This window comes from Gammaproteobacteria bacterium (assembly GCA_019748175.1).
Classification (GTDB): domain Bacteria; phylum Pseudomonadota; class Gammaproteobacteria; order JAIEPX01; family JAIEPX01; genus JAIEPX01.
In genome coordinates this window covers 1-57671 of record JAIEPX010000007.1, presented here as the reverse complement: position 1 = coordinate 57671, position 57671 = coordinate 1, and the positions used below count along the sequence as shown (strand labels likewise).

Annotated in this window: 60 protein-coding genes and 1 tRNA gene (1 of these 61 running past the window's edge); 31 read left to right on the top strand and 30 right to left on the bottom strand. The window is 39.2% G+C overall.

The window, feature by feature from the left end:
* From K2X50_03200 to K2X50_03190, 3 genes are all read left to right on the top strand, one after another.
* On the top strand, nt 1–1491 hold the 3' portion of the coding sequence (locus K2X50_03200; GenBank protein MBX9586245.1) for a pyridoxal phosphate-dependent aminotransferase. The gene continues 519 nt to the left of window position 1, outside the view; only the last 1491 of its 2010 coding nucleotides appear in the window; its start codon lies beyond the left edge, outside the window; its stop codon occupies nt 1489–1491.
* Between the two features lie 162 nt (nt 1492–1653).
* Nucleotides 1654–2700, top strand: coding sequence for a hypothetical protein (locus K2X50_03195; GenBank protein ID MBX9586244.1), 1047 nt, complete (start codon nt 1654–1656; stop codon nt 2698–2700).
* Between the two features lie 225 nt (nt 2701–2925).
* Nucleotides 2926–3108 (top strand): hypothetical protein, encoded by a 183-nt coding sequence (locus tag K2X50_03190; GenBank protein ID MBX9586243.1) that lies wholly within the window; start codon nt 2926–2928, stop codon nt 3106–3108.
* Between the two features lie 61 nt (nt 3109–3169).
* On the opposite strand, the gene K2X50_03185 is transcribed toward K2X50_03190, so the two are convergent.
* Complete coding sequence (locus K2X50_03185; GenBank protein ID MBX9586242.1) at nt 3170–3922, bottom strand: slipin family protein; 753 nt, start codon at nt 3920–3922, stop codon at nt 3170–3172.
* Complete coding sequence (locus K2X50_03180; protein ID MBX9586241.1) at nt 3922–5253, bottom strand: nodulation protein NfeD; 1332 nt, start codon at nt 5251–5253, stop codon at nt 3922–3924. Before K2X50_03180 ends, K2X50_03185 begins: the two co-directional genes overlap by 1 nt.
* Nucleotides 5254–5506: 253 nt before the next feature.
* Between K2X50_03180 and K2X50_03175 the strand changes: the two genes are divergently transcribed.
* Together K2X50_03175 and K2X50_03170 are read left to right on the top strand one after the other, a co-directional pair.
* A complete protein-coding gene (locus K2X50_03175; protein MBX9586240.1) occupies nt 5507–5926 on the top strand; it encodes a hypothetical protein in 420 nt (139 codons plus the stop codon).
* A gap of 39 nt (nt 5927–5965) precedes the next feature.
* On the top strand, nt 5966–6388 hold the full coding sequence (locus tag K2X50_03170; GenBank protein ID MBX9586239.1) for a hypothetical protein: 423 nt from the start codon (nt 5966–5968) through the stop codon (nt 6386–6388).
* Nucleotides 6389–6416: 28 nt separating this feature from the next.
* Here K2X50_03170 and K2X50_03165 read toward each other — a convergent pair whose 3' ends face one another.
* Nucleotides 6417–7118: a DNA alkylation repair protein gene (locus K2X50_03165; GenBank protein MBX9586238.1), complete on the bottom strand. Its 702-nt coding sequence runs from the start codon at nt 7116–7118 to the stop codon at nt 6417–6419.
* Nucleotides 7119–7289: 171 nt separating this feature from the next.
* Here K2X50_03165 and K2X50_03160 point away from each other — a divergent pair, with 171 nt between their 5' ends.
* Nucleotides 7290–7469, top strand: a complete 180-nt coding sequence (locus K2X50_03160) for a hypothetical protein (GenBank protein ID MBX9586237.1) — start codon at nt 7290–7292, stop codon at nt 7467–7469.
* A gap of 325 nt (nt 7470–7794) precedes the next feature.
* The gene (locus K2X50_03155; protein ID MBX9586236.1) at nt 7795–8445 is read left to right on the top strand and encodes a hypothetical protein; all 651 of its coding nucleotides are present in this window, start codon (nt 7795–7797) and stop codon (nt 8443–8445) included.
* A 19-nt stretch (nt 8446–8464) separates the two neighbouring features.
* Here the strand turns inward: K2X50_03155 and K2X50_03150 are convergent, their stop codons facing one another.
* The 4 genes from K2X50_03150 to K2X50_03135 all read right to left on the bottom strand — a co-directional run bounded on the left by K2X50_03150 (nt 8465) and on the right by K2X50_03135 (nt 12419).
* On the bottom strand, nt 8465–9805 hold the full coding sequence (locus tag K2X50_03150) for an AAA family ATPase (GenBank protein ID MBX9586235.1): 1341 nt from the start codon (nt 9803–9805) through the stop codon (nt 8465–8467).
* 187 nt (nt 9806–9992) lie between these two features.
* A complete protein-coding gene (gene ychF, locus K2X50_03145) occupies nt 9993–11084 on the bottom strand; it encodes a redox-regulated ATPase YchF (GenBank protein MBX9586234.1) in 1092 nt (363 codons plus the stop codon).
* Nucleotides 11085–11112: 28 nt separating this feature from the next.
* Nucleotides 11113–11703 carry an aminoacyl-tRNA hydrolase gene (pth, locus tag K2X50_03140; GenBank protein MBX9586233.1) on the bottom strand — a complete coding sequence of 197 codons (591 nt, stop codon included), beginning with the start codon at nt 11701–11703 and terminating at the stop codon, nt 11113–11115.
* Nucleotides 11703–12419, bottom strand: a complete 717-nt coding sequence (locus K2X50_03135) for a 50S ribosomal protein L25/general stress protein Ctc (GenBank protein ID MBX9586232.1) — start codon at nt 12417–12419, stop codon at nt 11703–11705. Before K2X50_03135 ends, pth begins: the two co-directional genes overlap by 1 nt.
* A gap of 344 nt (nt 12420–12763) precedes the next feature.
* Here K2X50_03135 and K2X50_03130 point away from each other — a divergent pair, with 344 nt between their 5' ends.
* Entirely contained in the window at nt 12764–14083 is a 1320-nt protein-coding gene (locus K2X50_03130) for an ATP-binding protein (protein ID MBX9586231.1), read from the top strand.
* 96 nt (nt 14084–14179) lie between these two features.
* Nucleotides 14180–15121, top strand: coding sequence for a hypothetical protein (locus K2X50_03125; protein ID MBX9586230.1), 942 nt, complete (start codon nt 14180–14182; stop codon nt 15119–15121).
* A gap of 58 nt (nt 15122–15179) precedes the next feature.
* Here the strand turns inward: K2X50_03125 and K2X50_03120 are convergent, their stop codons facing one another.
* From K2X50_03120 to K2X50_03110, 3 genes are all read right to left on the bottom strand, one after another.
* A complete protein-coding gene (locus tag K2X50_03120; protein ID MBX9586229.1) occupies nt 15180–15584 on the bottom strand; it encodes a hypothetical protein in 405 nt (134 codons plus the stop codon).
* Nucleotides 15585–15799: 215 nt separating this feature from the next.
* Nucleotides 15800–15937, bottom strand: a complete 138-nt coding sequence (locus tag K2X50_03115; protein MBX9586228.1) for a hypothetical protein — start codon at nt 15935–15937, stop codon at nt 15800–15802.
* Nucleotides 15924–16748, bottom strand: coding sequence for a transcriptional regulator (locus K2X50_03110; protein ID MBX9586227.1), 825 nt, complete (start codon nt 16746–16748; stop codon nt 15924–15926). Before K2X50_03110 ends, K2X50_03115 begins: the two co-directional genes overlap by 14 nt.
* 355 nt (nt 16749–17103) lie before the next feature.
* Between K2X50_03110 and K2X50_03105 the strand changes: the two genes are divergently transcribed.
* A complete protein-coding gene (locus K2X50_03105) occupies nt 17104–17979 on the top strand; it encodes a DnaJ domain-containing protein (protein MBX9586226.1) in 876 nt (291 codons plus the stop codon).
* 13 nt (nt 17980–17992) lie between these two features.
* Here the strand turns inward: K2X50_03105 and K2X50_03100 are convergent, their stop codons facing one another.
* Entirely contained in the window at nt 17993–18943 is a 951-nt protein-coding gene (locus tag K2X50_03100; GenBank protein ID MBX9586225.1) for a patatin-like phospholipase family protein, read from the bottom strand.
* Nucleotides 18944–19110: 167 nt separating this feature from the next.
* Between K2X50_03100 and K2X50_03095 the strand changes: the two genes are divergently transcribed.
* Nucleotides 19111–19707: a hypothetical protein gene (locus K2X50_03095; protein ID MBX9586224.1), complete on the top strand. Its 597-nt coding sequence runs from the start codon at nt 19111–19113 to the stop codon at nt 19705–19707.
* A 151-nt stretch (nt 19708–19858) separates the two neighbouring features.
* Entirely contained in the window at nt 19859–20302 is a 444-nt protein-coding gene (locus tag K2X50_03090; protein MBX9586223.1) for a hypothetical protein, read from the top strand.
* 47 nt (nt 20303–20349) lie between these two features.
* On the opposite strand, the gene K2X50_03085 is transcribed toward K2X50_03090, so the two are convergent.
* The 3 genes from K2X50_03085 to ispE form a co-directional block, all read right to left on the bottom strand.
* On the bottom strand, nt 20350–21309 hold the full coding sequence (locus tag K2X50_03085) for a ribose-phosphate pyrophosphokinase (protein ID MBX9586222.1): 960 nt from the start codon (nt 21307–21309) through the stop codon (nt 20350–20352).
* A gap of 42 nt (nt 21310–21351) precedes the next feature.
* A tRNA-Gln gene (locus K2X50_03080) sits at nt 21352–21426 on the bottom strand.
* A gap of 8 nt (nt 21427–21434) precedes the next feature.
* Nucleotides 21435–22271: a 4-(cytidine 5'-diphospho)-2-C-methyl-D-erythritol kinase gene (gene ispE, locus K2X50_03075; GenBank protein MBX9586221.1), complete on the bottom strand. Its 837-nt coding sequence runs from the start codon at nt 22269–22271 to the stop codon at nt 21435–21437.
* A 140-nt stretch (nt 22272–22411) separates the two neighbouring features.
* Here ispE and K2X50_03070 point away from each other — a divergent pair, with 140 nt between their 5' ends.
* Nucleotides 22412–23806 (top strand): hypothetical protein, encoded by a 1395-nt coding sequence (locus K2X50_03070; protein ID MBX9586220.1) that lies wholly within the window; start codon nt 22412–22414, stop codon nt 23804–23806.
* Between the two features lie 54 nt (nt 23807–23860).
* On the opposite strand, the gene lolB is transcribed toward K2X50_03070, so the two are convergent.
* A complete protein-coding gene (gene lolB, locus K2X50_03065; GenBank protein MBX9586219.1) occupies nt 23861–24508 on the bottom strand; it encodes a lipoprotein insertase outer membrane protein LolB in 648 nt (215 codons plus the stop codon).
* 159 nt (nt 24509–24667) lie between these two features.
* On the opposite strand from lolB, the gene hemA reads away from it, so the two are divergent.
* From hemA to rdgB, 4 genes are read left to right on the top strand one after another with little or no spacing between them, the layout of a single operon-like run.
* Nucleotides 24668–25903, top strand: coding sequence for a glutamyl-tRNA reductase (gene hemA, locus K2X50_03060; GenBank protein MBX9586218.1), 1236 nt, complete (start codon nt 24668–24670; stop codon nt 25901–25903).
* Nucleotides 25904–25919: 16 nt separating this feature from the next.
* Entirely contained in the window at nt 25920–27005 is a 1086-nt protein-coding gene (gene prfA, locus K2X50_03055; GenBank protein MBX9586217.1) for a peptide chain release factor 1, read from the top strand.
* Nucleotides 27006–27007: 2 nt separating this feature from the next.
* Nucleotides 27008–27892, top strand: a complete 885-nt coding sequence (prmC, locus tag K2X50_03050) for a peptide chain release factor N(5)-glutamine methyltransferase (GenBank protein MBX9586216.1) — start codon at nt 27008–27010, stop codon at nt 27890–27892.
* Nucleotides 27889–28494 carry an RdgB/HAM1 family non-canonical purine NTP pyrophosphatase gene (rdgB, locus tag K2X50_03045; GenBank protein ID MBX9586215.1) on the top strand — a complete coding sequence of 202 codons (606 nt, stop codon included), beginning with the start codon at nt 27889–27891 and terminating at the stop codon, nt 28492–28494. The genes prmC and rdgB overlap by 4 nt, the downstream gene beginning before the upstream one ends.
* Here the strand turns inward: rdgB and K2X50_03040 are convergent.
* The 6 genes from K2X50_03040 to K2X50_03015 form a co-directional block, all read right to left on the bottom strand.
* The gene (locus K2X50_03040) at nt 28458–29069 is read right to left on the bottom strand and encodes a hypothetical protein (protein ID MBX9586214.1); all 612 of its coding nucleotides are present in this window, start codon (nt 29067–29069) and stop codon (nt 28458–28460) included. The genes rdgB and K2X50_03040 overlap by 37 nt on opposite strands.
* 121 nt (nt 29070–29190) lie before the next feature.
* A complete protein-coding gene (locus K2X50_03035) occupies nt 29191–30498 on the bottom strand; it encodes a hypothetical protein (protein ID MBX9586213.1) in 1308 nt (435 codons plus the stop codon).
* Nucleotides 30499–30642: 144 nt separating this feature from the next.
* Entirely contained in the window at nt 30643–31410 is a 768-nt protein-coding gene (locus tag K2X50_03030; protein MBX9586212.1) for an SPOR domain-containing protein, read from the bottom strand.
* Nucleotides 31411–31421: 11 nt separating this feature from the next.
* Nucleotides 31422–32798: a YdgA family protein gene (locus tag K2X50_03025; GenBank protein MBX9586211.1), complete on the bottom strand. Its 1377-nt coding sequence runs from the start codon at nt 32796–32798 to the stop codon at nt 31422–31424.
* A gap of 185 nt (nt 32799–32983) precedes the next feature.
* Nucleotides 32984–33895 carry an oxygen-dependent coproporphyrinogen oxidase gene (gene hemF / locus K2X50_03020; protein MBX9586210.1) on the bottom strand — a complete coding sequence of 304 codons (912 nt, stop codon included), beginning with the start codon at nt 33893–33895 and terminating at the stop codon, nt 32984–32986.
* A 73-nt stretch (nt 33896–33968) separates the two neighbouring features.
* Entirely contained in the window at nt 33969–34523 is a 555-nt protein-coding gene (locus K2X50_03015; protein ID MBX9586209.1) for a threonylcarbamoyl-AMP synthase, read from the bottom strand.
* 81 nt (nt 34524–34604) lie between these two features.
* On the opposite strand from K2X50_03015, the gene K2X50_03010 reads away from it, so the two are divergent.
* The 3 genes from K2X50_03010 (at nt 34605) to K2X50_03000 (ending at nt 37239) form a co-directional block, all read left to right on the top strand.
* The gene (locus tag K2X50_03010) at nt 34605–35843 is read left to right on the top strand and encodes an MFS transporter (protein MBX9586208.1); all 1239 of its coding nucleotides are present in this window, start codon (nt 34605–34607) and stop codon (nt 35841–35843) included.
* Between the two features lie 252 nt (nt 35844–36095).
* A complete protein-coding gene (locus K2X50_03005; protein MBX9586207.1) occupies nt 36096–36722 on the top strand; it encodes a nucleoside recognition protein in 627 nt (208 codons plus the stop codon).
* Nucleotides 36700–37239 (top strand): spore maturation protein, encoded by a 540-nt coding sequence (locus K2X50_03000; GenBank protein ID MBX9586206.1) that lies wholly within the window; start codon nt 36700–36702, stop codon nt 37237–37239. Before K2X50_03005 ends, K2X50_03000 begins: the two co-directional genes overlap by 23 nt.
* A 128-nt stretch (nt 37240–37367) precedes the next feature.
* Here the strand turns inward: K2X50_03000 and K2X50_02995 are convergent, their stop codons facing one another.
* Complete coding sequence (locus K2X50_02995; GenBank protein MBX9586205.1) at nt 37368–39605, bottom strand: MFS transporter; 2238 nt, start codon at nt 39603–39605, stop codon at nt 37368–37370.
* Nucleotides 39606–39815: 210 nt separating this feature from the next.
* Here K2X50_02995 and K2X50_02990 point away from each other — a divergent pair, with 210 nt between their 5' ends.
* Entirely contained in the window at nt 39816–40199 is a 384-nt protein-coding gene (locus K2X50_02990) for a hypothetical protein (protein MBX9586204.1), read from the top strand.
* 138 nt (nt 40200–40337) lie between these two features.
* Here K2X50_02990 and topA read toward each other — a convergent pair whose 3' ends face one another.
* The 4 genes from topA to K2X50_02970 form a co-directional block, all read right to left on the bottom strand.
* A complete protein-coding gene (gene topA, locus K2X50_02985) occupies nt 40338–42641 on the bottom strand; it encodes a type I DNA topoisomerase (protein MBX9586203.1) in 2304 nt (767 codons plus the stop codon).
* A gap of 1 nt (nt 42642) precedes the next feature.
* Nucleotides 42643–43128 carry a DUF494 domain-containing protein gene (locus K2X50_02980; GenBank protein MBX9586202.1) on the bottom strand — a complete coding sequence of 162 codons (486 nt, stop codon included), beginning with the start codon at nt 43126–43128 and terminating at the stop codon, nt 42643–42645.
* Nucleotides 43125–44240: a DNA-processing protein DprA gene (dprA, locus tag K2X50_02975; GenBank protein ID MBX9586201.1), complete on the bottom strand. Its 1116-nt coding sequence runs from the start codon at nt 44238–44240 to the stop codon at nt 43125–43127. Before dprA ends, K2X50_02980 begins: the two co-directional genes overlap by 4 nt.
* 255 nt (nt 44241–44495) lie before the next feature.
* The gene (locus K2X50_02970; GenBank protein MBX9586200.1) at nt 44496–45761 is read right to left on the bottom strand and encodes an MFS transporter; all 1266 of its coding nucleotides are present in this window, start codon (nt 45759–45761) and stop codon (nt 44496–44498) included.
* A gap of 456 nt (nt 45762–46217) precedes the next feature.
* Between K2X50_02970 and def the strand changes: the two genes are divergently transcribed.
* The 4 genes from def (at nt 46218) to K2X50_02950 (ending at nt 49297) form a co-directional block, all read left to right on the top strand.
* Nucleotides 46218–46739, top strand: coding sequence for a peptide deformylase (def, locus tag K2X50_02965; protein MBX9586199.1), 522 nt, complete (start codon nt 46218–46220; stop codon nt 46737–46739).
* A 71-nt stretch (nt 46740–46810) separates the two neighbouring features.
* On the top strand, nt 46811–47752 hold the full coding sequence (fmt, locus tag K2X50_02960; GenBank protein MBX9586198.1) for a methionyl-tRNA formyltransferase: 942 nt from the start codon (nt 46811–46813) through the stop codon (nt 47750–47752).
* A gap of 32 nt (nt 47753–47784) precedes the next feature.
* Nucleotides 47785–48315 carry a D-glycero-beta-D-manno-heptose 1,7-bisphosphate 7-phosphatase gene (gene gmhB, locus K2X50_02955; protein MBX9586197.1) on the top strand — a complete coding sequence of 177 codons (531 nt, stop codon included), beginning with the start codon at nt 47785–47787 and terminating at the stop codon, nt 48313–48315.
* A 61-nt stretch (nt 48316–48376) separates the two neighbouring features.
* Nucleotides 48377–49297, top strand: a complete 921-nt coding sequence (locus tag K2X50_02950) for a pirin family protein (GenBank protein ID MBX9586196.1) — start codon at nt 48377–48379, stop codon at nt 49295–49297.
* 13 nt (nt 49298–49310) lie between these two features.
* On the opposite strand, the gene K2X50_02945 is transcribed toward K2X50_02950, so the two are convergent.
* The gene (locus K2X50_02945; protein MBX9586195.1) at nt 49311–50003 is read right to left on the bottom strand and encodes a glycosyltransferase; all 693 of its coding nucleotides are present in this window, start codon (nt 50001–50003) and stop codon (nt 49311–49313) included.
* A 96-nt stretch (nt 50004–50099) separates the two neighbouring features.
* Here K2X50_02945 and K2X50_02940 point away from each other — a divergent pair, with 96 nt between their 5' ends.
* Nucleotides 50100–50777, top strand: coding sequence for an epoxyqueuosine reductase QueH (locus K2X50_02940; protein MBX9586194.1), 678 nt, complete (start codon nt 50100–50102; stop codon nt 50775–50777).
* Nucleotides 50778–50783: 6 nt separating this feature from the next.
* Here the strand turns inward: K2X50_02940 and K2X50_02935 are convergent, their stop codons facing one another.
* The gene (locus K2X50_02935) at nt 50784–51062 is read right to left on the bottom strand and encodes an acylphosphatase (protein MBX9586193.1); all 279 of its coding nucleotides are present in this window, start codon (nt 51060–51062) and stop codon (nt 50784–50786) included.
* Nucleotides 51063–51321: 259 nt separating this feature from the next.
* On the opposite strand from K2X50_02935, the gene K2X50_02930 reads away from it, so the two are divergent.
* Together K2X50_02930 and K2X50_02925 are read left to right on the top strand one after the other, a co-directional pair.
* Nucleotides 51322–51918 (top strand): hypothetical protein, encoded by a 597-nt coding sequence (locus K2X50_02930; GenBank protein ID MBX9586192.1) that lies wholly within the window; start codon nt 51322–51324, stop codon nt 51916–51918.
* Between the two features lie 154 nt (nt 51919–52072).
* Nucleotides 52073–52666: a porin family protein gene (locus K2X50_02925; protein MBX9586191.1), complete on the top strand. Its 594-nt coding sequence runs from the start codon at nt 52073–52075 to the stop codon at nt 52664–52666.
* Between the two features lie 71 nt (nt 52667–52737).
* On the opposite strand, the gene K2X50_02920 is transcribed toward K2X50_02925, so the two are convergent.
* Both K2X50_02920 and K2X50_02915 read right to left on the bottom strand, forming a co-directional pair.
* Nucleotides 52738–53103 carry a type II toxin-antitoxin system HicB family antitoxin gene (locus K2X50_02920; protein MBX9586190.1) on the bottom strand — a complete coding sequence of 122 codons (366 nt, stop codon included), beginning with the start codon at nt 53101–53103 and terminating at the stop codon, nt 52738–52740.
* Nucleotides 53100–53354 carry a type II toxin-antitoxin system HicA family toxin gene (locus K2X50_02915; GenBank protein MBX9586189.1) on the bottom strand — a complete coding sequence of 85 codons (255 nt, stop codon included), beginning with the start codon at nt 53352–53354 and terminating at the stop codon, nt 53100–53102. Before K2X50_02915 ends, K2X50_02920 begins: the two co-directional genes overlap by 4 nt.
* A gap of 208 nt (nt 53355–53562) precedes the next feature.
* Here K2X50_02915 and K2X50_02910 point away from each other — a divergent pair, with 208 nt between their 5' ends.
* From K2X50_02910 to K2X50_02900, 3 genes are all read left to right on the top strand, one after another.
* Nucleotides 53563–54153: a methylated-DNA--[protein]-cysteine S-methyltransferase gene (locus tag K2X50_02910; GenBank protein ID MBX9586188.1), complete on the top strand. Its 591-nt coding sequence runs from the start codon at nt 53563–53565 to the stop codon at nt 54151–54153.
* Nucleotides 54154–54330: 177 nt separating this feature from the next.
* Nucleotides 54331–54525 carry a LuxR C-terminal-related transcriptional regulator gene (locus tag K2X50_02905; GenBank protein ID MBX9586187.1) on the top strand — a complete coding sequence of 65 codons (195 nt, stop codon included), beginning with the start codon at nt 54331–54333 and terminating at the stop codon, nt 54523–54525.
* 196 nt (nt 54526–54721) lie between these two features.
* Nucleotides 54722–57671 (top strand): hypothetical protein (locus tag K2X50_02900; protein MBX9586186.1); only part of this gene is annotated, 2950 nt, incomplete at its 3' end.

The following is a 57671-nucleotide window of genomic DNA, read 5'->3' as shown; positions in this document are numbered from 1 at the left end:
TCGCCTTATTATCCATTACATGCGGGCGGTGGCAGAAAAAATCGTCTTCATACATTCGATGTGTTGAAACTGCCAGGTTACAAACTTAATCCTCAAGTTTTGTTTGAAGCGATTAGCACTGCAAAAAGACAAGCTTTTCTAGATGGAGGAGAAATCAGCGCTTTTGTATTTTGCTACCCCAATAATCCGACTGGTGCAACACTATCGGCAGAAGAATGGCGAGCTATTGCAAATATTATTTTGGAAGATGATACATTAAAGTCAACGCCAATTCTCCTGGACGAGTCCTATGCAGAAATGCATTTGGACGGGCAAGATCACTATTCACTTGTGGAAGTCGCGCCAGAGCTAGAAGATCGAATCGTGCTGTTGAGGTCTGGAACCAAAGGTATGTCACTGGCAGGTGAGCGCGTCGCCATATTAGCCTGCAAAAATAAGAAACTTCTCGCTGAAATTGTGCAAGCGCATTCAAACTTCTGTGGGCATGCTCCTATTATCTGTTCTAAAGCTTATGCCTATGCCATGACAAAACTTGATGCAGAAGAGGAAGCTTTAATCAGTAGTTACTATGGTTCTATGGTGGAATTTGTTTATAACGCTCTTATCGATATAGGTGCTGCCATGCCTGATAAAAATTACACGGTCAGCGGTACATTTTACGTATTAGCTGATTTGAGTGATTGTTTAGGCATTGAACCACATTCAGATACAAAACAAGCACTGCCTGAAATGACGCATATTATTGATGATGAAACACTTGTTAAAGATCTTATTTTTCGTAAGCAGATCATGCTGTGTCCATTATCGTATTTTGGCGTAAACTCTAAAAAAGGTTATGTGCGAATTACTTGCAGCGACGTAGTAGATTGCGAATATATTATCAATCAATTAGGTGATTTTCTTGCAGAGGTACGTAAAGAAAAATTAGATAAATTGGACACCAAAATTAAAACGCGTCTTGAATTTCTCGCTATCTATGATAGTAATGAAGCAAGAATGCTCAATAATGAATACAGCACTACATTCAATCAAGCACTATTGCAATATAACGAACAAATGGATCTCACTGGGAAAGATGCGAAACAGTTAAAAAACCTTCAGCTAAAATTAAAAGCGTTTTCTGTTCAGGTCGGTGCAAAAATTCTTTGTAAAAAGCCTAATGGAGAGCTCGAAGCAGCTATCCGAATCACTGCCTTTGCTCAAATGATCATCACAAGAGCAAGAACGAAGAAATTTCAACAGAAAATGGATATATGTTGGTACGAATGGGTCGAATCAACATTACCCGAAAAATATCACGTTGCAAAAAAAAGAGTACTCGCTAGTGAGCGGTTGGCAGCTAATCCTCAGTGGCGCAATCAACGTCTTCAATGCTTTGAACAGGGAATGCATTTTTTTGCAAAACCAGCGAGTAATACAAATAGCACGAGTTCTAGCGATAAAGCTATTGGGCTCATTGCACAGAATGAAAAATTTGCCCCTAAAATTTAAGAGTAAGGAGCGCAGCAAACAGTTAAAAAAGTATTTTTCGCTGACGCTCCGAGTATAGAGACCCAGATTTATGTGATCTGACCTGGTAGAGCGACGATAACTCACTAATGCATTATTTTATTTTGATAAATTTGATCTTTTACCTATAGGGGAAAATCTAGAATGGCATTTTTTAAACAAGAGAACTTTGGGAACGATGGAAATGAGCTCGATCCAAATGAAGAGACCATGATTGCATCGCTTAAACATCTCAGTGAAGGCTTTCTTTGGTTCAGAAAGGCTTACCCCGAGAGCTATACTGATAAATTGGAGGCAATTTTTTCACTGGCTCTGAATGAAAATAGAGATGCGTGTCATGCCCTAATAAATCAATTGGTTGAATTATTAGGCCCCACCTATTTTGATAACCTTATCGTCAAAATTATCTCAGGCCAATACAATGATTTGCAAAAACCATCGCCCTTCAGGCAAAGCCTCAAGAAACTGTTAGATAAATGGTATGTAAAAGTTGAAAACAAACTCTGTTTGCTTGGTCCAGATCCCATAGCTTGGAGCGAAAGGCGGATACAAGCTGGAAGACTGAAAAAAGCTCTTGAGAAACACATCGTGGATAAAAATTGCCCTGTATATCCTGATACTGAGCTTGTGGCCCTAGTTAAAGAGATACTCGAGAATGGAAAAAAATACTATAATCACTATGGTCTAGACAATGGATTTAATGGATTTTTAGACGATTTAAAAATAGTCTCTGATCTTCGTGTTAATGGAAGCTTAACATCCTCTGAAAACTTTTTTTATGGACCTGAAAGTTTTGCAGCATTGTTGATTATTCAAAATAAAAAACTTGTGGATCAAATCGTAACGCTTAGGGTGACGCTTGTGGAAACACAAAGTAAAAAAGAGTTTGCCTCTCAGAATGAACCTGCACTAAAAGCGCAAAATGCCCAACTCTATGCAGAAAATACTACACTCAGGAAGCAAATTGCTGACTTGCAGTCTCTTAGTGCTGATAATAATCATACGAAATTAACGGATCTAATAAAGTTAATGATGGAAAAAAATCAGGCAAACGAAGCTACGATCACATCACAAAAAGAACAAATTTGCAATTTGTTAGAGGAAATGGATGATGAACTGACCAGCAGTTGTGAGCTTGAGTGTCTTGAAGATAATGCCCTAGATTATACACCACTAAAGTGGAGTAAATGAGTAATGTGGCAGTACAAGGTGAACTCTTAAAACAATTTCTGAAATCGCCTGAGCCAAGAGCCTGGTGCATGTTAGAATTGATACGAGTAGTTAAATACTCTTAATTACATATTTTTAAAAACAGATTCTGCCTTTTATGCGCCTCCTATTTATGGATTTACAATTAAAAACACAGAGGTTCAGCGAATCACAGTAAAAAAAGGACAGAAAATTTCGTTGTTAGGAATGCCCTCTGCAATTGTCGATACCAAAGGATTAAAATGGGATTTAAATCGGTCAGAATTAACATTCCCAGGGCGTAGCGCTTGTTTTAATCGAGCTAATCAAGATTTTGTTGATATAACTGTTCATGAAGGCAGTTTACTAGTCTTGATTTATTTAGAGGCAATCGATGATGCAGGGTGGTAAATTTTGCAAATGAAAAGTTCAGGGGCGCGAAATTTTCGCGACCCTGAAATATAACTACAAATCAGGATTTAGCACCTGAAATTATCCCTGCAAATTTTTCTAGAAGATCAACAGGAAAAACAATTGTTGTGGCATTTTCTTCGGAGATGCTATTTAAAGTTTGCAAGTATCGAAGTGTTATACCGCCACGGCTGCTGGATAAAACCTCAGCAGCTTCAGCTAATTTGGCGGAGGCTTGTAATTCACCTTCAGCATGAATCACTTTCGCACGGCGTTCACGTTCAGCTTCAGCTTGTTTTGCAATCGCACGTATCATACTTTCATCAATGTCGATGTGTTTAATTTCTACAATGCCGACTTTAATGCCCCAGGCATCAGTTTGTGAATCTAGTATTTTTTGAATATCCGCATTGAGTTTGTCACGTTCGGATAAAACATCATCAAGTTCATGCTGGCCTAGCACCGATCGTAAAGTTGTTTGTGCTAATTGGTTGGTGGCTTCGTAATAATTTTGTACTTGCAAATAGGCTTTTTCTGGATCAACTACACGAAAATACAAAACGGCATTAACGCGCGCTGAGACATTATCTCGTAAAATCACATCTTGGCTAGGTATATCCATTACCACTGTACGTAAATCGATGCGTACCATGGTTTGTACGCCTGGGATTAATAAACGTAACCCAGGCGCTTTTATTCCCCAGAACCGTCCAAAAGTTAAAACGACGCCGCGCTCAAATTGTTTGATGACACGAATAGTGTTTAATAAAATGAATCCCACAATAACTAACGCAAATAAAATAAAAACTTCCATTACGATTCTCCCAATGGTTCAACCTGTAAAATAAGACCATGCATTTCAACTACTTTTACATGTTGTCCAACATGCAGCGGCGATGATGATTTGGCTTGCCAAATTTCACCTTGAATACGAACTTGAATAATATTATCGTAAATAGCAACAACTTCTCCAGTGCTAATTAAAATAGCCTCACGTCCTGTGACTTCAGGTGTGTGTTGTGCTCGTATAACCAGCGTTATAATTAATGATATAAGCCCTACCGTTATTACTGTTGCTCCAATAATGAGTTGCAATGGAATTCCAAAGCCTGCAACATTGGTATCTATCAACATAATAGATCCAATTAAAAATGCAATCGCGCCGCAAAGACCTAAAATTCCGTAGCTTGTGATATAAAGCTCTGAAATTAAAAAACCTATGCCTAAAATAATTAATCCTAATGCCGCATAGTTTACTGGTAGCAACTGCAAGGCATACACAGAGATAAATAATGCAATTGCGCCTATAGCTCCAGGGACTGTTACGCCGGGTGTCGTAAATTCTAAAAATAATCCATATATCCCAACTAACAAAAGTAAGTAAGCTACGCTAGGATCTGTGATTACTGATAAAAATCGTGTTCTCCAGTCAGGTGTAATTTTTTCTAAGGAGATATTTTTTGTTAGTAGAGTAACTGTTTTGCCCCCAATTTCAGTGTGACGTCCATTTAATTCGGATAATAACTGATGTATATCGTCCGCAGAAAAATCAATCACTTTTTTTTCTAGCGCTTCTTTCTCAGATAAACTTTCAGCTTTAATGACGGCTTGCATTGCCCACTGAACATTGCGTCCTCGTAATTGAGCTAGGCTACGAATATAGGCGGTGGCATCACTGGTTGCTTTATGTTCGAGAGTGGATTCGTGTTTGTCTTTGGATGCTTCAGAGGATCCTGGCATTCCGATTGATACAGGTGTTGCGGCGCCTAAATTCGTGCCGGGTGCCATAACCGCAAAATGACTGGCGTAAAGAATGTAGGTTCCTGCACTTGCTGCTCGGGCTCCGCTGGGGGATACATAAGTCACCACAGGTACGCTCGAAGCTAAAATGGCTTTATTAATCTCTCGCATGGATTCCGATAATCCGCCGGGGGTGTCCATCTGTATGATTACAACTTCGGCTTTATTCGCTTGCGCCTTTTCCAGTCCACGCACCACGAAATCAGAAACAGCGGGACCAATTGCCCCTTGGATTTCAAGCAAATAAGCGACAGGGTTGGCTACTTGACTGGCTTGACCAGTAGTCCCGGCAAATATCATCGCCAGGATTGCGAAATTTCTCAAACATTGAAATAAAGAAGCCATGATTGACCGGTTCCTTGTCAGTATTCTGTCATGATTATTCACCTAAAAGTGCATAGAGAACATTAGGCAAGCTAACATGAGATTGATTAATTCTAGGCTAAAAACAGTGATTCTGCTACCTAACTCGGGTAATACGTATTCCCACCATGCCTCATGTTCAGTGTGAGCTGCTGGCTAATTGTTAAATTCTTGACATGAGCCGCAGAAAATGTCAGATTTACCCAACATCATTATCCTAACTATTAGGAATAACATGAAAGCAATCAAATACTCTGCTCCGCTCTTACTAGCTCTTATCTCCTTTCAGGCTTTTGCGGAAGTGATGGTATATATTGAAAACGATACAGATAACATTTGTAAGCTAGTAAACAAAGAGTTAAAACACGGGTTATTGTATACCTATCCCCCTGTGAGAATTGCGCAGAATGATGTAGGGATTTTTAGGATGATGGATTCTGGATTTCGTGGCCCTGAAATCGAGTTGTTTTTTAATTGTGGTGGTAAAAAAATAAGTATTACTTGCCAAGAAGATTTATGGTTTATTTCTGCAGGTGCAGTGAATGCCAAATTAGAATATGCTGATCCAGGAATTACAGGCACATATAAATTAGAGACGGGTTCGGCATTATGGGGTCAAGTTGGAGTAATTCGTTGGAACATCTTGAACAATTAATTCAAGAAAATTCAAAAATATATATAGGTTAAGAGAAGCATGAAACTATTTAAATTCACCCTCGTGTTATTGCTCATTTTTATATCATGCCAGGCAAATGCGCGGGTAGTCGTGCGTATAAAAAACGACACTGATAATATCTGTAAACTTGAAAATAAATATATCAAAAATGTTTCGTTGTCTATTTCCCCTGCAGCACAAGTAAATCCTAATCAAGCTGATATGTGCCTTATGGAAGATTCTATTGTTCGAGGATCTGAAATCGAATTAACGTATAGTTGTGGTGGCAAGAATATTAAATTAAAATGTCAAGAAGGTGTGTGGACTTTGTGGAAAGCTGATATCCACGCTAAGCTAATGTACGCCGACCCTGGGATTACTGCGACCTATCATATAATAAAGAGTTCTGTTGTTTGGGGGCGAGCAGGGGAAATCGAATGGAAAATAGTTGATAAAAAATAGAGATTGGTTGGATTTTAGTCTGAGTTTTTTACTTCAATGATAAATAATATTTTCTTTTCGTGTCTGGAAATTTCTCAATAGAATATCGCAGCATAGTTCTAGGCATTTTAGTGGCATGTTGATCAAGAAATTCAATCAGCATGACTTCGTTTTTTTTACCCGCTTCGCGTAACATCCAGCCAACTGCTTTATGAATTAAATCATGCTCATCTTTTAACAAAAGAAGAGCAATCTTAAACGTCCATTCAAGTTGATTTTTTCGAATAAAATACCACGTCGAAACAATTGCAATTCTTCGTTCCCACATTTCTTTTGATTTGCCCAGCGTCAGTAAAAGTTTTTTGTCATCATTTAATATATGAGCGCCAATAATCAAATGAGCGGAGCTATCAACAAGGTTCCAATTATTAACATGTTTTAAGTGATCTAGATAAAATTGAAAACGTTCAGCCCGCGCATTTTTATCAGATTTCTGGTATTGATTAACAAGTAGAATCAGGGCCAATAAACGCTCTTCATTAATTTTCGATTTTAGTAATTTGCTTATCTCGTACAGAGAAGCGTCAGAAAAATCTTTTGCAATTTTTCGTAAATCAGGAACGCTTACACCAATAAATTGATCGTTTTCAGCGTACCCACCGGGATCGGTTTTAAAAAAAACAGTATTATTTGTGCTCGATTCTTGAGCTAAATTAGATAAGGTTTTTTTAATCTGGGAAAGAGTATTCACAGTGCATTCCTGGTTAAGCTAAAAAATATTGAATAGAATATTAAAAATCTTATCATGTGCCTGATTGCTTGAAAGGAATTATATCTTTAATTTTCCTATTCTTCAAGGCTTGACGGTGCAAGAAATTAAGAAAATAATCATTCTTGGATTTTTGGGCATGTGAATTAACTGATGCTTGAATATTCTTGTCGCTCACATGGGAACAAAAAAACCGCCCTATATGGAAAAGCTAAAATTGTTTTAATCGAAGATCAACCTCAAAGACCAGGCCGCATCGAAACAATGTTGATGGAATTAATTCGTAGTGGGACATTTAAGATGCAAAAGACATTATTTTATGCAGTTTTTTAGATTCCAAACTCGATCATGATCGTTTTGCAATCGTTAAACCAATATTGTTCGAAAGATTTCTCAGTCTCTTAGAGGAAAACGGAATTAATATTCCAATTTTGCATTCTGATAATTTTGGGGATGGTGATTTTAATCGGCCTTTGCCTCTTTGAACTGATGCTGTTATTGACTTGGAGAAAGAAACTACATTAACTCTTCCCACTGTATTTTAAAGTTATCTTGTCACTAGCATTTATCAATATATGGTTCTTTCAAACACCTCTAATTTATTAATGTGCTATACTTTATAGTGAGTGTGATTTCTCTCTTTAATATGAGGTGTTAAATGGGATTTAATGCTAGAAATATTATTATCATCGTTCTTATAATGGCGTTGACTATTTTGTTGTTCAGCTTATTTCAATATGAGGGAGAGTATTCTCAGTTGATAGCATTTTTGACTATGATTGCAACTGTTTTGACTATGATCGCAACCATGGCTATTGCTTATATTGCATATAATCAATTAAATAAAATAGCCAAAATAAATTTGGGTGATCATATGCTAAAGTTGGATCAGCTTTGGCATACAGTTGAAATTATAAAAGCAAGAAAATTAATCGATGAATATTTTCAAAGATTCTATAGGGTATTTTTCATGAGCAATAAAGCTTTATATAAAGACGCCGTGAAAATGGCTTCTAAAGAGATATATAAGATTTCAAAACCAGATACAGAAGTAAAAATTAAAGAGTATGAATCCAAGTTTATATATATACTCTCGCTCATAGAGTTTTTTGATACGTTGGGTTTTATTTATTCAAAAGGTGAAATAGATCAGAAAAATGAAATAAAAAGTTTATTTAAGGACTCAGTAAAATTTTATTATGAAATAAACAAAGTTTATATTGATCATATTCATAATAATCCTGACACAAAAGATAGGTTTAAAAATTTTCAAAATATTTACAATGAGTTCAAGCGCGATGAGAGTTAAAAATAGGATATTGTGTCATCTATTGTTCAATAATATCTTTTAAAGGAAATTGAGCGGCCAGGTACAAAGGATAATTGTGAACATTTGTGTTGTTATCAATGGTCAAAGTCTTCCCGCTCATGATTACTCTGTAATTTGGTTGGTATTTATCATTGTAAACGCGAAGGCTTTTTGCTTGAGTAACCCATCCTGATTTCACTTCTACTGGGATAATATGGCCATCAATTTGTCTTAGAAACTCTATCTCTGATTTCCCTTCATTCCAGCTAAATATCTGGTCTGTGCTTGAGTAGCTGAATGCTTGTGCGGCGAAGTTTTCGGCAAAGTATCCTTTATAAGATCCGTAATTATAATCCATTATTGTTGACGGTGGAAGATTTGATAGGGCTCCTAATATCCCAACGTCAAAAATAAATAGTTTAAAAGTATTTTCTTTTGTGTAGGATCGTAAAGGTAATTGACTTTGGTGTGCAATAGTTACTTTGATTATTAAATCAGCTGATTCTAGCCAATCAATTGCTCCTGACATTTTACTGAAACGATCAATGCCTGGTATAACATCTTTGAACTTATATTTTTTCGCAGATCCATCCTGCGAGAGGCCTAGTTGCTCCGGAATTGATTGCCAAACTCGGTTAATATGCATTGCATTAATTTTCCCAGAGTGTTTCGCGATGTCAGAAAAATACCCTGTTATAAGATCACTTTGTTTTTCTCTAGCTAAATTGAAAGCGGTGAATAAGTCTTTGCTATTTTCTTTATAAGTGTTGACGACTTCTGGTAATCCACCCACGATAAAATAATGCTTTAAGCATTCCCACAGATGTTGATGAGCTACAGTTGGAATTTGACTAGATATGGTGAGATTATTTAATAGCTCTACATACAGCTCACTTCCTGTTGCCATCATGAATTCTAAAAATGACATAGGATGCATTGAGAGGTGGTCAACTTTACCAACCGGGTAAGACACTGGCCCAAGGTGAATACCTAATAATGAGCCAGCACAGCACAGATATGTTCCAGGGAGGTCTTCGCAGAAATATTTTAGGCTTGTGAGTGCTTTTGGGCAGGCCTGTATTTCATCAAATATAATGAGGTCTTTCGTATAATCAATTTTCTTACGCTGCTTCAAGCTTAACTCTTGAACAATCCGTTTGGGGTCCAGATCGACTCCAAACACCTCACCTAAGCCCGGCTCTTTCTCAAAATTAAAATAATGGTATGTATCAAAATATCGTTTACCAAACTCATTCAATATGTAGGTTTTACCGACTTGACGAGGCCCTTTTATGATAAGAGGCTTACGTTTAGGGTCGTCCCTCCAATTACGTAGTTTCTGTAAGATTAGTCTATCCATGTGGTATAGTATAGCTCATTGATACAAAAAGTGCGACCACTAAATGTCTAATTTGTACATAAAGTGGTACCACAAAATGAACGGGCAGTACACTTTGTGCTCCCACTTTATGTCAAGAACGACGAAAAACCCGAGAATTTTTCGAAAAGAGGTCTAAATTAGAGCTATATCTGAGAGGGCACCCAGCTTAAACGTTAAAGCGGAAGTGCATCACATCGCCGTCTTTGACGATGTATTCTTTACCTTCAACGCGCAATTTTCCGGCTTCTTTCGCGCCTTGTTCACCTTTGTAATTAATGAAGTCATCATATGCAATCACTTCTGCACGGATGAAGCCTTTTTGGAAATCAGTATGAATCACAGCGGCCGCTTGTGGAGCCGTTGCACCGATATTCACCGTCCATGCGCGCACTTCTTTTACGCCAGCGGTAAAATACGTTTGTAAACCGAGCAGGTCGTAACCAGCACGAATCACTCGATTTAATCCAGGCTCTTCCCAGCCGAGCTCGTGTAGATATTCTTTTTTCTCGGAAGGGGAAAGGGCCACTAATTGGGCCTCAAGTTCTGCGCAAATGGGAATAACGCTCGCTTTTTCTCGCGCTGCAATTTCTTCAACGACAGTTAACAACGGATTATTTTCAAAACCGTGCTCATCAACATTTGCAATATAAAGAACGGGTTTGAGAGTAATTAATTGAAATGGTTGCAACAATTCCACCGCATTTGTATCTAAATCCATTGTTCGCACAGGATTGCCTGCATCAAGATGAAGTTTAACTTTTTCAAAAAGCTCTAGTTGTGCTTTTGCGACTTTATCGCCCGATCTTGCTGTTTTGCTGACTTTAAGAAGTGCATTTGAAATCGTTTCTAAATCGGCCAATGCAAGTTCAGTGTTAATCACTTCGATATCATTTGTAGGGTCAACTTTACCTGCAACGTGGATAATATCACCGCTTTCAAAACAGCGAACGACATGAGCAATCGCTTGTGTTTCACGAATATTGGCCAGAAATTTATTGCCCAATCCTTCCCCTTTAGACGCGCCCTTTACAAGTCCGGCAATGTCAACAAATGTCATTGATGTAGGGACAATATTTTGTGGTTTTACAATATCCGCTAATTTATCAAGACGTAGATCAGGCATCGGAACAATGCCGACATGAGGGTCAATCGTGCAAAAAGGAAAATTTGCAGCTTGAACGCTCGCTTCAGTTAATGCATTAAATAATGTTGATTTTCCAACGTTGGGAAGTCCAACAATGCCACATTTAAATCCCATAATCTTTACTCACAAAAAAATTGATCAGTTATACATCAATTGCATTTGAATGCAATTCTCGAATGGCTTTTTGATGATCCCCAGAAATAAAAGTAGGCAGCACTTCAAGTGCGCTACGAATTGCAGACATGATTGCAGTATGTTCTTCATTGCGAGGTGGTTTAAGCACATAATTAACGACTTCATTTCGATCACCCGGGTGATCTATGCCCAATCGAAGTCTATGAAAAGCTGGGCTGTGTAATTTTGCAATAATATCGCGTAGTCCGTTATGCCCACCATGTCCGCCATGTTGTTTAAAGCGTACTTGGCCCGCCGGAAAATCTAATTCATCATGAACAATTAAAATTTCTTCTGGTGGAATTTTATAATAACTAGCCATCGCTTGAACGGATGTTCCACTGAGATTCATGTAGGTAGATGGAATTAAAAGCCAGCATTCATGTTCAGAGATTTTAATATTGCCAATACTGCCGTGGAATTTATTATCGGAACGTAGGTTAAGGTGATGTTGGCGAGTTAATTCTTCAACTAGCCAAGCGCCAACATTGTGGCGCGTCTCGGCATATTTCGGGCCTGGATTGCCCAAGCCCACGATTAGTCTGATAGGCGGTGCCACTATTTCTCAGAAGATTCGGCTTCTTCACCACCTTCGCCCGCAGCTTTAGATTCAGCACCTTCTTCGCCAGCGGCTTCGGCCCCTTCAGCTCCTTCAGCTGGAGCACCTTCTTCAGGTTCTTCCACAACTTTAGGAATATGAATACTCACTACTGCATGGTCATGAGCTTGATCTGAGCCATGAGCGAGTAGCATAACTTCGACACCTTTAGGTACTTTAATGTGCGTTAAGTGAATAACGCCATCCAACTCTAAGTTGGCCAAGTCTATTTCGATGAATTCAGGTAGGTCAGCTGGCAAACAACGAATTTCAAGTTCACCCATGTGGTGATTCACAACACCACCAGCTAGTACGCCGGGAGCTTTTTCTTCGTTCATGAAATGTAATGGAACGCTCATGGTGAGTTTTACGTCAGCGCTTACGCGTAAGAAGTCCATGTGTGTGATGCGTGGACGGCCAGGATGGCGTTGAATATCTTTAACGATCACTTGTTGTTTCTTCTTGCCATCGATGTTCAATGTCAAGATATGCGAGAAAAACGCTTCGTTTTCCAGGGCGCGAATGACCAAATTGTGAGATAAAGAAATTGCCACTGGCTCTTCTTTACCGCCATAGATAATTGCAGGTACCGTGTCCTCTAATCGGCGCGTACGACGGTTTGCAGCCTTACCAAAGGTATTCCGGCTTGCCACAGTTAAGTCAAATAAATTGGCCATATTCTTTACTCCACTACGAATACTGCGCGGTTTCAGCGCCTTAGACCGGTCGCATATCCGCTTAGTTATACAAAAGCCGGACATTGTAGCGGCATTTTAGTGAAAATACTAGCCAGAAATGGAGAATTTATGGCTAGTCAGACGCCTCTAACGCCATCCCTAAAATACCCCTTCCGGTTCCCTATTCCCGATCGCCCTGAAACGCGCATTTCTTCGTCGATATCACGGAATTGGAACCAATAACGTGGTAAATATCACATTATTGGAACGAATAACGTGATATTTATCACGAAATCGGAACGAATAACTTGATAAATTGAAGGCGCTCTGCTATTGTAAGTACCATGGAACGCATACTTTATAAGAAACTCGTTGCTTGGAAACATTCAGAAGGCCGAAAGCCCTTGATGCTAGAAGGGGCTCGCCAGGTGGGTAAAACCTACCTGTTAAAAAAACTGGGGAAAGAAGAGTATGAGCATTTCTATTATTTAAACTTCAACGAAAACCCTGACGCATGCTCTTTATTTGAAGGCAACATTGGTGCCAAAACAATATTGGAGAAATTGGGAATCTATTTTCAAGCGCAAATTACACCAGACAATAGTTTGATTTGCTTCGATGAAATTCAAGACTGTGATGGTGCATTGGCGTCGCTGAAATATTTTTGTGAAGATGCGCCCGAATATCATCTCGCAGCGGCAGGTTCATTATTGGGTGTGAAATTAAAAGGAAAAAAAGGATTTCCCGTTGGAAAAGTCACTATGCGACAGCTGCACCCACTTTCATTTGAAGAATATCTGCGAGCCATTGATAAAACTGGGTGGATAAAATTATTGGGTGAAATTAACGTCAAAGAAAAAATTCCCGAAGTCTTTCATAATGATTTAATAGAGGCTTTAAAAACATACATGTTTGTCGGTGGAATGCCAGAAGCGGTTGCAAAATATATTCAAACAAAAGACTTTGAAGAAGTACGGCAAATTCAGAAAGATATCTTACGAACCTATGAGCTCGATTTCGCAAAGCATGCAACACCTGCAGAAGCCGCAAAAATCTCCATCGTTTGGGACACTATTCCATCGCAGCTTGCAAAAGAAAACAAAAAATTTATTTACTCGGTGATAAAAGAAAGCGCCAGGGCACGTGAATATGAAACTGCAATTCAGTGGTTAGTGGATGCTGATCTCATCACAAAATGCTACAACATCTCAAAGCCGGGTATTCCGCTAAAAAGCTACTTCAATCATGAAGTATTTAAAACTTATTTACTCGACGTGGGATTGCTAGGTGCGATGAGTCAACTTAATTCCAAAGTTCTGTTAGAGGGAAATAACCTTTTTGTTGAATATAAAGGTGCTCTTACAGAAAATTACATTGCTCAAGCGCTAACAACGTTTCTTGAGCATCAGCTTTTCTACTGGACCAGCGAAGGCAAAGCTGAAGTTGATTTTGTTGTCGATATCGACGGTATTCCGTTACCTTTAGAAGTCAAATCAGGGCAGTCTACCAAGAAAAAAAGCCTTCAAGTTTACATCGAAGAATATTCACCTCCGATTTCAGTTCGTACCTCTTTGCGCAATATTGCATATGATGCAAAGTTGTTGAATGTTCCGCTTTATGCTGTGAGTGAGTTGTCAAAGCTGATAAAAGAGGTAGTTGATTAAAAGTTAGGTTTATTTTCGGGCGCCAAAAAGCAATATACATATTATACGCTATAATGAGTATATAAATTGTGTAGTACTAATGTGGGGGAGGCAGGAATGATGCCAAGACTTCGTGAAGTAAAACTGTTGGAGCAGTGTATTGTTGAAGTGGTTTTTGATAATGATATAGTAAAGAAAGTCAATTTTGCAGATTTGATTGATTTTCAAGTATTAAACGAAAAGCACTGTCCTGATAGTTTTTCTAAATTAAAATTTGACAACGACAAGAATATTATTTATTGGGAGAATGGTCAAACTATTACTATTGATTCTCTAATAAGGAAGATTCATGAAGATGATCAAAGGTTGTTTCATCTCGAACAACGCTTACTACAGCCATCCCCAGATACGCTCTTGTATAAGATCGTTAAATTTGACTATTTTATAGATATGTGTCAGAAACAATATTTATTCTTTAAAAACGTAACTCAATATGAAGGTAACCCTAAAGATTCACAAATGCCAAAAAGAGAAAGGTTATTAAGAGAGGCAGTTAGATTTGAAAATAATCCAGACGTTTCATTATATGACTTTGATGAACCAAATCGAAATAACACATATGCATGTTGTTTTTCGCTAAATGAATCTAGGTATATTTGGAAGGCGTATGCAGCAGATTTAAAACGGGATTTATGTCTAGTCTTCCACTATGATAATTTAAAAAAGTATTTTATAGAAAACTATAATATAAGTCATTTTATAGGTGGGAGTAAACTGAATACGAATAATTTTCTAATAAATATTTGTAAAGTTCAGTACGTTGATGAGCAGTCTACCCTCACAAACACTTATCATAAAAATCTATGTGAGTATGCATGCTATCAATATAATAAACATCTTCCAGATGATGAAGTCAGATTGTTTTTAAGTCCAAATTTATCAAATTTCAAAAAAGAACCAGAAACTAATATTAAGTTATCAGTAGATTGGAAGGAATTAATGGAGTATGGAGCATTTGTTGGGATAAAAAATTTCGAATCATCTAGAATAGAAAATTAATTAGGACAGAGAAGTCAGCAATAAATTGGATTGAAAGACTCATACGATGAGAAAGCTATTATCTATTTCTCTGATTCGACTTGATGGAATCTTGTGGGGGTAAAAAAACGGATTTCGCATGCTGCTCATTAAAATTATGAGATTTCATAAGATATTGAACTCCAGAAACTGTGTCCAATTTTTTTAAATCTTGTAATCCCGCTGCAATTTTACTAGGTGAATTATGGTTAAGAATGTCCTGATCGATAAAAGCATTTATGTTTATATTAGGATAGTCTGGTTGTAAAACGGCAACGACTACAGAAATTTTCGTTTCCAATTTCCCTAAGATATCATCATTCTTACTTGCCATTCTTTCAATATTATTAATTTTTTCATAGTATTGTCCGAAAAAAAATATATGTGTAGCGATAGTTGATATTAATATCACAATATTTACTATCACTGTTATATTGTTGCGCATTCTAGATCTCCTATTAGTGGAAATTATAGTAGGTAATTTACGGAATACTAATTAGTTAAGCCGGGGTAGATCAAGAATGGAAGGATGTCAATGCTATAATGCGTAGTTTATTGATTCAAAAAGTAGAAATATTAGCCCCGTAATATTTGTCATGTGAAGCCAAATAAGCTACAATTGTAGCTTATTTGGCTACATTTGGATTTGAGATGTCATTACTATCTGAATTGTTGTTTCCAGTTTACAGACGAAAGGTCTGAAAGTATGTGCATTAATAGTAGGACTTTCTCCAGTAATTCGACACGAAATCCTGATGCATTGGCCTCATGTTGTAATTCTTCTTTAGATATCCTCATGGTTTGGCTCTTCCCATGTTTGTTTAATAATATAAGCTGGAACGACTAGATTCCATCGCTTCAATAATTTTCCAGATTCTCGTTTGCTACGTTCTAGAAAATGAATTCCTTGAGGTTTTTTTTCTTCCAGAATACTTAATATGTGCTCATCGAGGTTAAAGTGATCTTTGTGTTGCTCAAGGAAAAATCCAAGTTTAGCATATAAAGTGGCATTATTGAGCAACATTACGTAGTTGATGATTTTGTCTAAGTTTAATATTGGGATGTGTGAGGCCGATCGCCAAATTTCTTCCCAACCGCCAGCATAGTCAGGACGATCCAGTGCATCAACAAGACTACGCTCTATACTCGTGACCATAATATTGATTCCTTGTCGATCTGCTGTGATTACTTCAAAATTGGTGAGTTTTTTTTCAACTAGCGCTTTTGGAAAGGATACGCATTTGAAATCTGCATTTTGAAATGTGAACGGTCGTATTTTATTTTCAGACATAAAAGTGAAGTGGTGATAAGTAGAAAAGGAAATTCCGTGAAAATCAAAAGCGCTGTGATAAGCTATGACGGCATCTTTCGAAACATGTCCTGCAATTAGAAAAGGATCAACAATAAAATTTTCTGCTTGATGACGTAATCCAATAGGTATGCTGACATAGAGACCTCGACGTACATGCTTAATATGCTGTTTCTTTGTGTGATACGCAAGTAAAGCCCGATGTGTATGTGGGTTGGTACTGCCATGAGAGATTAAGTGTTGCTCAAATTCCTCGTGGGTAAAAATTGGGCGTTGATCAAAAAATTCCATGAGTAACATATACTTGACCTTGTTCTTCAATAGTACTAACTAATATAGTAATATTGATAAAAATTGTCAAGTAAAAATTGACGTATTCTATCAAAGCAGCTAATATTGTTAGTTGTTACGTTGAAAACTGTCAAGTATATCTGATTAATTAAAAAAATAGACTGCTAAGTCATTATTTTCAGAGAGTTTTAAAATGTGATGTAATAATTAATCGTATACGTAGCCAAATAAGCTGCACTTGTAGCCAATGAGGCTACATTAATGAAAGGAAAAGCTTTATTGCAAGTGATTGGGTTTAAGAAAACTGTATTGCTTAATGTAGTTCACCGACGTAATATCTAAAGAAAACTCGAGGTATACGAATATGAGAGATCACTATGAAGTATTAGGTGTTCCCAGGAATGCTAATGAAGCACAAATTAAAAAGGCCTATAGAGAAAAGTCTTTGGTTTGGCATCCTGACAAGTTTAAAGGCAGCTTGGATGCGAATCTTAGCAAATATGCAAAAATTGAATTAACCGCAATTCATTTGGCAAATGAAACATTAAGTAATTCTGGAAAAAAAGATAATTATGACAGATTTGATATTCCTCCATATGAATCTGATGCAAATGAAAATGCGCGACTAGTTGCTGTACGAAAACATGAGCTGTCCTACTATCAGCAACGATTGAGTGAATTAGAAGAAAAAATTAAGGCACAAGAAAAACTTGACGATAAAACAAAAAAGAAAAAAGAGTTTTATGAGGAGGTAATTGCAAACCTAAATAGTAAAATAAATAAAGAAAATGATCATTCTCGTAATGGTAATAATGATCAAACATCACCATCCTATAGGGGTAGTCATTCAACACCTGGAACTGCATTTTTCTCTCTTCAATCATCTGATGAAAGTTTTATTGGAGATGGAAAAGATATTGTATATGTTGATTCTATGCGTGATGACGAAGGGTTAAATGTCGGATTTAAAAACCGCCAAGCATACGATACTTTCCTTCAGAATTTTTCACAAAGTAATATTCATCACTTGTTTGATATCGATGGTCCTCGCAGCATTAAATGTAAAAATATTTGTATAGTGAAATTCTATCATTCTCTTCAAAATGTAGGGTTACCCATTTCAGTTGATACGTATAAACGGCGAGAATTAAATCAACAACTAGAGCAATGGTTCCAAAAACATTATCCGGGATCGCCAGCAATAGACGAGGTCAATTCAAGATCCGTATTGAGGAGATAATAGAAAACAAGATTTAATGCTTGATCATCGAATTAGCATGACGAATTGGTTTTAAATTAGCAGTTAAGGCGGAGTTTTTTATGAGCAATTCTTTGATTTGAGGTAATGCTTCTTGAGCTGCTTTTTCTCCAGCAACAATGAAAGTATGTTTCAAATGCACATCAAAAATGCCGGCATTTCCAACTGAAGGATGAATCAGTACATCGGCACCTTCTCCGCTGAATTTTCCAATAGTCTGAATGCTGATGTCAAAGGCACGTTGAAATACTCCAACAAAAGAAGTGGGCATTTTTTTATCAAAATCAGCATCTATATTTACAGCGATGATGATGTCAGGATGAAAGTGTTTGGCAGTTTTGACGGGTAGTTGTGCAACCATTCCTCCGTCAACGAGTGTTAGGCCGTACATTTTAACAGGGTGCACTGCGCCAGGCATGGCAGAGGACGCATTGACTGCTGGAGCGATAGGGCCGCTACTGAGTGGTTTTTCTTTGCCCGATTTTAAATCAGTTGCAACGACGACGAGAGGAATTTTCAGTTCTTCAAATGATTTGGCTTGCATGTTCTTGAGTAGGAAATGCTGTAATTTTCGTCCTGATATAAAACCGTTTCCGGATGAAACGATGGTGAAATCTGCAAAATCGAAAAAATGCGTTTTGCGCATGGTTCGTTCTACGTGAACAGAGTTAGCGCTGTCTGCATATAGAGCGCCTATGATGCTCCCTGCGCTAGTCCCAACGATCAAGTCAATTGGTACACCAGCTTTTTGTAAAGCTTTGATAACACCGACGTGTGCATAACCTCGAGCACCTCCGCCACCTAACACAAGGGCCACACGAGGATGTTTAGTTAAAGTTAATGGAGGTGGCTCATGCGAAGGAATAGAAATATTCGCAGGAGGAGTTGCGCAACTTGATATAAAGATCATGAGCGACAGTAGTATTCCTAAACGCAATTTGATCATAGATTTACCTCCTGTATTGGCTATATTATGCTCGGTATCTGGATAATTGCAATAACTGTATCATGTGGTTTTTATGATGATATTATGGTAATCTAGCAGCAATTGGTAAAGTGTTCATATAATATGAAAATCTGTTGTAAAGTAGAGTGATTAAAAGAGGTTATATAATGGCAAAAGACAAAAAAGATTCTGATAATAAGAAAAAGGCTGAGAGTGCGAAAAAGTCACCGAAAATTAAAAGCCAAAATCAATCAAAAGATTCTGGATATTGTGGCTTAACTTGGGTTGGAGCAGGCTATCAATTTGTTTCTCTAGTGCGAATTATTAGGAAGATATCGGACCGAGCCCATCCTGCATCGTATGTAAAATCAGCTAAAGATAACCTTGTCATGCCCATTGTAAAAAGAAATTGTCCAGAGTTGACTCAAGATATAGTTGGGGGCGCAATAGAAATCATCGAATTTATTATCAGTCCAACCCGCTATGTTTTGAATATTGTCTCTTATACAGTTGCAGAAGCTACAGGAGAATTAATTAAAAAAAACTATACGATTAAACATCCAGAACTAAGAGCAGGCATCGATGTGGTATTCAGTGAAGCTGCCTATCAAGCAGTCGATAAAATATCCAGTTCATCTCAAAGCCAAAATAAAGTGTTAAGATTTTTTAACAATAATATAAAACGAGATTACACTCAATCTTCTTCAAATGGTGCGCTTTTAAAATCCATTGCAACTAATGTGCAATTTCGAAGCAAGCTATGATTAGATCAGTATTGCTCAATGCGATTATGCTCCTAAGGTCTGCATTGTAAAATTAGCTAGAATTTATGAATAAATAAATACCTTGATAATGACCAAGGTAAGTGATAGAGTGTAGATTGTCATTAAATTTACTAAATGAGAGCGTCATATCATGAAAATTCAATTGAAAACCATTACCGCCATTTCTCTATTATTGTTAGCAAGTTCTTCGATTTATGCAGCGAATGAAGTTACTGCAAATGAATCAACGAGAGCTCTAAATACAGTGCATATCATTAACACTACAGATAAGGATGTTGCTTACAGATTAGTTTCAACGTCTGCTGCAAATATGTACTACGGTGTAAAGCATGGTAAAACTGCAAAATATCATTCAAAACCGGGTGATAAACACTCTACTTTTGAAGTTGGTGAATGCAAGCATTTTAATAGTCTGACAGGTCTTTGCCTTAGTTTTGAATCTAAGGACATCAAAAATTGTGTTGGTAACACCTATTATAATGCAAACAAAATTAACTCAATCACGATTAATTCATTATCATCTTGCACAGTTAAATGTGTTGATGGTAGTTCAAGCTCGTGCATTTCTGAGTAAATTCTTGAGGTTCAGGAGCTCTCAACTAAATGAGATGCTCCTGAATATTATGCCTTTTGATCTTCAAACATCGAGCTTACAGATTCTTTATTATTCACGCGCAAAATTGTTTCCGAAATAATATGGCTTAAACTTAAGGAGCGAATTTTGGGGCAATTCAAAGCGGCTTGTTGTAATGGAATTGTATCGCAAACAACAACTTCATCTAAATCAGAGTCTATAATATTTTTTATCGCCGGGCCAGAAAGCACAGGGTGAGTTGCGTAGGCAACAACACTGGTTGCGCCTTGTTTTTTTAATGCTGTGGCTGCTTGGCAAAGTGTGCCTGCTGTATCTACAATATCATCGACGACGATACATTTTCGGTCTTTAACATCACCAATAATATTCATGACTTCAGATTGATTGTGAGTGCGTCGTCGTTTGTCGATGATCGCTAAATCGGAGTCGTTCAATCTTTTTGCGATGGCTCGTGCACGTACTACGCCTCCTACATCAGGAGAAACTACCGTGACCGACTTGTCATAACCACAAGCAAGCATGTCTTCAAGCATCACCGGTGTAGAATAAACGTTGTCCACTGGCATTGAGAAAAAGCCTTGAATTTGATCGGCATGTAAATCAACAGTGATTAAGCGGGTAATGCCGACAGTTGCCATCATATCAGCAACAACTTTTGCAGTGATGGGAACGCGTGCTGAACGAGGACGTCGGTCTTGGCGGCCGTAACCAAAGTAAGGCATGACAGCGGTGATGCTGGCTGCTGAGGCTCGGCGAAGCGCGTCCGTGATGATAATGAGTTCCATGAGGTTATCATTGGTGGGAACGCTGGTGGATTGCAGAATAAAAATTTCTCGACCGCGAACATTTTCATGGATTTCCACCATGATCTCGCCGTCGCTGAATCGATCAACAATGGCTTTACCTAGAGGAATTTGTAATTCGTGAGAGACTTTTTGCGCTAGAACAGGATTGGAGTTACCCATGAAAAGTTTAATTTCTGCCACTATATCACCTCTGGTTTACTTACTACGTAACATAATCATTTGTGGCTGGGGTGCCAGGATTCGAACCTGGGAATGCTGGGATCAAAACCCAGTGCCTTACCGCTTGGCGACACCCCAATCAATTGCTATCTATAAAGTAGTGACTTATTGCACCCTTTCGCAACAACTCCTTTGAAAGGAGCTGGAATTTGGCTGACCACACTTTCGGCCCGATTTTTTTCTTCAAAGCTCAAAAATACAGTACTGCCCGAACCAGACATCTTAGCAAAACCAAACTGATTTAACCAGTCAAGAGCGCGATCTATGTCAGGATATAAGCTTCTGACAAGCCCTTCCATACTATTTGAGCCGCCATGGCTCAAGAATTCACTTATTGTGATAGGTTGGTTGTTCCGTGTCAATTGTGGGTGTGAAAATATTTCGGCAGTGGGGACGCTCACCGGTGGGATCAAGATCACGTACCATGGCTCGTCTAATTCTAAGTTCGTCAAAACGTCGCCGGTTCCAGTTGCGTAAGCGGCTTCGCCGTGAATAAAAATGGGTACATCAGCACCCAATTGCGAGCCTAATTTCATGAGCTCTTGTTTTGAAAGCCCTGTTTGCCAAAGTCGATTTAATCCGACCAACGTTGTTGCTGCGTTCGAACTTCCACCACCTACACCACCACCAATGGGCAAATTTTTATCAAGACGAATATGAGCTCCCAATCGACTACCCGTCGTTTTTTGAAGCAGTTTTGCAGCGCGATATATTAAATTGTCTTCTTGGGAAATTGTTAGCCCTGGAGTGTCAAGTGTAATGCTTTCATTTTCCTTCAGAGAGAATTCGAGTTGATCCGACAAATCGATAAATTGAAAAACAGTTTGAAGATTATGATAACCATCCTCTCGATGATCCAGCACGTTGAGGAAAAGATTTAATTTTGCCGGAGCAGGAAGTGATAAAGTATTGGAATCGATCATGTTATCTCAGTGGTCGGTATATTCTCTACTAATCCGAAGAATGTATCATATGTTACTAGAGCATTACAAGAATATGGTACAATGATCTGTAGACTATACAGAGTCTTATGTAACTTATTTGAATCTGAGGTCAACTATAAATGATCATCAATACATTGATTTCTTTATTTAGAAGCGCGAGATTGTCTATTCCTTTTTTTAGAAAATCGATCAATGTTAAGTTTATGGAGTTTAATATCGAAGAGGGTGGGAAGCTAGTAAGTTTTGAAAAGACAATAGAAGCAATAAAAGCGGTTAATCCTGATATTATTGCCATAGAGGAAGCAAATGGTAATATTCCAGAATTAGCTCAGATGTTAGGAATGAAATATTATAATAATCGTTTTCAAGTTATTTCTCGCTTCCCATTAATCGATCCTTCGTGTGGAAAAGGATTTTTTATTTTTGCAGAGCTAGTGCCAAATAAAGTTATTGCCATAAGTAATGTTCATTTGCCTTCTGATCCGTATGGCCCGTCGGAATTTTTTCATGATGCTAGCGCGTCAGATATACTCAAGCTTGAAAATCAAATTAGACTGCCAACAATAAAAAAATACCTGAGTGTCTTAGGTCCTCTTCTAAAAGAAAGTTTTCCTATTATTCTTGCTGGCGATTTTAATTCGCCATCACATCAAGATTGGGATGAAATTGAGTGGCCCGTTAGTAAGGCTGTAATCTCTGCAGGATTTCGTGATTCATATCGAGAATTATTTCCTGATACAAAAAAACATCCGGGTCATACTTGGTGTGCAAGTAGACCAAAAGTTACCGGGTGGAATCCAAATTTAGAAGATACTCAAGATCGGATTGATTTTATTTTTGTTTCGGGGTCTATAAAAACAATTCAAAACAAAATCATTGGGGAGGTCAATTCTCCTTATGCTGATATTGCAATTTTGCCATGGCCTTCTGATCATCGCGCTATTGTTTCGACCCTTGCTATAGTGCCAGCGGTGCCGCCGAACTATATCGCTGTGCAAAATCGTGTGATCCAGAGTGGTGATAACTTAACAGTGTTGTTTCATGCGCCAGGTAACTCTGGTGAAAAAATCATCGTGAGTTATCCTGGGGTTCCAGAAAGAAAATGTAATGAGAAAAGAGACGGTAGATTTAGTTATTCCACCCAAAACTGGATGCCAGGTAAATATGAGGCGAAACTTCTCAATGATAGAGATGATATACTCGCTAGTATTCAATTTTATATAAATCCACGTAACAAAAAAATTATGCTGTTGTTGAATAAGAAAATTTATCATCGACATGAACCAATCATAGTGCATTGGTATTTTTCGCAAGGAAATCGATTTGATTGGATAGTTGTGGTCAATAAAAATCAAGTGCTGAATGAGGAAAATATTCTGCAATCCGTTAAAACAGAAGCTGATATCATAGGTGCACATACATTTTTGAGTTTATTGCCAGGTGACTATGAAATTCTATTCCTTATAGATGACGGATTTGAAATAGCGGCGCGTGTATCATTTTCAGTGGTGTAAGAAAGGGGCGAAAAACGCCCCACGTTTATAATTATGTACCGTGATATTCAAAGCTTACCATTGCTTAAAGACGATTTTTACGCGCAAATCACCATTCGTCATGACGACATTGCGAGGTAAATCTAAATTTCCTACAGCTTGATACCGTTGATAATTAACTAACCAACCTTGTTGTTGTAACACTTTAAGATGACCGTATTCATCATGAGTTGTTCGGGCGGCAACTCCTGGCGCAGCGAGTCCGCGACTCCAAAAACGCAAATTCGAAAGCGGTAAAAACCAGCCTAGTTCTTGTCGCATGAGTGCTTCCGGGGATGGCGCGCTGCGCGGGGTATTAACATTTTTCCATAGTGTTGCATGCCCCGGGCTACCTTCGATGCGGATGCTAGCTGCGTTAAGAGGGCCGTACGTTCTGAAGTCGTAAGCCAAACCGTCTTGACGCCACACAAACGTGCCGATGTCTGTTTTGCCCTGATAGGAAATGCCGACGGAACCTCGGGCTGTCCAAGAATTTAACTGTGATAATTGAGCAGAGCGTTGGGTGTTGCTGAGAGGCTGATTGCTGGGTGCTTGGGCGGGACGTTCAAAAACGCCTTGCATGGTCGAGCAGCCCGTAAGGGATGTGGCCATAATAGTTAAAAAAATGGCTGCAGGCTTTAAAGTATGACGAGAAAAGCTGTTGACAGTGTTAACTAGACCCATGATTTTTCCTTAAACAAGTTACAAAAAACTAATCCATTAGCGAATGTTTATGAGTCTATCACGGAAGTGAGAGGGGGCAAATCTAAGATTGCTTCATTCTCTGGCTTTTACTACGCTTGCCCCTTTCCATGACTCTCTACAAAGCCTATAATCTCACGTATGTTAGCAATAGGACTCAATCATAAGACCGCACCGATCGCTCTTCGCGAGCAGCTGTCCTTTTGCACCGAAAAAACACCTCTGGCTTTGCGTGATTTAGTGGGATTAGAAGCTGTTAATGAAGCGGTTATTCTCTCAACGTGCAATCGCGTCGAATTATATTGCGCGGGTGACGCAGAAAATGAAGTGAAAAATTGGTTGGCGCATTATCATCAATTATCCATCGATGCTTTAGCGCCACATTTATATTGTTATCGTCATCAAGATGCCGTTCGTCATGTCATGCAGGTGGCCAGTGGGCTCGATTCAATGATGTTGGGTGAGTCGCAAATTTTTGGGCAAATCAAACAAGCTTATTCTATTGCGCGTGACGCAGGAACAGTTGGAGATGTATTCGGTCGATTATTTCCCACAGTTTTTTCGGTCACAAAACAAGTTCGTTCTGATACAGAAATTGGAGCAAGTCCTGTTTCAATTGCATATGCTGCAGTGCACCACGCAAAAAGAATTTTTTCTTCATTTGAACAACACCCCGTTTTGCTGATTGGTGCAGGTGATACCATCGAAATGGTTGCGATGCATTTGTACAATCAAGGTGCGCGGCGCATTATTGTTGCAAATCGTTCTTTAGAACGCGCAGAATTAATTGCAAAAAAATATCACGGACATTGGATACGCATTGCTGATGTCCCTGCGTATTTAAAAGAAGTGGATATTGTTGTGACGGCGACTGCGAGTCAATTACCCATTTTAGGAAAAGGCACTCTGGAAAGTGCATTGAAGGTGCGAAAACATCGCCCTATTTTTATAGTTGATTTAGCGATTCCACGTGATGTAGAGCCGGAGGCGGGGGCGCTAGAAGATATTTATCTTTACAACATTGATGACTTAATTACTTTCGTTGATCAAAATTTAAAATGTCGTGAAGGTGCAGCGCAAAAAGCGCAAGAAATGATTTCTTTGGCGGCTGCGCATTTTATGCGCGAGTGGCGCGGGCAAGATGCTTTAAGTACAGTCCGCGATTATCGTAAAAAAATTGATCAGCTACGGGATGAGGCGTTAAAAGAAGCTATGTTATTAATTGGGCGAGGGCAAGATCCAAAACAAGTAATGACTATTTTATCACGAAGTTTAACGAATAAAATAATGCATAGTCCTACTATCCATTTGCGTCAAGCAGCGTTCGATGATCGGCCCGAACTGTTGGCATTCGCGCGATTATTATTTGATTTGTGATAAGGCACCCCATACAATGAAAGACTCGATAAAAAATAAATTGGTAAAATTGACGGAAAGATTTGAGGAATTATCTCAACTTATTAGCACGCCAGAAGTGATTTCACATCAAGATAAATTTAGGGAATATTCTAAAGAATATTCTAAGCTAGAGCCCCTTGTGGAAAAATTTAAAGAATACCAGCGCATTGAAAAATTGCACGATGATGCTCAGCTGATGTTACAAGAAAAAGACAGTGAGATGCGCGCATTAGCCGAGATGGAAGTTGCGGATACGTTGGCGCGATTAGATTCAATGAATAACGAAATTCAAACGCTATTATTACCAGAAGATCCTAATGATCAATGTAACGTGTATTTAGAAATTCGGGGTGGGGCAGGAGGTGATGAAGCCGCTATTTTTGCGGGCGATTTGCATCGTATGTACAATAAGTATGCAGAAAATAATCGTTGGAAAGTGGAAGTGATATCAGTGAGTCATGGCGAGCATGGTGGATTTAAAGAAATCATTAGTCGAATTTCTGGGAAAGGCGTCTACGGCAACTTAAAATTTGAATCGGGCGCTCATCGAGTGCAGCGAGTTCCAGAAACTGAATCACAAGGCCGTGTGCATACATCGACGTGTACTGTGGCAATAATGCCTGAAGTAGAAGAAATTGAAAATGTGGATATTTCACCCACTGATTTAAGAATTGATACCTATCGCTCTTCGGGTGCAGGTGGGCAGCATGTGAACACCACAGACTCTGCAATTCGAATTACGCATATTCCTACGGGCATTGTTGCAGAATGCCAAGAAGAGCGATCGCAACATAAAAATAAAGCGAAAGCGATGTCTTTATTACAAGCACGAATATTGGATTCACAGCGTTCTCAGCAACAGCAACAACAAGCGGAACAACGACGGAACTTAGTAGGCACCGGCGATCGTTCGGAACGAATACGAACCTATAACTTTCCGCAGGGCCGATTAACTGATCATCGCATCAATTTAACATTGTATAAGTTAAGTGATATTATGGAAGGTGCTCTTGGTCAAGTCATAGAGCCTTTGCTGAGAGAACACCAAATGGACTTATTAGCCACATTAAGTGAGGAATAAAAATGATTAAGGATGAAATCGATACTAAACGTCATCACAGTTGGGATACTATTCAAGACGCCATTATTTTTGCAACTAATCAATTAACATCCAATACACCGCGACTCGATGCTGAGTTATTGTTAGCTCACACACTCAAAGTTTCTCGCGGATATTGTTATTCACATCCTGAGCAATCGCTTACTGTTGAGCAACAATTACATTTACAAGCCTTAATTCAAGAGCGAATAGCAGGTGAGCCTATTGCTTATTTAATTGGCAAACAAGCGTTTTGGAACGAAGATTTTATTGTGACACCAGCGACGTTAATTCCAAGGCCCGAAACGGAATTATTGGTACAAATTTTATTATCAGAATTACCTCTAGAAAGCGAAATTCAAGTGGCTGATTTAGGTACAGGTTGTGGGGCGATTGCGCTCACGTTGGCGAAAGAGCGACCGAATTGGCAAATTACTGCTACGGATTTTTCAAAAGAAGCGTTGCAAGTAGCCAAAGAAAACGCTGAAGAATTGCAGCTGAAAAATGTTCAGTTTAGTCAGGGGTCATGGTGTTTAGCATTGCCTCATCAAACGTATCAAGCCATTGTTTCTAATCCTCCGTATATTGCTGAACGTGATCCTCATTTAGAGTGGGGCGATGTTCGTTTTGAACCGAGAAACGCTTTAGTTTCTGGTCCTGATGGCTTAAGTGCGATGCGAGAAATTATTTCTAATGCCTCCGATTATTTACACAATGGTGGCTTATTATTATTAGAGCACGGATTTGAACAAGGTGAAGCCGTGCGAAATCTTATGGAACAGTGCGGATTTACCCGAATAAAAACAGAGCGTGATTTGGCAGGGCATGAGCGTGTAACTTCTGGAATTAATACGGCGTCGCGTCTTTGAAAATAGTTTTAGCAACTTCAAATACAGGGAAAATTAACGAATTTTCCGCTTTAATGTCTGATCTTGATATTAAAATAATTCCACAATCTGATTTTAATGTAGAAGATGTTGAAGAAACAGGCCAAACCTTTGTGGAGAATGCCATTCTTAAAGCACGTCATGCTGCTGAAAAAACAGGGCTGGCTGCATTAGGTGATGATTCAGGATTAATTGTGGATGCGCTGGGTGGTAAGCCAGGAATTTTTTCTGCTCGTTATGCAGGCTTAAAGGCGAATGCAGAAGACAATATTGAAAAGTTGTTGACCGAAATGGGGAATATTCAGGCTCCGAATCGAAGTGCGCGTTTTGTTTGTGTATTGGTATTATTTCGTTATCCCCATGATCCGTACCCTTTAATTTGTCAAGCGAGCTGGGAAGGTGAAATTTTGTTTTCCCCGCAGGGAAATAAAGGGTTTGGTTACGATCCTATTTTTTGGGTTCCAACTCATCAATGTGCTTCGGCGGAGCTGGCTGATAACATTAAAAATCAAATCAGTCATCGAGCAAAGGCTTTTCAATTTTTACATCACAAAATTGCACAGCTCGATTCAGCAGATGTTTGAGGTTCGTGATTTTGTGGAGCAGAGAGTTTATCCAATTTTTTCAAAATAGTTTTGAAAGAGCTGAAAAATAAATCTCGAGTTGTAGTGTAAGAAGCTAAAAATTGGCTTTCTTCGAAGGGAGCAGTTGTGGGTTTTAATTCAGGATCATCTCCTGAGTAGTCGATAAGATAGGTCTGAGCTCCGGAAAATTCCTGTAAAAATTGTTGAGTTGAATTTAGGTCGGCATAATCTTTAGAGTTTCCAAATAAGAAAAAAACCTGCGTTGAATGGCAAGCTAATCGAGGATTTGTTGTTTGGATAATTGAATGAGTTGATTGCCAAAACTGGAAGTAATCTTGGTCTAGCTTAAATTCTAAAGTATGTTGAACGACACGTTCGCCATGTGAAACAGAGTCTTTATTGACTCTACTGGGGAGTTCTTCAAGGATAGGATTTATGTCAGCACTATGTGCTCCGATAAGCACACCTGTGCAATTTAAGACATTAGATGATTTAGTATGAGGTATAGGTCTTATCATAATGGCAACCGGAAGCTGTAGGCCGTTAGGTGCTGCTGTAGAGAAGAATTTATTCATGGGCTGCTCCGCTTTTTCAGTATTTGGAGCATTTAACCAGATTATCCTTAGAAAGTCAAGTAAATTTCATGAAAAAACAATGCATTGCGGGTATTAAAATAGCTTTATTTATTTGTATTTATTATTTATTAGAGCTCACAGGTGCGGTGGCTTGTTTTGGTTTGGTCTCTAATTCAGCAAATACTGTCAGAGTTGGTGTGTACTGAAATTGATCATGAAACACGGTCACTGCATAGTGGTTAACTTGGGGGACTGCTAGTGTTTCGTTAGCAGTTGGTTTTGTGTCAAATGAAATCGATGCTTGGTATTTAATGATAGTTGGACAACTTCCACATTTCTCCTGTTCGGGATCATATTCGCGAATTTCCCCTGTTTTGTTATCAATGATACGAGGGGCTGATGGGATCCGACTAAATGGGGTGGTTAGGGATTTTACATCCAGTTCTATGTCTACCGTTAAAAGACCATTTTTAAGAGTCCAATTATAGGTTGCTTCGGTATCGGCTATAAGACAGAGTTCATTGTTATTTCTATCAACCATTGGCCAAACCTTGTGATTATCCGGGAGATATTCATTAGTAAATGCAGTTTGTAAAGACTGGCCATTTTTTAAGATCGCGTTACATAGAGCCTCTCTTACAATGGGATTATTCCGTATAGATTCATCCTCGTCTAAAAAACTTAGAAGTTGTGCCTTTAATTTTTCAAGAGGGGTTTTATATTTTCCTGTACCTATTTCATCTTGAGTCGGAATAAAATGCAATAATTTTCCATTGACTAAAACACTTCGATGCAGATCAAATATAGCCGGTGGATTTTCATCTGGAAAAACTTCGGTATTTGAAGCTGTGGAATCTTTTGTGAATTCTTGGATTGCAGGTGAATTAATTTGGCCCTTGTTGTCGGGTAATCCCTGTATCATTGAATGGTTCATAGCATTCACCGACTGTAAAGAAGCTAACAATACATTCAAGCCACTGTGAATTTCAGCGAATTGATTAATAGTTTGTTTCAATAGTTCGAGTTTTGGTCGGTAAACAAACTCTTTTTTTTTGGTTGAAGAGGGAGCTTCATGACTTTTTGAGTGAACGAGTACGGAATTTTTTTCTTTAAGATATTTTGCTAATGGATCTACCACAAAATGTGCCTGAATTTTTATGCCTTCAAGTTCCCTTAACAAAGTAGCTAAAGATTCTTCCGTTTGATTTTCTAAAATACGGTTTTGAAGGTCTTTCAAATAATGAATTATTTCTAGGCTTCGTTCTTTCTTGGTGGCCAGTTTCTGTGTTAACGCTTCAACTTTTTTAGGATCTTTTTGAGCTTTGCTTGTCTCAATACTCAATTTACTTTCGTCTAATACCGCGCGCACGAGTTCAAGACTAATCAGAGAATTAATCGAATCTGTAATGATTTGACTTTTAAATCGCATAGACACGCACCCATTCTTACACCCCTACACTCCAATTATAGTTCACGGGCTTAGATTTTGCTTGGGGATTGCTGGAGACAATCTCAGTTGGGGCCCAAGTTAATGAGCGGCTTTCTTAGGGCAGACGTTCTAGATAGGGCTTCTTCAGGTGTTTGAGGGGGCGGGTGCAGGCAATAGAATACTGCTGATACCGTTCTTTTTAAGGGTTTGCTGATGGGTCATAGCGGCTTTGGAAGAGCCAAACGGGCCTACAATGACTCGATAGCGAGTTGATCCGTGACGGATTTGTTTGCTGATACTGGCTTTGTAGCCTTGTAAAATCAATTGCGCTTTAAGGTGGTCGGCATCTTCAAATTGCTTCATTGAGGCAATTTGCAATTGGTATTGATTGTTAGAGAACACTTTAGGTTCTGGTTTATCTCTTTCAGATGATATGTCATCAATTTTGTCTTTAGGTAACATGGTATAGAATTCGTATTGAGGTTGAGTTGGTTCAGCGATTTTTTTCTTGGGTTCATGAGAGAGTGTATCTAATACAGCAGTTTCTTCCTCATCAATATTTTCATTTTCATCAGCGTCCACATTTTTTTCAGAATCTTGTATATGAGCGTTTTGTTTATTGCTTAATTTGTTTTTGAGCTTGACGGTTTTTTTCGATTGAGTTGTATTTTCTTGCGTTTGAGCAAGAGTTGGTTTGGGTTCATGTTGTGCACGCTTAATGTAAATAACACCGGCGATAATCAGACCAATCAGCATTCCGCTAATAAGCAATAAAAATGAATGTGCGCGAGGAGATCGCTTGTTAAATGACATTCCCAATTGTGATGACGGACGTCGTCCACCACGAGGTGTAATTGCGCCTGTCCGAGCATTGCGTCGTGAGGTTCGGTTTCGTGCGTAATCTCTTGCCATATTGATCACCTCTACCGGTTGGAATTGGTGGATTGAAAATCAGGAATAGGGAGGTTAGGGATTTTCATCGGCTTCCCGTTTAACAAAAGCTGATTCATTTTATATACGAAATTCACTTGATAATTATCTCCTTGAGGAATGAGCCATCCAGCTAATATCCAGCGGTCGATATTTTCTTTCACGAGAGCAGCGGGTGATGTTTCATTTTTTTGTTGAGTTGTAACCAGCGATTGATAACGTGATTCTAGCATTTCTTGAAGCAATTTTGCCGGGAAAATAAAATCTGCTTTCCCCGTTGTGCTGTTAAGTACGCTAAAAAATTGTGTGTGAGAATGCTCTTGTTTTGAAATATCCAAAGAAGCATTTCCGCTGATAGCGCCCCATTTTGTGTTTAAATCAATCGATGATAAATTGAGATTAAATCCGTCGCTTAATAAGCGAAGCACTAAAGGTGTTAATTCTAATGCTTTAGAAGGGAGTGAGGCATTTTCCTGGTCTAATAAATCCGCTTTTTGACCAAGTTCGCCTAGTGATTCCAAGTTGAGATTGGAAACGGTGAAGACTAAATTTTGTTTTCCGTAATCGGCATCGTTAAATTTAAAAGAATCAATTTTTGCGTTGAGGGTGCTTCTTAAATAATGTGATTTTGTGTGATCAATGAGAGAAAGTGCTATATTTTTTAATTGAATTTTATCGCCGGCTGATAATATTGCATCATCAATTTTGATGGCACGAAGGCCTTGCCAAAAATCAAATGCATTTTTGTCTAGTGTAAAGTCATAGCTCACATTTTTTATTATTTGATGTCCATCTTTGAGGGGAATATCGACTGAAGCAGCGGAAATTTTACCTTGGCTATGCTTAAATCGTTTGGATAATTTGAAAGTTCCGATTAACTTTTCGATATTGTATGTTTCGTTGAGATTCCCAGTAGGATACACGAGCGAAGGACATTCGAAACGAAAATCAACGTTTCCATTATAGTGATATATCGCAAGAGTGTTGAGTTTTAAATCAGGTTGATTCACTTTTATTTCGCTCAAGGCAAGAGCCCATGTGAGGTATTTTCCAAAAGTGTCAGCGGGATTGCTGCTGCGATAAATAATCGGGCCATGGTAGAGTTTTTCTTTAAGTATGAATTGATAATTATTTTGTAACGGACTTTCGCTCGCGGTATTTTTCTTTAAAGCGGTTGCTGAGATTTGTAATGTAGCAGTAGAGCTGAACCAACCGTGATGGTAGTCAATGATCTCAACGGTCATGGGTGTTCGTTGATTCACTAATGTCATAAGTCGGTAATATTTTTTCTGGACCCAAAATCCATCGACAACTGGGAGTCCTAACGCTATTACAGCGAACAGTAAAACAACAATAAGTGCCTTTTTCACGAACGATTTCTCCTAGCAGTAGATAGCTGTATTATACGTGTGTTGTTAAATATTGCTAGCTGTAGAAGGGCAAGGGTCATGGATAGGTGTCAGCTCTAAGATTAATACATTCACATACATATACAAGACATAATGTACTAGTAACAGTATTTATCTTAGATCTGACACCTATCCCTATCCGACTCTCAAGCCAGCCACTCTCGTGCTGGTAAAAACTGTTCGTATAATCGCGCTTCTTCACTGCCAGGCTCAGGTTGCCAGTTATAGCGAAAATGTACAGGTGTTGGTAATGAAATTAATATGGATTCAGTACGCCCCCCGGATTGTAATCCGAATAATGTGCCTCTATCGTAGACTAAATTAAATTCAACGTAACGTCCTCGTCGGTAACATTGGAAATCCCTTTGACGTTCCCCGTAGGGCGTGTTTTTGCGTCGATTTAAAATGGGTTGATAAGCAGCGAGAAAATGATCGCCGACTTCGCGAATGAAATCAAAACAACGCTCAAATCCCCAAGCGTTAAGGTCATCGAAAAAAAGGCCGCCAATACCACGAGCTTCTTGACGGTGTAATAAATAGAAGTACTTGTCTGCCCATTTTTTGTACTCTGGATAGACCTCTTTGCCGAAAGGGGCGCAGGCCGCGAGTGCGTGTTCGTGCCAGAAAATACAATCTTCTTCAAAACCGTAAAAGGGGGTGAGATCAAAACCACCTCCAAACCACCAAACAGGTGCTTCCCCGGCTTTTTCAGCGACAAAAAGGCGCAGATTTGCATGGCACGTCGGGGCATAAGGATTGCGGGGATGCACGATAGTAGACAAGCCAAGAGCCTGAAAATGTCGCCCGGCCAGTTCAGGGCGATGAGCGCTCGCACTGGGAGGGAGGTTATCACCAAATACATGAGAGAAGTTGACACCTGCCCGTTCGACGACAGGACCGTTTTCCATTGCACATGTTTTTCCGCCCCCGCCTAATGGCCTATCCCATGTGTCGATTTGGAAGGTCGATTCGCCATCTTCTTGTTTAAGGATTTCGCCAAAGCGATCTTGAAGGGCGAGTAGGTAGTCTTTAACGGCTTGAATATCGACATCGCTCATACTGTGCTCCTCATTTCAGTTACTGATTATGAGTTTATTATGAGAGCACAGTTTAACAAAGGCTTTTATCAAATTATTTGCGTAGGAAATCCCCTGTGAGAACATCTCTGATTGTTGTGGGATTTTCGCTGTCCCCCAGCGGGCCTGCGAGGATTACCCCAATTCCAGTCGGAAAAATGTTTACAAGATCTTCTACCGCTTTGGCAGGGGGTGTGCCTTCAAGATTGGCACTCGTTGATACGATAGGACCGCCAAAGGCCTCGCAGAGGGCGCTAGCCAGTGGATGTTGTGTGACTCTGAGGGCAATCCCGGGATAATCACCCCGGATCCAGGGGGGTACGGAATCAGAAGCAGGGAATATCCATGTGTAAGGTCCTGGCCAGGTGTTTTGAGCTCGATTCATTGTGCTTTCATCGATGGGGCGGGTCAACGAGGAGATCTGATTCCAATCACTAGCAATCAAGATTAAGCCCTTAGACACGGATCGTCGTTTTAGTGATAACAGCCTTTCTACGGCGGTTTTATTGAATGGATCGCACCCCAATCCAAAAACAGCTTCTGTGGGGTAGGCGATCACGTCGCCTTGTTTCAAAGCAGTTACTGCTTCGTCGATTTTTGTTGAGATCATAAACCCTTACCTTCTCGAGTTTCGATTTTTTTGCTATACTGTGATATCTAAGTAGTTTCGCCGGAATAAAGTGATGTAATCATGCTAAAGCATAACAAAATCTTTATATTGGCACCACTCTTTTTAGTATTAGTCATCGACACAATGGGGGCGGGGATTATATTTCCTATCCTCAGTCCATTATTCATGACACCCTCAGAGAGTATTTTGCCCCTCGCGACCAGCGAGAACGTCCGCCAATTGTGGTATGGGATTACCCTGACCTCGTGGGCGGTGTTAATGTTTATTGGCGCTCCCTTTTTGGGTGATCTATCAGATCGTATCGGTCGCAAAAAAGTATTAGTCATTTGTTTAGCGGGTGATGCGCTAGGTTTTGCCTTGTCAGGCATTGGCATTCAAATCGGTTCATTGTTTTGGGTAATCATTGGTCGCTTGGTGAGCGGATTTTTTTCTGGTAGCCAATCGATCGCACAAGCTGTGATTGCTGATATCAGTAGTCATCAAGATAAAATTAATAATATGAGTTGGATTATTTTCGCCAATTGCGTTGGGTTTGTTGTGGGGCCGATAGCCGGAGGTTATTTAGCCGATGAAAAAATTATTTCTTGGTTTACATATAGTACGCCTTTTTATGTTGCTGGCGTTTTAGCTTTATTAAATGCACTGTTATTGATGATAACGCTCGTTGAAAGTTATAGGCCCAAAATTAAGGCACCCATTAATATTATTAGAGGCCTCATGGTTTTTACCGACGCATTTACCAATAAAAAAGTGCGTTGGCATTCAGTCGCATTATTCATAGTTGAATTGACATGGACAATATTCTTTGTGTATGTCCCGGTATTTGTTTTGCAAAATTATCATTATGATAATATCGAAATTGCGCAATATATGTCTTACATGGGAGCGTTATTTGCTATCGCACTTACAGTGGGAATCAAAATATGCACGCGATATTTATCTTATACGATGACAGTTAATTTAAATATGATCGCGATGGGAATAGGATTGCTACTAATAGTAACAGAAACATCCGCGAAAGAATTTTGGCTTTATTCTATTCCTGTTGCGGTTGCGTGCAGTATTGCTTACTCAGTATTAATTACTATGTGTTCGAATCGAGTTTCGCATGATGAGCAAGGATGGGTAATGGGCGTGATTGGTGCAGTGGTTGCTGCAGCATTTAGTGTTGGCGCAATAGCTGCTTCATTATTAGCTGCAATTAGTATTTACATGCCTTTTATTTTTTCTGGTATTTTATGCATATTAAGCGTGCTCGTTATGAACTATGCTGAGAAAAATAATCCTGACAAAAAATAAGCATCTCCCAGTTAAGGATTTTAGGTGTTTGGTTGCTCAATGCCCTGTATTCAGAATTGCTGATTTTAAAACCGGGAGATGCTTTCTTTAATATATTTAGGAGAGAGAATCACGATTCTCTCCCCTAAAACCCCTCATCGCGAAAGGAAAATCTTCTTTATTTGCTATTTAATTTTTCAGTCTCCTCTAAGATCTTTTATTGAGAATCTCCTGTTTATTCGTTACTATTCCCCTCTAATTGGAGAAGCATCAATGTTAAATATAATATGGCTTGGATTAATTATTTTATCCGTAGTCTTTGGGGTGATAACGGGTAAAATTCCGGCTGTCGTGGCTTCTGTCACAGAATCAGCAAAATTTGCTTTCGAATTGGCTTTGGGGCTCACTGGCATAATGTCATTGTGGCTTGGCATAATGCGTATTGCCGAAGAGGCAGGATTTGTACGAGCGCTTGCCAGAGCAATTCGTCCGTTGATGAGACGAATATTTCCTGATGTACCTGTAGAGCATCCAGCCATGGGCGCGATGGTGATGAATATTGCGGCGAATATGTTAGGGCTCGGAAATGCTGCTACACCATTTGGATTAAAGGCGATGGCAGAATTAGAAACTTTAAACCCACGTCCAGGCGTTGCAACAAATGCGATGTGCACTTTTTTAGCGATTAATACCTCAAGTGTTCAATTAATTCCCACCAGCGCAATTGCATTTTTAGCCGCTGCAGGTGCAGCACATCCTACTGATATCATTATTACCTCTCTTGTTGCGACGACATTTTCAACGATGGCAGGAATTATTGCTGTAAAGTTTCTAGAAAAAACCCCCATGTATCGTTTGCCTGAACAGGAGGTGCCTTATGATGTTCAGCCAACTAACTGATGCCATATCAAATAGTTTATTTTTATTGATGGTTGCAGGGATTCCATTCATCGCAGCTTGCAAAAAAGTGAAAGTGTACGAAGTGTTTGTGGATGGCGCAAAAGATGGTTTTCAATTATCGATAAAAATTATTCCTTATATGGTAGGAATGCTCGTTGCGATTGGAATGTTCAGAGCATCCGGTGGATTTGATTTAATTTTTTCTTCGGTTGGATCATTTTTTGAAAAAATGGGTGTGCCCACAGCGGTTGTACCTTTAGCGATTATGCGGCCTTTTTCTTATAGCGCATCGAATGGAGTGTTGCTGGATATAATCAAAACTTTTGGTGGCGATGCGCATGTGTCTCATTTGGCAGCGACCATGATGGGCAGTACTGAAACGACATTTTACGTGATTGCCGTTTATTTTGGTGTGGTGAGTATTCGTCGTACTCGACACGCAGTTCCTGCAGGTCTTATTGCGGATTTTGTTGGGATTGTTGCGTCGATTATTGTTTGCCGACTATTGTTGGCATAGGCATGAAGGGGTCAGATCTAAGTTTGATGGGTTCTGTTAGTACCCATAAACTTAGATCTGACCCCTTTGTTTTTTAGCCATCCCAGCCAAGGGGGTGAATGATTACATCCTTGTTTTTAAAGCATGATTTAGAATTTTGCATTGTTCATTTGTAAACGAGTTGTAGGAAATGCGGGTACAAAATGATCATGGTAGTTGATTATAGTGATTGTATTCTCATCTGGTATTTCGTCTAAATCCATGGTCTTAGACGGTGCAGTAGGTGTAATCAAGCGATGTAAAACAAAGTTAAGAGTTTCGGCTTGTGTTTCTGAATCTTCTTCAACTTCATGCTCGTGGATATCGATAATGTGAAGATTAACACCATATTTTTTGCAAAGTAACACGCCATCAATATCTGGATTTCCCCAGATCGCGTGTTTATCTAAATTAAAGTCAACATTCATGCATTCATCAGATGTCAAATCAACCTTCATATTATAAGCGGCAAGATTTCCTTGATCTGGAATTAATTTCTGAAGCCATTTTTGCTCAGGTGAATCAGCCTTAAAGCTACGGACAATGTTAGCGCATTGTGTGCGTAGGCTTTTAATCGTGTGTGCGCCCGTGTTCTTTAATTGATTTAAACCCTGTGCAAAAGCATCATAAAAACAATCTCCGCGTGAAAAAGCTTCGCCGATTTGATAGCGATTTCCGATGTCATTTTCTAAAAGAGCTGTAGCTTTTCTTGTTCGATCAGTATCTCGATTAAATAATGCAGTTCGTGGATGTTGTAGTTGAAGAGATGTTTCAGCGGCGTTACCTGTTGCATTAGCATGTTGCTCTCTATGGTCAGTTTGAATCTGAGCATACTGAGCTTGATGTGCTAAATATTTTGCATCAACACGTGGATCAGACGTGGTGTGATCAGCGCCATCTTTCTTGCCATGTTCAGAAACGCGTTTTTTTTCGCGAGCACCTAAAAGTTTTTTATTCTCAAGCTCAATATCTGAGTCGTTTTCATCGTCATTTGCTGGATCGAAATCATCAGCACCCGCTGATTTTTTCCGACTCAATACTGTTTTTGCAGGTTGTTTTCCATGCCAGCTCACATACCAATTACTGAATTTATTAGCGGCATAAGTCAGGGGAACTCCGATTAAAGCGGCACTAAAACCAACAGTTGCTGCGGAAGTTAATAAAGTTAATGAGGCCTGTAATCCAAGAAAAGCAGATAGCATTGAAATAAAAGGAGTTAAAAAACCGATAAATGATGGTATGACTGTTAATCCGACTATACTTTGTGCAATACCCAGCGCTCCTGCGATAAAAGGTATTTGGGCAACCCACCCAAAAGTTGCAACTACGGCAGGAATTAAAGCTGGGAAGAAAGTTGTGGTGGCACCGATAGCGAGCGATAGAATAAAAGCCCACGCGACGGCGGTAATGGCAAAGCTCACTAGTGCGCTAGTATAGCCAATTAAATCAGCGATTGGATCAGCAGGCGGAACTTTGGGGTCATAATTTTCATGTGCTTCAGCGTTGAATTTTCGAGTTGAATCACTCAATATTTTAACACTACGACCTCTTGCTAAATGATATTGCATGCTATTCAGCGGTGCGAGAATAGCCAGCGATATTCGATTAGAAATCATAAGAGGAATTTCGAGAAGTGATGTGAGAGATAGTAGTCCTAGAAAAATTGTTGCAGGGACTTTACGTATTAGAGGCCAATCTGAAAGTGTTACCTTGCGTGTTGAAGTCAGGAGGAAGTGAATTGCTTCGTGTAAAATAAGACCTACAATACGCAAAGGAATGAAGATCGCGAGTTTTACAATATTCACAAAGAATTTTAAAACCCCAGTCACTACATTCAACGGGAAAATCACAAAAGGTTTTACTGTAAAGAGGGCAATTAATTGTAGCCAATATTGTGTTGGTGTGAGTTTTGAAGAAGGTGATTTCCAGCCACCAAATAAATTGACAACAACGTCTATGATGCTCAATTTTGGATTAAAAGTTCCGTCTTTGGCTTCTACGGCATAAGGTCTGGTAGGGAGACCAAAAAAAGCGAGAAAAGTTAACCATCCAAATTGATGGTCTATGTAAACAGGGCCTTTTTTGTTGTTATGATACGTAATTTGCTGTGAGTTAAGGTCGTAGCCATCAAAAGGAAATAATTGAGACAGTCTAAAGGTGTTTACAATATTATTTTTTACGTTTTGAAACGAATGATATTGAGGTGGGTAGTCTTTATTAAGATTATAATTAATAAAAACCCCTAGTGTTGTACGATTCAACATCCAGCTCTTGAAATCCTGAGAGTAGGGTTTAACTGTATAGGTGGTGTGCCGTTTTTTTACGTTCTCTTCTTGGACCTTTGCCATTTTTATCCCCTCGATTTATCAGATTGTCATGCCAGTATCAGTACTGGATATTGCTAATTCTATACCTATTGAATGATAGCGTCAAGGGATTATCCTTAAAAAATAGCAAATATTGGTCAGTTATAGGCCTGCTGATGGGTAGGCAGCATAAGTAAGGTTATCGTGCTATACTGATCCGAGCTATAGCTAATCACTGAAAAGGAGCTTTTTATGTCAATATCAGTTCAACTGGCTCGAGTATTTTGCATTTATTTTATTACATTGGGTATTAGCATGTTCATCAATCGCAGTTTTTTTAGAGCAGCGACGAAAGAATTAGCCTCAAATAATATTGCTATGTTGATTGTTGGATCTACAACATTAATGATAGGTATAGTTTTGGTCACTTTGCATAATATTTGGGTGCACGACTGGCGAGTTTTTATCACATTACTTTGTTGGTTAGTTTTATTCAGTGGTATTGTACGTACTGTATTTCCAACGTTTGTGCAAAATATGGCGCGCGCACTTAGTTTCAAAATTGGTTATTTTCAAATTGCAGCGATTGTTTGTCTGGTGCTAGGTATATTTTTTGGAATTCAAGGCTTCCATTAAAAAAATGTGCATATTTTGCCCCGATCTTAGCCTTCATATTGCATAATCATCTGCATCTCCAGTACTCTTGTGCTTCTCATAACGATAATTTATGCAATATAAAGGCTTCTAAAATCCGAACATTTTTTATTGCTGGCATCAAACTTCTTTTTTCTCTTCTGGTGGCTCAATGGTTTCAGCAAAAGTACATTCTTTTTGCGGACACACGCGCTCTGTGCCTCGACGTTTAGTCGTTTTAATTGAAGTGATTGGCCAGCTGCACACGGGACAGGGTTTATCAACGGGTTCATTCCAAATCGCATATTTACAATCAGGATAACGACTGCAGGAGTAAAATATTTTGCCGTAGCGAGATCGTCGTTGAAGAATCGTACCTTGTTTACATTCTGGGCAAGCAACATCTGTTTCTTTGGGTTTTATCAGCGGTTCAATATGTTTACATTCTGGATATTTACTGCAGCCAATAAATTTGCCATAGCGGCCTTGCTTAATAATGAGTTTTTCGTTGCAATCGGGGCAGGTCCGTCCTTCCACCTCTTCGGTCGGAGCTTCTTCTTTGTCGCCATCAACGTTGCGAGTGTATTTACATTCTGGATATCCGGTGCAACCAATAAAACTGCCTCGACGTCCTAATCGAATGGATAAAGGTTTTGCACATTCAGGACAGTTTTCATCAAGTTTTTCATGAGTGACATCTTGTCGAGTGACGGTATCATCAATTTCTTTAACGAGTTTAATAAAGGGTGTCCAAAATTCTTCTAACATGGGCACCCATTCATTTTCACCGCGTGCAATTTGATCTAAATGATCTTCCATTCCGGCAGTAAAATTATAATCAACGTATTGGTTGAAATAATCATTTAAAAAACGAGCGACAACACGACCGACATCAGTAGGTTTAAATCGTTTACTGTCTAGAGTCACATATTCACGGTGTTTTAAGGTGTAAATAATACTCGCGTAGGTTGAAGGTCGACCAATACCAAATTCTTCCAATGCTTTTACGAGGCTTGCTTCAGTAAAACGTGGAGGTGGTTCAGTAAAATGTTGAATGCCTCTAATTTCGTTCAGCGATAATTCATCGCCCACTTCAACAGGAGGTAATATTTTTCCTTCGCCATCTTCAGGTTTTTGATCGTCATGGCCTTCTTGATAAACGCTGATAAATCCTGGAACTGTAATCGTTGATCCATTCGCGCGAAAACGATTTCCTTTGCCGCAACTTAAATCCACAGTGACAGTATCCAGTGTCGCTGAAATCATTTGACAAGCAATCGTCCGTTGCCAGATTAAATTGTATAATTTGTATTGTTCTATTTTGAGTTTATCTTTAATGCTGTCCGGGGTGATGCTTGCAGAAGTTGGGCGGATCGCTTCGTGCGCTTCTTGTGCATTTTTTGAACGCGTTTTATAAACGCGAGGTTCTTCAGGTAAATGATCTTCGCCGTATCGCTCTTTAATGACTTCACGAATTTCTGTAATGGCTTCAGCGGCTAAATTGACAGAGTCTGTACGCATATAAGAGATTAATCCTACAGCACCATCGCCAATATCAATACCTTCATACAATTGTTGTGCCACTTGCATGGTTCGGCTGGTGGTAAATCCTAATTTTCTTGCGGCTTCTTGTTGTAGTGTGGAAGTAATAAATGGAGCGGCCGGATTTCGTTTGCGTTGTTTCTTCTCAACGTTCGTTACAATTAATTTGCCTTTGGAAGCTTTGGTTAAATCTTTTTTGACTTTCTGTGCTTGTTTTTCGTCTGTGATGGTAAATTGTTCAACTTTTTCTCCGTTTAATTCCACAAGACGACTGTTAATGATGTGATCATCTTTGGTGGTCGCATCCGCTTCTACGGTCCAATATTCTTGTGATATAAACGCTTCAATTTCATTTTCGCGCTCAACAATTAATCGTAATGCAGGACTTTGAACGCGGCCGGCTGATAAGCCTGGACGTACTTTTTTCCATAATAATGGGGATAAATTAAAGCCGACTAAGTAATCTAATGCACGACGCGCTTGTTGTGCGTTCACTAAATCCATCGAAATATCACGAGGATTTTTTATCGCTTCTTTAATTGCGGATTTTGTAATTTCATTGAACACAATGCGGTACGTTGGTTTATCGCCTAAGATTTTTTTCTCTGCCATTAATTCTTTTACGTGCCAAGAAATGGCTTCACCTTCTCTATCCGGGTCAGTCGCTAGATATAAAACGTCGGCTTTTTTTAATGCTTTTGCGATTAATGCGACATGTTTAGCGCTTTTTTCAATCGCCTCGTAATGCATTTCAAAATGATTTTCCGTATCGACGGCGCCTTCTTTGGGTCTAAGATCACGCACATGACCATAGGAGGCCATAACTTCAAAGCCTTTACCTAAATATTTTTTTATGGTTTTGGCTTTGGCCGGTGATTCTACGATGACAAGATTTGTTGGCATTTCAGTGTAACCTCTCTGTCACTTCAGTTTTCATTAATTGCTCTAATGTTGCTAATGCCGTTTCGTTTTCAGGGTCATCAATGAGCACCATGAGTACAATCCATTTCACGCGATGTTCATCAATTTCGTTTGATTCAATAGCCAGTAGGCGATTAATAACAATTTCACGAGAATAAGAATCTAGAATTCCAATTTGTTCGAATTTTAGAATTAATCCACACACTTCCGAGTTAAAATGTTTGAGCTCTTCTTGGCTGAAAACTCGAAATCCATTTGATAAAGTCAATTTGTCTTCGCTCTGTGCTTCGGCGCTGTGAACAGCGGCTATATTGTCTAGCCATTCGAAGGCTGTATCGATTACTTCAGGCGTGAAGCCAGCTTCAGAAAGTTCGTGAAACAAGGCTTCCTCAGAAGCCTGATCAGGGTGATCACGACCGATGTGATTTTCAAAAATGTACATTAATACTTCAAATAACTCTTCTTTCATACTCTACTATATCCGCCTGGTGTTGAATAAATGAGCCCTTTAAGCTCTAAAATCATCAAGGCTGAAGTTACGCGTTCGACACAAAAACCCGTACGGTTGACCAGTGCATCCACTGATGTTGCCTCAAAACCGACACACTCTAACAGCTTCCGGTTCTCTTCATCAAGCTGATTCTGTGAATTATTATAGGATCTTTTTGTAGATTTACTAGTAAATAGGGGTTGGAAGTGGGTTATTTCTTCCAAGATGTCGGTCGCGGTTTCCACTAATTTGGCGCCATTACGCAGTAAAATATGGCAGCCGTGCGCCGTAGGGGAATGGATTGACCCAGGTATAGCAAAGACTTCTCGACCTTGTTCGGTTGCGAAGCGAGCTGTGATCAAAGAGCCGCTGCGGGATGCGGCTTCGACAACAAGGGTCCCGAGGCTCAAGCCACTGACGACACGGTTGCGCTGCGGGAAATAGCCTGCTACCGGAGGGGTATGCAAGGGAAATTCGCTGACTAGGGCTCCCCGTTGGGCTATTTCGGTGGCGAGTTTGCGGTGTGATGAAGGATAAAGCACATCGATGCCGGTTCCAAACACCGCAATTGTTCGACCTTTCGCTGCTAAGGCGCCTCGATGGCTTGCTGCATCAATGCCGAGGGCCATGCCGCTGGTGATGGTAAGTCCTGCTTCTGCCAAAGCCTGGGCAAAAGCATAAGCCGTTTCGCGGCCGGTGGGGGTAGGGTTACGGCTTCCAACCAGGGCGATTTGGGGTTGAAGTAAGCTATCAGGGTTGCCTCTTATAAAGAGTGTTGGTGGCGGATCAGCGATTTCGCGTAACTGAATTGGGTATAGGGGATCTATAAAAGGAATAATGTGATGGCTAGGATCGTTTTCGCTCCACTGAAGATGCTCATCAATTTTTTGCCAATCAGGTAATTGTAGAGACTGTCTAGTTGATTCGCTGAGTCGCAAGCTCGATTTTGTAAGTTTATCCGACTGCAGCACATTTTTGGGCGAGCCGAACATTCGAATTAATTCATGAAATCGATGCGCAGTAAGATTCGTCGCCAGTGATAAGGCGAGCCAGTAACGTAAATCATCTTGCTGGATTGAGGTTGAGTTCATGGGAAGTGATGTTAAAAGCGATTTTCACAAGTTTCTACTCGTGTTTGAGAATAATGAGAGGGTCGAAGTTGATAGAAGATTTTCCTTTCACGGTGAGGGGTTCTAGGGGAGAGAATAGTGATTCTCTCTCCTAAATATATCAAAGAAAGCATCTCCCGGTTTTAAAAGCAACAGCCATTAAGACAGTGCATTGAGTGGCCTAAACACCCAAAATTATTAGCCGGGAGATGTTGCGACCCTCTATCGTTAGATTGCCTATGATTCAATTGATTGAATATCTAGATTGTGATGCTTATGCACATGATTTTTTCTATCCCAGAAAAATAGGATAATTGCACTGAGCATTGCAGCTGCACCAGCAGTAACAAAAGGCACTGTTGCGCCAAATAATCCTAAAGTTCCAGCAGCTGCCGAACTTATTCCAAATGCAGCTGCAGTGACGCTGCTTGTAATTCCCATGATCCAGCCCTGTTCATGTGCAGATACGGCATTTGAACAAATGGTGATCATGATGGAATAAGCTAATGCACTTGGAATTGTCACAATTGCAGTTAACATCCATAAACTTGTTTCGCTAGTTGTAGTAATAAATGATAAAGCTATACCCATCACGATCATCATCACTGCAACGATCGGTTCAAGTCGCATAAATTTAACGAATATGCGAATGATCACAGTTAGCGCAAACGCGAATACCAGGCCTAAATAAGACATATAATGCGCAATTTTAATATTGTTGTAGTGGTACATTTCAACTAAATAAATTGGAATGTACAGAAAATACAGCGCCCATGCGACTTCAGTAAAAAATAATACCAAAGACAACACACGAATTTTTTTATTCGTGAAAGCTTCTGTAAAGACAACAATACCGCGCGCTAAACTCAATTTAACATTAGATTTTGGTTGAGTTGTTTCGCGCAATGTGTAAAGTAATAGTGCTGCATTAAAGATGGCTAATAGACTGGCTGCAAAAAAAGGTGTGCTGAATGTAAACCAAGAGACCAGGTTTTTATCTGCAAAATAACCACCGACTATAGGTCCAAAAATAAAGCCTATACAATTTGCGACGATAATTAAACTCATATTGTGTACTTTATCGTGTTCAGTACTAACATCGGCAATAACGGCTTGTGCAATGGGTTGGCTGCCTGCAAAAAATCCTGCGAATACTCGTCCTATCATTAAAATCCAAACGTTTTTTAAATCCACGCCTAATGCAGAAATTGCAAAGCCTAAAGCGGTGCCACCTAAAGCTAATAAGAGCACTTTTTTGCGACCCATGCGGTCCGATAGATCACCTAAAAAAGGAGCGCCGATGAACATTAATACCGACCAAGATACTAATGTTGCCCCATACCAAAATTGTCGCGTTGCAACAGAACTTCCAACTGGCAAAATACTATCGGTTGTGCCCATAAATAAAGGGCCCAAGATTGGGAATATGATGCCCATGCCCATAGTATCGATAACGAGAACGAGGAATAATGGCGCTAATTTCAGATATTTATTATCTTTCATGATAGAACACTCGGCAAAAATAGTGATAATACTTTCAAGTAGTGCAAAGACTTTGCGCAAAACTGGTAGAAAAACAGTGGCGTGAAAAAAAGAAAAGTTCCTTGCAGAAATTGATCAATCAGCGTGGGTTAAAGATATTACACTGACAAGTGAAAATGTTAGCAAAAAAAAATTCAAAAAACAACTCTTTTTTTGCGTTTTTTATTGATGACATTAATTATGGTGGTATGTTTACACTGAATAAACAAGTGATATTGTTTTATTGTTTACCTTTCTCTCAATATAGTCCGCAGAAGAGAGTGTCATTAGCATTCTTAGTGTTAGACGATTTATCTTTAACTGTGAGATGCTGGGAGATGCCGGGATCCTTGCCATAAGCAGCGCTTATCGGGTATTATTTTGACCTTGTTCGTTCAATATCTCCAGTTCATTATTAGCAATAAAGATGAAGTTATTATGGCAATTATACGAATTTTACAATATCCAGATCCGCGGCTGAAAGCAAAGGCTGAGAAAGTAGAAGTCTTTGATGACGCATTGCAGAAAATCATCGACGATATGTTCGAAACGCATTACAACACCGAAAATTGTGCGGCATTGGCAGCTACTCAGCTGGATTTTAAAAATCCTAAAGCGATCACGGTCATCGATTTTTCTCGCGAAAAAGACCAGCCTTTATGTTTGGTGAACCCTGAAGTTGTTTGGCGGTCGGAAGAGCTATATGACGAAGCAGAAGGCTGTATGTCAGTACCCGGAGGTATTTACGAGACAGTGGGCAGGGCTAACAAAGTCAAAGTAAAGGCGCAAGATCGTCATGGCAAGCCTATTGAATTGGAAGTCGAAGGCTATTGGGCCAAGTGTTTGCAGCATGAAATCGATCACCTTAACGGAAAAATCTTTATCGATCATTTGTCACGGTTAAAACGTCAACGCGTCGATAAAAAGCTTGAAAAGTGGCGCCGCTGGGCTAAGTCTTAACGTGAATTTTTTAAGAGCTATTTTTCGTCGCAGATTATTGATGCAATATTTCAGATTAAGGTTTTTTATCTATGCCCTATAAGATTATTTTTGCTGGAACCCCCGAATTTGCATTACCGGCCTTGCGTGCGTTAATTGATTCAGAGCACAGTGTGTGCGCTGTTTACACGCAGCCTGATCGTCCAGCTGGGCGCGGGCGTCATTTGTCCATGAGCCCGGTGAAAGAATTGGCATTATCTGAGAATATCCCTGTTTTTCAACCGGCAACATTGCGTGATACGTCCGTCCAAGACGAGCTTAAAAAGTGGCAAGCAGATCTGATGGTGGTCGTTGCTTATGGGCAAATTTTGCCTCAGGTAGTTTTAACTACACCAAAATATGGCTGCATTAATGTGCATGCTTCACTTCTTCCTCGATGGCGAGGTGCGGCACCGATTCAGCGAGCCATCATGGCGGGTGATACTCAGACGGGTGTTACCATTATGCAAATGGACGTAGGGCTAGATACCGGTGCTATGCTGATGCGAGAAAGTTGTCCTATTTTAGCAGAGGACACTGGGCAAATTTTACATGACCGCTTAGCGGAATTGGGCGCAACAGCATTAATCAAAACATTAAATGCAATGGAGAAAGGTGATCTTCAATCTAGTATTCAAGATGAATCACACGTTACTTACGCACAAAAACTCAATAAGCTCGATGGGAAAATTGAGTGGGCACAATCAGCATCACAAATAGAACGACAAATTCGAGCGCTTAATCCATGGCCAATCGCTTATACTGAATGTGGCAAAAATCATGTGCGAATTTGGCATGCAGAAATAGTGCCTGAAAAAAACACAAGCACTCCTGGAAAAATTCTTGCGATTTCTCCTGAAGGAATTGATGTGGTAACGGGTGATGGAATATTGCGTTTAAAGATAATTCAAGAAGCTGGTGGAAAACCAATTGCTGTATCAGCATTTGTGAATGCACCACGTGATTGGATTTTACCTGGAAATTTGCTGTCATAATGTGATGCGGGTTAAGTGACGGGAGAGTTGTCATGTTAATTGTTTTGGATCGTGATGGGGTCATTAATTTCGAATCTGATGAATATATTAAATCTCCTGATGAATGGATTCCAATTCCAGGAAGTCTATCTGCTATCGCTTCGCTGAAAAAAGCAGGGCATACTGTAGTCGTTGCAACAAATCAATCAGGAATCGGGCGAGGATATTACACCCATGAAATTCTTGCGGAGATTCACAAGAAATTTCGAGACCTCTTGAAAGAATTTGATTGTGATGTCGATGCCATTTTTTATTGTCCTCATCGCCCTGATGAAAATTGTGAATGTCGAAAACCAAAGCCAGGATTATTTCAACAAATTCATAGTCAATTTAATAATGATTGGTCAGATTCTATCGCTGTGGGTGATGCATTGCGTGATATTCAAGCGGCCAATTCGGTAGGATGCTCATCGATGTTAGTGCGTACAGGCCGAGGAAAAATGACCATAGAAAAAGGGAAGGGCCTTGATGGAATAGAAATTGTGGACGATTTAGAGCAGTTTGCTCGTAAAATCATCGCTTAGTTGATTTGCAGAACTCCAATTCGCATCCTATAATTTAAACAGTGTTTAAAAGGATTTCGATATGGATATCATCCAAATTCCTCGGAAAATCAAGAAGGTCTGGAAGAGTGAGCCCACGATTGAAGGAGCGGGTGTGCATTTAAGGCGCGCTTTCGGATTTCATGAAGTGCCATTACTTGATCCATTTTTATTGTTAGATGATTTTCGTTCTGAAAATCCTGAAGATTATCTTGCCGGCTTTCCGTGGCACCCTCATCGTGGAATAGAAACAATTACCTATGTTCTTGATGGAGATGTTGAACACGGTGATAGTATGGGAAATAAAGGCCATATAAAAGCCGGCGATGTTCAATGGATGACAGCAGGAAGCGGTATTATTCATCAAGAAATGCCTAAAGGAAATCGTCTGGGTCAAATGTTTGGATTTCAATTGTGGGCAAATCTTCCAGCGAAATCTAAAATGATAACACCTCGTTATCGCGGAATTTTTTCAGGAAAAATTCCTGTTGTAAAAACACCTGAGGGTGCAATGGTGCATGTTATTTGTGGGGAAGTGAATGGTACTCAAGGACCCGTGACAGAAATTGTGATTGAACCAGAATATTTTGATGTTGAGCTTCCCGTTGGAACAACGTTTACTCACAGCGTTAAACCGGAACATACCGTGTTTGCGTATGTCGTCGAAGGCGAAGCTTATTTTGATCAATCGCGACACGCTTTTTCTCATGATAGTGCCGGAATTAATTATTTTGATTTTAAACCGCAATGCGCTTGTGTAGATGGAACATTGGTATTATATGAAACGGGCGGTAATCAAATTACCATTGCAGCCGATAAAAAAGCGACGCGGTTTTTGCTGGTTTCAGGAAAACCACTAAACGAACCTATTGCCTGGTATGGCCCTATTGTGATGAACACACAAGCGGAATTACGCACAGCGTTTCAAGAATATCAAGATGGCACTTTTGTAAAAGAACAATAGAGATAAATTTTTTTTATTTGGGATGATCAGCATGAAGTGTTTTTTCACACATCGCAAACCACTCATTCGCATATTCTACGTTTTCGTATTTTTTCCCGAGGTAAGGTCCTCCCAAAGTCCAGTGAACCAGAGCAACATCATTATTTGATTCATGATACCCAACAAGGTGGTTCCATTTTTGGGGTAGGGCACCGATTTCAGAATCATATTTGATCCATTTAAATTGATGCAGCTCATGATAATCTGCGACATTCAAATATTCAGGTGTGAGTTGAGTACATTTTGAATTATTAAACAACATTACGCTTGACCAATTAAATCGGGGAAATGAGGGAATCGTATTTCCAAGAAAAGTATGCGACCCTTTAATTTCAGGATGTTGAACAACCATGACTGAATGCGATGGATTTTGCAATTTCCATAAATTGGCGATATCTTCGCGAATTAACATATCCCCATCTATAAAAAGTCCCCATCCTTTAAAATCACAGAGATACGGGACCAAAAAACGGGTGAAAGAAAAATCGGTTAATTGTTGGGGGTCGCGTTGTCTATCAAAAATCGATTTGAGATTACTGAGCCGTAGTGGAGTGATGCTCACGGGGACACTGCTGTGCTCCATGATGCTCTGAGCGCAAACGTGATATGTGACTGTCTCACGGCTGTCATAGCCTATAAAAATTCGGATCGGTTCTTGACGGCTCATGTGATCGCTCCAGAGTGATAATATAGAGTATGATTATACTAGAATATGTCTTGGAAGGTCTATAGAATGGGCATAGTTTCATTAGAGAGTAATGTTATGACGGAATCAACAGAGAATATTTCTCGAGAAAAATTAATGCTGCCAGCAGGTAAGAAAAAGTTGCTATTGCATTCTTGTTGTGCGCCCTGTTCAGGTGAAGTGATGGAAGCGATCATCGTGTCCGGAATTAATTTCGCCATTTATTTCTATAATCCTAATATTCATCCTCTTAGAGAATATGAATTACGCAAAGATGAAAATATTCGGTTTGCTGAAAAATATGGCATACCTTTTGTCGATGCCGATTATGATCGAGATGATTGGTTTAAACGCGCGAAAGGAATGGAGCATGAGCCTGAGCGTGGTATTCGTTGTACTATGTGTTTTGATATGCGTTTCGAACGCACTGCGCTATATGCCCATGAAAATAACTTCGATTGTATTTCAAGTTCGTTAGGAATTTCTCGATGGAAAAATCTCGATCAAATTAATGATTGTGGAGAACGAGCTGCAAGTCATTATCCTGATCTTGTGTATTGGACATACAATTGGCGTAAACAAGGTGGATCTCAACGCATGTTAGAAATTTCAAAACGTGAGAATTTTTACATGCAAGAATATTGCGGTTGTGCATATTCATTACGAGATACCAATGCGTGGAGAGTAAAAAACGATCGACCGAAAATTAAACTCGGAGAAAAATTTTATGGCATCGAAATTCAAAATGAGACATAACAATTTTTAAGTAAATACAATAACGAACTCACTGGCGTTTTCTACGGGGATGATTTCCGAGGTCACTGATTTTACTTCAGCTTTTCTAGGTCCTTCCCATAACCACGCTTCGAATATAGATATTTTTTCTGGTGTTCCAAATGCAAAACATTCAACATGTCCTTGAATATCATTTCTAACCCAACCTGTAATTCCCAATTCTTGCGCTTTAGTGCGTGTGCTATCTCTAAAAAATACCCCTTGGACTTTTCCTGTGACAACGAAGCGTTTTCCAATTCTTTCCATTTTCTCTCCATGATTGAGTTGATTCGCGATAGGTGTCAGATCTATGATCAATATATTCATATCCTTCAGCTAAAACATTTTAAACAAGTAAAAGTATTGATCTTAGATCTGACGCTATTCTCGCCCATTGGAGGCTGTTCATCAACAATATATAGGAGTATACTTCGGCGCGGGTATATCACGTACTAGCCATAGATCTAGATTCTTCTGAATCGTTATGGGCGTGATCCGAACATTACTTGAAAAAGGAGTTCAAACAGTGGTTAGAGTTATTTTAAGTGCCATTATCGGTGGCCTTTTAGTTTTTGCGTGGAGCATGGTGTCGTGGATGGCCTTGCCTTATCACACGCAGTCGATTTATCAATTTAAAGATGAAGCAGCAGTAACCAAGTTCATCAAAGAGCAGGCTGATCATTCTGGTATCTATGTACTACCCTTTGTTCCAGGTGACACACTGTCAAAACCGGCTGATGAACAACAAAAGATTTGGGAAGAAGTACAAAAGAAACAGCAAGCAGGTCCTATGATGTTTGCTTCCGTTGCATTAAATGGCTCTGAAGTGAGTATGAAGCAATCTATGATTTATGGCTTCATTTTGCAAGTTGTTGGCGCTTTCATCATCAGTTTAATTCTCTGGGGTTTCTGTTGCTCAGGTTATTTTTGCCGGTTGTTCACCGTTGTTTCAATTGGTTTACTCATTGCATTGCTTGGTAGCGGTCCGGGCTATATTTGGTGGAAATTTAGTTTGCCATTCACTTTAGCGTGTGCGGCAGATGCATTGATTGGTTGGTCAATTGCAGGTCTATTTATGGCTGCAATCGTAAAACCCTGTCGTTGTAAAAAAGAATCTCGTTAATTAAAAAGGGGGGGGTGATTCCCCCCTTTTTTTTCTTTCGCTCATATCACTTATTTCAATCTCTTTTGTAATTTCATATTTTGTTAAAATTTTCGACTTTCAATTCGGAGTATGATAATTTACTAACCTCAAATTTTTAAAATAAGGAAATATTATGACAATGATGAAATTCTTACCTACAGTGGCCGCAAGTTGCGCACTGATGCTTTCTTCGACTGGTTTCGCGGGAATTTATCTCGGTGGCCAAGTGGGCTATGCGCATGAAGAATATAATATGAAGGCTTTTTTTGATAAACAATATTCTAATAATGAAAGTGTGGGGCGTATTTATGCTGGCTACCAGTTTACACCTTTTATGGGTATCGAAACTGGATTTTCTATGATTTCTGAAGCGAAATTACCGAGAGATTTCGGTGAAGTCTCCACGGCAAATTGGGATTTACTATTAAGTGTCGGTATGCCATTGGGTGCTACGGGATTTAGAATTGATCTCAAAGGTGGCGGCGCTTACGTGATGACTGATTTTGATGCCAGTGATGTCGCTAAACATCACCATAATTTGGATGATGATTCTAAAGGTGAATTTAAACCGGAAATCGGAGCAAGCCTGAGTTTTAATCTGAATGAATATGTTGCAATCGATGCTTCGTATTTGCATATTTATGACGACCCTCGAAGTCGCAGATTAAATACGCCTTGCACTGATATGGCGATGGTTGGGTTGCGATTGATATTCAGCGTCCTCTAAGTAAAGCTGAAGGGGGTAGATCTAAGTTTGATGGGTTCTTACAGAGCGCATTAAACTTAGATCTGCCCCCTTCAAGTCTCTTGAGAAGCTGCTGCATTATGATTTGTATCGCACACTTGTTTTAATATTCGACAGATAAAATTATTAATGCTGACATTTTCATTCTGAGCAGCTAATGCAATGCGCTCATGTAATTCACTGCCCACTCGAACATTAAAGGATCCTTTAAAAGGTTTTTCAGGGACAATTTTCTTTTTTCTGCACATTTCTAAATAATCGTCAACGGCTTCTTCAAAAGCTTTTTTAATGCCAACTGCATTCGTGCCTTCGTATGAAACAAGAGCTCTTATGAATTCCAATTTCCCATAAAAAATTAGAGCTTCAGAATCAAAATGAACTGAACCATAATAATCTTTGTATTTCATAATGTCTTTCATATTTGCTCCCTTTCTCTCAATGCTTCAATAATTTGCTTTAACTGATATTCTTTTAACGTGGATCTTGGATGTGGTTTATGTAAACTAATCGGCGGATGTGGCTCATGCACAAACCTGACTCTAGAACCAATGGTTTTACCAGCCTGTGTTTCTTCATAGCCCAAAATATCCAGCAATCTTGTTAATTCTATCCAGCTAAAATCTTTAGGCTTTGATAGGAAACGTTTCTTTAGCTTGTCGCTTTGAGTCATATTTTTGGTTTTACCTGATCAAGCCATAGCTAAAGAGTAGCATAGGCAGTTACATAAAGCAACTAAATTTAGTTGCAACTTTTGGTCTATGTGTTATTGTAGCTAGTCTGAATAAAATTAATATGCGTACTTGTAGATGAATTGGGCTTGACCCGTGATTGTGTTGGGAATTAGACTGCTAATAGGTTTAAAAAGAGAGATTTAGGTCATGTTGGATTGTAAATTGACCAGTGAATTTGCAGATGTTATGACAAAAATATTAATATTTTCATCTCCAAAGAAACATCAAGTTATTCTGAATGTATCTTGCTTTGATACTCCTTTAGGTCCTATGTTAGCGATTGCTGATGAAAAAGAATTGTACGTTTTAGAATTCTTTGAGAGACGAGGATTGCAGCGTGAAATTGAAAGACTTTGTCTTAAAAATAAATGCGCAATAGTATCTGGAAAAACTGATCCTATTACTTCTATTGAGTCTGAATTAACATCCTATTTTTCTGGAAAGCTACAAATATTTAAAACTCCGCTTCGTTTGATGGGCACACCATTTCAAAAAAAAGTGTGGACTGAATTAATGACCATTCCTTATGGTGAAACGCGTAGCTATCTCGAGCAAGCAAAAGCTATAAAAAAAGAAACTGCTTATAGAGCTGTTGCGAATGCTAATGGAGCTAATCAACTTGCTATTATTATTCCGTGCCATCGAATAATAAATAATAATGGTAATTTAGGTGGTTATGGCGGTGGTATTGCTCGAAAACAATGGCTTCTTGAGCATGAAAAAAAGAATAGTGCATAAACATTCTAATATGCTTTTGATTTTTATAAATCACAGTGAAATGTGACAAGGCATAAGAGTTTTCCCACAGCGAATAGTGCAATCCACTTACGGGACACTATATTGACCCATGTAGAGTGATTATTTAATCTGGAGATTCATTATTACTTAGTTTAATTATTTCCAGGAGAAAATAATATGTCAACACAACTTCACGAGCATTTCAATGATTTTATGCTGACTCCAACCGAGCGACATTTTTTGAAATTATTGAATGAAGGGAAAACACCGCAGGATATTACAGATCTGCTCGGCCTATCTCGATTATCAGTGGATTTTCATTTTAAAAATATTATTCAAAAATTTAAAACCTTGATGGTAACTACAGAATAGTCAATGAGGTTGCTGTAGCCTGGATATTGCATAATCCAGGCTAGATAATGTTGCTAGGCCCAATGCAGCAAGTGTAGGGGTAACGCCCGCCTAGCCCCAACAATTTTTTCCACTTTATTAATAGTAATAAATTGTATTATATGCTCAATTATGGTATAAATATGGCCATAGAACCATAATCAGATGAGCAAAGACCATGAAGATGCTGGAATACGGCCCTCCTAGCGAAAATACGCAATCTCCCGTAAATATTATTCAGATCCTGGAAGAGCACTTCAGCTCGCAGCATGAGCGAAATCTGATTGGCAGCGATATTATTATCGGTCTGATTAATGTGACGATCGGGTATATAGGAAAAGAAGTCATCTTAGTTAGTGAAACAGTCAAACTATCTTGGCATCATGTAGAGCTTTATTTGAATAAGCATGTACCCGATGGGCATGATTTGTATTATCTCATTGATCATAATTTTAACACGATGTTTTCTAAGCTCCCTGATATGAACTCATCAGGGTTACACACACTTTTTTTCACAAGTGACCAGATTGCTTTAGCTTATGTTGACTTTTTAAAACCGATAATGCTAATAAGAAACACTGAATATCCTAAAGTAATTAATCGTATAGAAGTGGAGTTAACAGAAGAACAATTTTTATTTTGTCGCAATTATACAGTAAATAAAGTAGGAAAAATCGTCCGACGAAATTTACAGTCAATACTCAATTATAACATGCTATTAAAAACATTACGAGCCGATGAATTTGATTTTAGTCTTCAATTTATTTTAGGTATTATACCCGGTGATAATGAAACAAGGCGCTTACAAAATTTGCGTCCATCAAACCGTCAAGCTTTTACGATAACTCCAGATGGTCACGTTGTTCTGAGACTCGATAAACAACCGTTGTACACACAGGATCAAAAAAAAGGCTTTTCTCAAAATCAATCATGTACATTAATTGATGATGAAGCCCTGAGTCCCGCATTCGGTTTTACTAAGGACAGAAATTCTAAGCTCTATGGTTTAATGACTGACGTCAAAGATGCATTAATAACTAGGCTTTTGATGAAGGATTCAGGTACCGTATCGCGCATATTTGATTTTAATGATGCTAATAATGCTATGAATAGCAACGCTTATAATTCTTATAAGTCAAAAACATTTTTTTCTAGAGATCAATTAGAAGATTTTAAAAATAAAAACAAATGTAAAAGACAAGAGCGAATGAGTACAAACGAAGTATTGGCACGGTTACGGTTTAATATTTACAGAAGTGTTGTATGCATTTGTGCAGATACTTTAGACGCAAGGTTGTTAGCCTATGATTTTGCTCAAGAACTACTTGAGCACTACTCGGAGGCTGTAGAAAAATCGGGGGGCACTTTAAATCCGCATTTCAAAATACCTATTATTTTTTATCTTCAAAAAGATTCTTCTAAGCATGAGTTATCGGCATATTCTGAAGAGATGCGAAAAAATGATCAGGCTACGGCATTGGGGATATACAATAATGCCGTAGTAAGACAGCAACTCTACAGTATTCATGACTATGAATTTCTTTTGGGTTTGCCAGATATAACGCTTGAAATTTTAATGGAGTCAGTAAAGGGTGTTCCGTTGGCGCTTACCATGATGAGAAGTGGGTATGTGCGTATGTTGACGCGATTGTTCAGAGTTTCACGTCATCACTCTCTTTGCGATGATCTCGTTGATGCTCTTACAAAAAGTGGTTTTGTGCAACAGAATGATGTGGCTATTTCGCAGCTCATTTTGGCTGAACAATTTGATATGGCAGATCATTTAATTACTGCAACTAACTCCGCCATTAGTAAATTACCGCTACGTAGTAGTTTTTTAGTTGCACATCTGCAAAATAGTGGGAATCCACGTCAAATAAAATACGCCATCCTCAAAAATACATTGAATTCGACCTTGATATTGAATAGTAAAAACTGGGTTCTCATTAAACTATATCTCAAAGAATTTTTGACACTTCCTCAATCTTTTTTGGGAGAGTTATTGCGACTCGCTAGTATAGCGCGTGAGCATAATGCAGTCGGTTTTTTATTAAAGAGAGGTGCGCCCACGACTACTCTATCGTTACCCGCAGAGAGTGCGGAGTTAGAAAAGAAAGCTGAAACAGTAGGTATGGCTCCTATTAGTATTGCTGCAAAGAATAAAGATTGGGATTTGATATTACTGTTTACTCAGTATCCTGCGGATATTGAGGATAGTTCGCAATATGGTTTTGCGTTGCTAGTATCCATGAGCCACAACCAGCGTAATCTTGCAAAATTGCTATTACTCGCAGGTGCTAAACCAACATGGCGTGCGACTGGTTGTCATAAAGGGTATGAGCTCAAATCTGCGTTATGGTATGCGATATTTTATGGTTTCAATGAGTTGCTCTCTGACTTCATCGAACATGAAAAGTCTTATCAAGATGAATACTCTCTCGAGCGATATGCGCTAGCAATGGAACTCGCATATGACCAAGGGAATCAGCATGCAATCGCTATTCTTCAAGAAAATGGAGAGTCACGGAGCCTCATTGATTCTGATTATATAGAATCTAGTATCTGTTTGCGAGTCTGCTACGCGCTAGTGCTTGAAGGAATACCTCAAGCTGAGAAACGCTTAATGAGATATTGTCAGCAGTACCAATTATTGGCTAAAGAGCCCGATCAGATCACAAGCTCGCAAAGTTTCAGGCTGAGTATGTTTTCAAATAAAACAAAATCTCGCTCTGACATCCTTGTGATGAAAGGGTTGCGAATAATATTGCCTCACATTATTTTAACCGCCATTGAATTCCCGGTTGCTTCACAAGATATGGTTTTGAAATCTACTGTGAAATGGTTATTGCAATGTAAAGAAATTTCACTGTTTGGCTATATCATCGGTTCATCGGCTATTGAAGAGGTTCTTACTGTTGGGCGCATCATTATTAATACCATATTAGAGGATCTTTCAAGCGATAACATAGAGATGGTTCGAAAGATCATTAATACTTTTTTTTCTAAAGGTCTTTGGCATGAATTATGGGCATCATTGCTTAATGCAGCCCTGAATGACCTAAAGTCTATTAAGGATTGGCATGAGCGAATTGATAATAAGGCCCTGCTTCTGTATGAACTTAGCCCAT

What these genes read in the sequence shown, in the direction of transcription:
- K2X50_02950 (MBX9586196.1), top strand. Translation starts at nt 48,377, where the DNA reads ATGGATATCATCCAAATTCCTCGGAAAATCAAGAAGGTCTGGAAGAGT.
- K2X50_02995 (MBX9586205.1), bottom strand. Translation starts at nt 39,605, where the DNA reads ATGGCAAAGGTCCAAGAAGAGAACGTAAAAAAACGGCACACCACCTAT.
- K2X50_03030 (MBX9586212.1), bottom strand. Translation starts at nt 31,410, where the DNA reads ATGGCAAGAGATTACGCACGAAACCGAACCTCACGACGCAATGCTCGG.
- K2X50_02945 (MBX9586195.1), bottom strand. Translation starts at nt 50,003, where the DNA reads ATGAGCCGTCAAGAACCGATCCGAATTTTTATAGGCTATGACAGCCGT.
- K2X50_03170 (MBX9586239.1), top strand. Translation starts at nt 5,966, where the DNA reads ATGAAACTATTTAAATTCACCCTCGTGTTATTGCTCATTTTTATATCA.
- K2X50_03110 (MBX9586227.1), bottom strand. Translation starts at nt 16,748, where the DNA reads ATGTTACTCATGGAATTTTTTGATCAACGCCCAATTTTTACCCACGAG.
- gmhB (MBX9586197.1), top strand. Translation starts at nt 47,785, where the DNA reads ATGTTAATTGTTTTGGATCGTGATGGGGTCATTAATTTCGAATCTGAT.
- K2X50_02970 (MBX9586200.1), bottom strand. Translation starts at nt 45,761, where the DNA reads ATGAAAGATAATAAATATCTGAAATTAGCGCCATTATTCCTCGTTCTC.
- K2X50_03135 (MBX9586232.1), bottom strand. Translation starts at nt 12,419, where the DNA reads ATGGCCAATTTATTTGACTTAACTGTGGCAAGCCGGAATACCTTTGGT.
- K2X50_03120 (MBX9586229.1), bottom strand. Translation starts at nt 15,584, where the DNA reads ATGCGCAACAATATAACAGTGATAGTAAATATTGTGATATTAATATCA.
- K2X50_03130 (MBX9586231.1), top strand. Translation starts at nt 12,764, where the DNA reads ATGGAACGCATACTTTATAAGAAACTCGTTGCTTGGAAACATTCAGAA.
- K2X50_02915 (MBX9586189.1), bottom strand. Translation starts at nt 53,354, where the DNA reads ATGACTCAAAGCGACAAGCTAAAGAAACGTTTCCTATCAAAGCCTAAA.
- K2X50_03105 (MBX9586226.1), top strand. Translation starts at nt 17,104, where the DNA reads ATGAGAGATCACTATGAAGTATTAGGTGTTCCCAGGAATGCTAATGAA.
- K2X50_03010 (MBX9586208.1), top strand. Translation starts at nt 34,605, where the DNA reads ATGCTAAAGCATAACAAAATCTTTATATTGGCACCACTCTTTTTAGTA.
- K2X50_03095 (MBX9586224.1), top strand. Translation starts at nt 19,111, where the DNA reads ATGGCAAAAGACAAAAAAGATTCTGATAATAAGAAAAAGGCTGAGAGT.
- K2X50_02905 (MBX9586187.1), top strand. Translation starts at nt 54,331, where the DNA reads ATGTCAACACAACTTCACGAGCATTTCAATGATTTTATGCTGACTCCA.
- K2X50_03040 (MBX9586214.1), bottom strand. Translation starts at nt 29,069, where the DNA reads ATGAATAAATTCTTCTCTACAGCAGCACCTAACGGCCTACAGCTTCCG.
- K2X50_03070 (MBX9586220.1), top strand. Translation starts at nt 22,412, where the DNA reads ATGATCATCAATACATTGATTTCTTTATTTAGAAGCGCGAGATTGTCT.
- K2X50_02910 (MBX9586188.1), top strand. Translation starts at nt 53,563, where the DNA reads ATGTTGGATTGTAAATTGACCAGTGAATTTGCAGATGTTATGACAAAA.
- hemA (MBX9586218.1), top strand. Translation starts at nt 24,668, where the DNA reads ATGTTAGCAATAGGACTCAATCATAAGACCGCACCGATCGCTCTTCGC.
- topA (MBX9586203.1), bottom strand. Translation starts at nt 42,641, where the DNA reads ATGCCAACAAATCTTGTCATCGTAGAATCACCGGCCAAAGCCAAAACC.
- K2X50_03005 (MBX9586207.1), top strand. Translation starts at nt 36,096, where the DNA reads ATGTTAAATATAATATGGCTTGGATTAATTATTTTATCCGTAGTCTTT.
- K2X50_02940 (MBX9586194.1), top strand. Translation starts at nt 50,100, where the DNA reads ATGACGGAATCAACAGAGAATATTTCTCGAGAAAAATTAATGCTGCCA.
- K2X50_02925 (MBX9586191.1), top strand. Translation starts at nt 52,073, where the DNA reads ATGACAATGATGAAATTCTTACCTACAGTGGCCGCAAGTTGCGCACTG.
- K2X50_03090 (MBX9586223.1), top strand. Translation starts at nt 19,859, where the DNA reads ATGAAAATTCAATTGAAAACCATTACCGCCATTTCTCTATTATTGTTA.
- K2X50_03155 (MBX9586236.1), top strand. Translation starts at nt 7,795, where the DNA reads ATGGGATTTAATGCTAGAAATATTATTATCATCGTTCTTATAATGGCG.
- K2X50_03150 (MBX9586235.1), bottom strand. Translation starts at nt 9,805, where the DNA reads ATGGATAGACTAATCTTACAGAAACTACGTAATTGGAGGGACGACCCT.
- K2X50_02990 (MBX9586204.1), top strand. Translation starts at nt 39,816, where the DNA reads ATGTCAATATCAGTTCAACTGGCTCGAGTATTTTGCATTTATTTTATT.
- K2X50_03175 (MBX9586240.1), top strand. Translation starts at nt 5,507, where the DNA reads ATGAAAGCAATCAAATACTCTGCTCCGCTCTTACTAGCTCTTATCTCC.
- prfA (MBX9586217.1), top strand. Translation starts at nt 25,920, where the DNA reads ATGAAAGACTCGATAAAAAATAAATTGGTAAAATTGACGGAAAGATTT.
- prmC (MBX9586216.1), top strand. Translation starts at nt 27,008, where the DNA reads ATGATTAAGGATGAAATCGATACTAAACGTCATCACAGTTGGGATACT.
- K2X50_02980 (MBX9586202.1), bottom strand. Translation starts at nt 43,128, where the DNA reads ATGAAAGAAGAGTTATTTGAAGTATTAATGTACATTTTTGAAAATCAC.
- K2X50_03190 (MBX9586243.1), top strand. Translation starts at nt 2,926, where the DNA reads ATGCCCTCTGCAATTGTCGATACCAAAGGATTAAAATGGGATTTAAAT.
- K2X50_03195 (MBX9586244.1), top strand. Translation starts at nt 1,654, where the DNA reads ATGGCATTTTTTAAACAAGAGAACTTTGGGAACGATGGAAATGAGCTC.
- K2X50_02935 (MBX9586193.1), bottom strand. Translation starts at nt 51,062, where the DNA reads ATGGAAAGAATTGGAAAACGCTTCGTTGTCACAGGAAAAGTCCAAGGG.
- def (MBX9586199.1), top strand. Translation starts at nt 46,218, where the DNA reads ATGGCAATTATACGAATTTTACAATATCCAGATCCGCGGCTGAAAGCA.
- ispE (MBX9586221.1), bottom strand. Translation starts at nt 22,271, where the DNA reads ATGATCGATTCCAATACTTTATCACTTCCTGCTCCGGCAAAATTAAAT.
- fmt (MBX9586198.1), top strand. Translation starts at nt 46,811, where the DNA reads ATGCCCTATAAGATTATTTTTGCTGGAACCCCCGAATTTGCATTACCG.
- K2X50_03185 (MBX9586242.1), bottom strand. Translation starts at nt 3,922, where the DNA reads ATGGAAGTTTTTATTTTATTTGCGTTAGTTATTGTGGGATTCATTTTA.
- K2X50_03160 (MBX9586237.1), top strand. Translation starts at nt 7,290, where the DNA reads ATGCTTGAATATTCTTGTCGCTCACATGGGAACAAAAAAACCGCCCTA.
- K2X50_03035 (MBX9586213.1), bottom strand. Translation starts at nt 30,498, where the DNA reads ATGCGATTTAAAAGTCAAATCATTACAGATTCGATTAATTCTCTGATT.
- dprA (MBX9586201.1), bottom strand. Translation starts at nt 44,240, where the DNA reads ATGAACTCAACCTCAATCCAGCAAGATGATTTACGTTACTGGCTCGCC.
- K2X50_03115 (MBX9586228.1), bottom strand. Translation starts at nt 15,937, where the DNA reads ATGAGGATATCTAAAGAAGAATTACAACATGAGGCCAATGCATCAGGA.
- K2X50_03100 (MBX9586225.1), bottom strand. Translation starts at nt 18,943, where the DNA reads ATGATCAAATTGCGTTTAGGAATACTACTGTCGCTCATGATCTTTATA.
- K2X50_02920 (MBX9586190.1), bottom strand. Translation starts at nt 53,103, where the DNA reads ATGAAAGACATTATGAAATACAAAGATTATTATGGTTCAGTTCATTTT.
- hemF (MBX9586210.1), bottom strand. Translation starts at nt 33,895, where the DNA reads ATGAGCGATGTCGATATTCAAGCCGTTAAAGACTACCTACTCGCCCTT.
- lolB (MBX9586219.1), bottom strand. Translation starts at nt 24,508, where the DNA reads ATGGGTCTAGTTAACACTGTCAACAGCTTTTCTCGTCATACTTTAAAG.
- ychF (MBX9586234.1), bottom strand. Translation starts at nt 11,084, where the DNA reads ATGGGATTTAAATGTGGCATTGTTGGACTTCCCAACGTTGGAAAATCA.
- K2X50_03125 (MBX9586230.1), top strand. Translation starts at nt 14,180, where the DNA reads ATGATGCCAAGACTTCGTGAAGTAAAACTGTTGGAGCAGTGTATTGTT.
- K2X50_03015 (MBX9586209.1), bottom strand. Translation starts at nt 34,523, where the DNA reads ATGATCTCAACAAAAATCGACGAAGCAGTAACTGCTTTGAAACAAGGC.
- K2X50_03180 (MBX9586241.1), bottom strand. Translation starts at nt 5,253, where the DNA reads ATGGCTTCTTTATTTCAATGTTTGAGAAATTTCGCAATCCTGGCGATG.
- K2X50_03000 (MBX9586206.1), top strand. Translation starts at nt 36,700, where the DNA reads ATGATGTTCAGCCAACTAACTGATGCCATATCAAATAGTTTATTTTTA.